47 protein-coding genes, 2 pseudogenes and 1 riboswitch (2 of these 50 only partly in view) are annotated in these 57,671 nt (G+C 45.5%); of the genes and pseudogenes, 21 read left to right on the top strand and 28 right to left on the bottom strand.

Annotated elements, in window-relative coordinates:
- Positions 1 to 1,851 carry the 5' portion of an anaerobic ribonucleoside triphosphate reductase gene (locus ACWI_RS07895; RefSeq protein ID WP_070370883.1) on the bottom strand. It extends 510 nt beyond the left edge of the window, so the window shows 1,851 of its 2,361 coding nt (coding positions 1-1,851); it begins with the start codon at positions 1,849 to 1,851; its stop codon lies beyond the left edge, outside the window.
- A 125-nt stretch (positions 1,852 to 1,976) separates the two neighbouring features.
- Positions 1,977 to 2,125, bottom strand: a riboswitch (cobalamin riboswitch).
- Between the two features lie 64 nt (positions 2,126 to 2,189).
- Positions 2,190 to 3,518, bottom strand: coding sequence for an HAD hydrolase family protein (locus tag ACWI_RS07890; protein ID WP_070370882.1), 1,329 nt, complete (start codon positions 3,516 to 3,518; stop codon positions 2,190 to 2,192).
- 211 nt (positions 3,519 to 3,729) lie between these two features.
- Here ACWI_RS07890 and ACWI_RS07885 point away from each other — a divergent pair, with 211 nt between their 5' ends.
- Positions 3,730 to 4,194 (top strand): MarR family winged helix-turn-helix transcriptional regulator, encoded by a 465-nt coding sequence (locus ACWI_RS07885; RefSeq protein WP_423230191.1) that lies wholly within the window; start codon positions 3,730 to 3,732, stop codon positions 4,192 to 4,194.
- A 15-nt stretch (positions 4,195 to 4,209) separates the two neighbouring features.
- A complete protein-coding gene (locus ACWI_RS07880) occupies positions 4,210 to 4,596 on the top strand; it encodes an FMN-binding protein (protein WP_070370881.1) in 387 nt (128 codons plus the stop codon).
- 111 nt (positions 4,597 to 4,707) lie between these two features.
- Here the strand turns inward: ACWI_RS07880 and ACWI_RS07875 are convergent, their stop codons facing one another.
- The 6 genes from ACWI_RS07875 to ACWI_RS07850 all read right to left on the bottom strand — a co-directional run bounded on the left by ACWI_RS07875 (position 4,708) and on the right by ACWI_RS07850 (position 13,626).
- Positions 4,708 to 6,048, bottom strand: coding sequence for an MFS transporter (locus tag ACWI_RS07875; RefSeq protein WP_070370880.1), 1,341 nt, complete (start codon positions 6,046 to 6,048; stop codon positions 4,708 to 4,710).
- Positions 6,049 to 6,192: 144 nt separating this feature from the next.
- Positions 6,193 to 9,105, bottom strand: coding sequence for a response regulator (locus ACWI_RS07870; RefSeq protein ID WP_070370879.1), 2,913 nt, complete (start codon positions 9,103 to 9,105; stop codon positions 6,193 to 6,195).
- On the bottom strand, positions 9,102 to 10,202 hold the full coding sequence (locus tag ACWI_RS07865) for an HD domain-containing phosphohydrolase (RefSeq protein ID WP_070370878.1): 1,101 nt from the start codon (positions 10,200 to 10,202) through the stop codon (positions 9,102 to 9,104). Before ACWI_RS07865 ends, ACWI_RS07870 begins: the two co-directional genes overlap by 4 nt.
- A gap of 268 nt (positions 10,203 to 10,470) precedes the next feature.
- Entirely contained in the window at positions 10,471 to 11,406 is a 936-nt protein-coding gene (gene epsC, locus ACWI_RS07860) for a serine O-acetyltransferase EpsC (RefSeq protein WP_070370877.1), read from the bottom strand.
- 179 nt (positions 11,407 to 11,585) lie between these two features.
- Positions 11,586 to 12,722 carry a baeRF3 domain-containing protein gene (locus tag ACWI_RS07855; RefSeq protein ID WP_070370876.1) on the bottom strand — a complete coding sequence of 379 codons (1,137 nt, stop codon included), beginning with the start codon at positions 12,720 to 12,722 and terminating at the stop codon, positions 11,586 to 11,588.
- 106 nt (positions 12,723 to 12,828) lie between these two features.
- Positions 12,829 to 13,626, bottom strand: a complete 798-nt coding sequence (locus ACWI_RS07850; RefSeq protein WP_070370875.1) for a chemotaxis protein CheW — start codon at positions 13,624 to 13,626, stop codon at positions 12,829 to 12,831.
- A 468-nt stretch (positions 13,627 to 14,094) separates the two neighbouring features.
- Between ACWI_RS07850 and ACWI_RS07845 the strand changes: the two genes are divergently transcribed.
- The 10 genes and pseudogenes from ACWI_RS07845 to ACWI_RS07800 all read left to right on the top strand — a co-directional run bounded on the left by ACWI_RS07845 (position 14,095) and on the right by ACWI_RS07800 (position 24,000).
- Positions 14,095 to 15,489: an aspartate ammonia-lyase gene (locus ACWI_RS07845; RefSeq protein WP_070370874.1), complete on the top strand. Its 1,395-nt coding sequence runs from the start codon at positions 14,095 to 14,097 to the stop codon at positions 15,487 to 15,489.
- 29 nt (positions 15,490 to 15,518) lie between these two features.
- Positions 15,519 to 16,769 carry a [FeFe] hydrogenase H-cluster maturation GTPase HydF gene (hydF, locus tag ACWI_RS07840; protein WP_207648647.1) on the top strand — a complete coding sequence of 417 codons (1,251 nt, stop codon included), beginning with the start codon at positions 15,519 to 15,521 and terminating at the stop codon, positions 16,767 to 16,769.
- Positions 16,770 to 17,175: 406 nt separating this feature from the next.
- Positions 17,176 to 18,188: pseudogene (locus ACWI_RS07835) on the top strand (FecCD family ABC transporter permease).
- Complete coding sequence (locus tag ACWI_RS07830) at positions 18,185 to 18,961, top strand: ABC transporter ATP-binding protein (RefSeq protein WP_070370873.1); 777 nt, start codon at positions 18,185 to 18,187, stop codon at positions 18,959 to 18,961. Before ACWI_RS07835 ends, ACWI_RS07830 begins: the two are co-directional and overlap by 4 nt.
- A gap of 113 nt (positions 18,962 to 19,074) precedes the next feature.
- Positions 19,075 to 20,157, top strand: a complete 1,083-nt coding sequence (locus ACWI_RS07825) for an ABC transporter substrate-binding protein (protein WP_070370872.1) — start codon at positions 19,075 to 19,077, stop codon at positions 20,155 to 20,157.
- 110 nt (positions 20,158 to 20,267) lie between these two features.
- Positions 20,268 to 20,957, top strand: a complete 690-nt coding sequence (locus ACWI_RS07820; RefSeq protein WP_070370871.1) for a GTP-binding protein — start codon at positions 20,268 to 20,270, stop codon at positions 20,955 to 20,957.
- Positions 20,957 to 21,979: an ATP-binding cassette domain-containing protein gene (locus ACWI_RS07815; protein WP_070371034.1), complete on the top strand. Its 1,023-nt coding sequence runs from the start codon at positions 20,957 to 20,959 to the stop codon at positions 21,977 to 21,979. Before ACWI_RS07820 ends, ACWI_RS07815 begins: the two co-directional genes overlap by 1 nt.
- Before the next feature lie 12 nt (positions 21,980 to 21,991).
- Positions 21,992 to 22,768, top strand: a complete 777-nt coding sequence (locus ACWI_RS07810) for a DUF364 domain-containing protein (protein WP_070370870.1) — start codon at positions 21,992 to 21,994, stop codon at positions 22,766 to 22,768.
- Positions 22,765 to 23,466: a methyltransferase gene (locus tag ACWI_RS07805; RefSeq protein WP_070370869.1), complete on the top strand. Its 702-nt coding sequence runs from the start codon at positions 22,765 to 22,767 to the stop codon at positions 23,464 to 23,466. The genes ACWI_RS07810 and ACWI_RS07805 overlap by 4 nt, the downstream gene beginning before the upstream one ends.
- Positions 23,467 to 24,000, top strand: a complete 534-nt coding sequence (locus ACWI_RS07800; RefSeq protein WP_070370868.1) for a nucleoside-triphosphatase — start codon at positions 23,467 to 23,469, stop codon at positions 23,998 to 24,000.
- Here ACWI_RS07800 and ACWI_RS07795 read toward each other — a convergent pair.
- The 7 genes and pseudogenes from ACWI_RS07795 to ACWI_RS07765 form a co-directional block, all read right to left on the bottom strand.
- Positions 23,987 to 27,076 (bottom strand): EAL domain-containing protein, encoded by a 3,090-nt coding sequence (locus ACWI_RS07795; RefSeq protein WP_084633571.1) that lies wholly within the window; start codon positions 27,074 to 27,076, stop codon positions 23,987 to 23,989. The two genes, ACWI_RS07800 and ACWI_RS07795, sit on opposite strands and share 14 nt — an antisense overlap.
- A gap of 274 nt (positions 27,077 to 27,350) precedes the next feature.
- Positions 27,351 to 27,662: a rhodanese-like domain-containing protein gene (locus ACWI_RS07790; RefSeq protein WP_242871594.1), complete on the bottom strand. Its 312-nt coding sequence runs from the start codon at positions 27,660 to 27,662 to the stop codon at positions 27,351 to 27,353.
- 121 nt (positions 27,663 to 27,783) lie between these two features.
- On the bottom strand, positions 27,784 to 29,415 hold the full coding sequence (locus ACWI_RS07785) for a D-alanyl-D-alanine carboxypeptidase family protein (protein WP_084633570.1): 1,632 nt from the start codon (positions 29,413 to 29,415) through the stop codon (positions 27,784 to 27,786).
- Positions 29,416 to 29,547: 132 nt separating this feature from the next.
- Positions 29,548 to 30,474 (bottom strand): annotated as a pseudogene (locus ACWI_RS07780) (DMT family transporter).
- Positions 30,471 to 31,340 (bottom strand): AraC family ligand binding domain-containing protein, encoded by an 870-nt coding sequence (locus ACWI_RS07775; protein ID WP_070370865.1) that lies wholly within the window; start codon positions 31,338 to 31,340, stop codon positions 30,471 to 30,473. The pseudogene ACWI_RS07780 and the gene ACWI_RS07775 overlap by 4 nt, the downstream one beginning before the upstream one ends.
- Before the next feature lie 87 nt (positions 31,341 to 31,427).
- Positions 31,428 to 32,234 carry a formate dehydrogenase accessory sulfurtransferase FdhD gene (gene fdhD / locus ACWI_RS07770; protein WP_084633569.1) on the bottom strand — a complete coding sequence of 269 codons (807 nt, stop codon included), beginning with the start codon at positions 32,232 to 32,234 and terminating at the stop codon, positions 31,428 to 31,430.
- 24 nt (positions 32,235 to 32,258) lie between these two features.
- On the bottom strand, positions 32,259 to 33,776 hold the full coding sequence (locus ACWI_RS07765; protein ID WP_175440918.1) for a PucR family transcriptional regulator: 1,518 nt from the start codon (positions 33,774 to 33,776) through the stop codon (positions 32,259 to 32,261).
- A gap of 323 nt (positions 33,777 to 34,099) precedes the next feature.
- On the opposite strand from ACWI_RS07765, the gene ACWI_RS07760 reads away from it, so the two are divergent.
- Both ACWI_RS07760 and ACWI_RS07755 read left to right on the top strand, forming a co-directional pair.
- Positions 34,100 to 35,260, top strand: coding sequence for an iron-containing alcohol dehydrogenase (locus ACWI_RS07760; RefSeq protein WP_070370863.1), 1,161 nt, complete (start codon positions 34,100 to 34,102; stop codon positions 35,258 to 35,260).
- A 30-nt stretch (positions 35,261 to 35,290) separates the two neighbouring features.
- Complete coding sequence (locus ACWI_RS07755; protein WP_070370862.1) at positions 35,291 to 37,267, top strand: NAD(P)/FAD-dependent oxidoreductase; 1,977 nt, start codon at positions 35,291 to 35,293, stop codon at positions 37,265 to 37,267.
- Between the two features lie 92 nt (positions 37,268 to 37,359).
- Here ACWI_RS07755 and ACWI_RS07750 read toward each other — a convergent pair whose 3' ends face one another.
- The 5 genes from ACWI_RS07750 to cax all read right to left on the bottom strand — a co-directional run bounded on the left by ACWI_RS07750 (position 37,360) and on the right by cax (position 45,727).
- Positions 37,360 to 38,823, bottom strand: a complete 1,464-nt coding sequence (locus tag ACWI_RS07750) for a histidine kinase N-terminal 7TM domain-containing diguanylate cyclase (protein WP_070370861.1) — start codon at positions 38,821 to 38,823, stop codon at positions 37,360 to 37,362.
- 75 nt (positions 38,824 to 38,898) lie between these two features.
- Entirely contained in the window at positions 38,899 to 40,302 is a 1,404-nt protein-coding gene (locus ACWI_RS07745; protein ID WP_070370860.1) for a DUF1254 domain-containing protein, read from the bottom strand.
- Positions 40,303 to 40,461: 159 nt separating this feature from the next.
- Positions 40,462 to 42,456, bottom strand: a complete 1,995-nt coding sequence (locus ACWI_RS07740; protein WP_070370859.1) for a serine hydrolase domain-containing protein — start codon at positions 42,454 to 42,456, stop codon at positions 40,462 to 40,464.
- A gap of 89 nt (positions 42,457 to 42,545) precedes the next feature.
- Positions 42,546 to 44,534: a serine hydrolase domain-containing protein gene (locus ACWI_RS07735; RefSeq protein WP_084633567.1), complete on the bottom strand. Its 1,989-nt coding sequence runs from the start codon at positions 44,532 to 44,534 to the stop codon at positions 42,546 to 42,548.
- Between the two features lie 149 nt (positions 44,535 to 44,683).
- The gene (gene cax / locus ACWI_RS07730; protein WP_070370857.1) at positions 44,684 to 45,727 is read right to left on the bottom strand and encodes a calcium/proton exchanger; all 1,044 of its coding nucleotides are present in this window, start codon (positions 45,725 to 45,727) and stop codon (positions 44,684 to 44,686) included.
- 178 nt (positions 45,728 to 45,905) lie between these two features.
- Here cax and ACWI_RS07725 point away from each other — a divergent pair, with 178 nt between their 5' ends.
- The 4 genes from ACWI_RS07725 (at position 45,906) to ACWI_RS07710 (ending at position 48,732) form a co-directional block, all read left to right on the top strand.
- A complete protein-coding gene (locus ACWI_RS07725; protein WP_139142337.1) occupies positions 45,906 to 46,361 on the top strand; it encodes a MarR family winged helix-turn-helix transcriptional regulator in 456 nt (151 codons plus the stop codon).
- Positions 46,361 to 47,104, top strand: a complete 744-nt coding sequence (locus tag ACWI_RS07720; protein ID WP_070370855.1) for an SDR family NAD(P)-dependent oxidoreductase — start codon at positions 46,361 to 46,363, stop codon at positions 47,102 to 47,104. Before ACWI_RS07725 ends, ACWI_RS07720 begins: the two co-directional genes overlap by 1 nt.
- The gene (locus ACWI_RS07715) at positions 47,097 to 47,753 is read left to right on the top strand and encodes an acetoacetate decarboxylase family protein (RefSeq protein WP_070370854.1); all 657 of its coding nucleotides are present in this window, start codon (positions 47,097 to 47,099) and stop codon (positions 47,751 to 47,753) included. The genes ACWI_RS07720 and ACWI_RS07715 overlap by 8 nt, the downstream gene beginning before the upstream one ends.
- 85 nt (positions 47,754 to 47,838) lie before the next feature.
- Positions 47,839 to 48,732, top strand: a complete 894-nt coding sequence (locus tag ACWI_RS07710; RefSeq protein WP_070370853.1) for a sensor domain-containing diguanylate cyclase — start codon at positions 47,839 to 47,841, stop codon at positions 48,730 to 48,732.
- 136 nt (positions 48,733 to 48,868) lie between these two features.
- Here ACWI_RS07710 and ACWI_RS07705 read toward each other — a convergent pair whose 3' ends face one another.
- The 4 genes from ACWI_RS07705 to ACWI_RS07690 form a co-directional block, all read right to left on the bottom strand.
- Positions 48,869 to 49,351, bottom strand: a complete 483-nt coding sequence (locus ACWI_RS07705; protein ID WP_139142336.1) for a hypothetical protein — start codon at positions 49,349 to 49,351, stop codon at positions 48,869 to 48,871.
- Positions 49,326 to 50,213 carry a phosphodiester glycosidase family protein gene (locus ACWI_RS07700; protein WP_070370851.1) on the bottom strand — a complete coding sequence of 296 codons (888 nt, stop codon included), beginning with the start codon at positions 50,211 to 50,213 and terminating at the stop codon, positions 49,326 to 49,328. The genes ACWI_RS07705 and ACWI_RS07700 overlap by 26 nt, the downstream gene beginning before the upstream one ends.
- The gene (locus ACWI_RS07695; RefSeq protein WP_070370850.1) at positions 50,210 to 51,268 is read right to left on the bottom strand and encodes a bifunctional glycosyltransferase family 2/GtrA family protein; all 1,059 of its coding nucleotides are present in this window, start codon (positions 51,266 to 51,268) and stop codon (positions 50,210 to 50,212) included. The genes ACWI_RS07700 and ACWI_RS07695 overlap by 4 nt, the downstream gene beginning before the upstream one ends.
- A 196-nt stretch (positions 51,269 to 51,464) precedes the next feature.
- On the bottom strand, positions 51,465 to 51,713 hold the full coding sequence (locus ACWI_RS07690) for a GlsB/YeaQ/YmgE family stress response membrane protein (RefSeq protein ID WP_070370849.1): 249 nt from the start codon (positions 51,711 to 51,713) through the stop codon (positions 51,465 to 51,467).
- Between the two features lie 345 nt (positions 51,714 to 52,058).
- On the opposite strand from ACWI_RS07690, the gene ACWI_RS07685 reads away from it, so the two are divergent.
- The 3 genes from ACWI_RS07685 (at position 52,059) to ACWI_RS07675 (ending at position 54,005) form a co-directional block, all read left to right on the top strand.
- Complete coding sequence (locus ACWI_RS07685) at positions 52,059 to 52,724, top strand: GTP pyrophosphokinase (RefSeq protein ID WP_070370848.1); 666 nt, start codon at positions 52,059 to 52,061, stop codon at positions 52,722 to 52,724.
- A 217-nt stretch (positions 52,725 to 52,941) separates the two neighbouring features.
- Positions 52,942 to 53,436 (top strand): rubrerythrin family protein, encoded by a 495-nt coding sequence (locus ACWI_RS07680; protein ID WP_070370847.1) that lies wholly within the window; start codon positions 52,942 to 52,944, stop codon positions 53,434 to 53,436.
- Between the two features lie 257 nt (positions 53,437 to 53,693).
- Positions 53,694 to 54,005, top strand: coding sequence for a putative quinol monooxygenase (locus ACWI_RS07675; protein WP_070370846.1), 312 nt, complete (start codon positions 53,694 to 53,696; stop codon positions 54,003 to 54,005).
- A gap of 93 nt (positions 54,006 to 54,098) precedes the next feature.
- On the opposite strand, the gene ACWI_RS07670 is transcribed toward ACWI_RS07675, so the two are convergent.
- The 4 genes from ACWI_RS07670 to ACWI_RS07655 form a co-directional block, all read right to left on the bottom strand.
- Complete coding sequence (locus ACWI_RS07670) at positions 54,099 to 54,848, bottom strand: sulfite exporter TauE/SafE family protein (protein WP_070370845.1); 750 nt, start codon at positions 54,846 to 54,848, stop codon at positions 54,099 to 54,101.
- Positions 54,849 to 54,903: 55 nt separating this feature from the next.
- Entirely contained in the window at positions 54,904 to 55,863 is a 960-nt protein-coding gene (gene moaA / locus ACWI_RS07665; RefSeq protein ID WP_070370844.1) for a GTP 3',8-cyclase MoaA, read from the bottom strand.
- Positions 55,864 to 55,931: 68 nt separating this feature from the next.
- A complete protein-coding gene (locus ACWI_RS07660; protein WP_070370843.1) occupies positions 55,932 to 56,966 on the bottom strand; it encodes an XdhC family protein in 1,035 nt (344 codons plus the stop codon).
- Positions 56,967 to 57,026: 60 nt separating this feature from the next.
- A protein-coding gene (locus ACWI_RS07655; protein ID WP_070370842.1) for a molybdopterin-binding protein crosses the window boundary here: on the bottom strand, positions 57,027 to 57,671 show its 3' portion. It continues 381 nt past the right edge of the window; only the last 645 of its 1,026 coding nucleotides appear in the window; its start codon lies beyond the right edge, outside the window; its stop codon occupies positions 57,027 to 57,029.

The raw sequence follows: 57,671 nt of genomic DNA, 5'->3' as shown, positions 1-57,671 counted from the left end.
GGCGGTGCCTTCGGCCGGGGTGCCCAGCAGGGTAAAGTTCATGCCATAGACCTGACTGGTTTCATCCATCCGCTTGCGCATGTGGCCAATAATGGCAAGCCCCAGCTCCTGTACTTCTGCCGCTTCGCCATGGTGTTTGCCGGTAAGAACGGTCAAGCATTCCGCCAGGCCGATAAAGCCCATACTCAGGGTGCCGTGTTTCAGTACTTCCCGGATTTCCATCTCGTCGGTCAGATCTGCAGAATCAATCCAAACGCCCTGGCCCATTAGGAAAGGAAAGTTTTTAACTTTTTTATGGGCCTGAATTTCAAACCGTTCCAGCAGCTGCTCAATCACCAGATCAATTTTCTGATCCAACTCAGTAAAAAACACGTCCTGGTTACCCTTGCAGTTTAGGGCAATCCGGGGCAGATTGATGGTGGTAAAACTTAAGTTGCCCCGGCCATAGGTAATTTCCCGACTGGGATCGTGGACATTGCCGATCACCCGGGTACGACAGCCCATATAGGCAATTTCAGTCTCCGGCTGGCCAGCCTGATAATATTTCAGATTATAAGGCGCATCCAAAAAGGAAAAATTGGGAAACAGGCGCTTGGCGCTGACCCGACAGGCTAATTTAAACAAATCATAATTGGGGTCCCAGGGATTATAATTGACCCCTTCCTTCACCTTAAAAATATGAATCGGAAAGATCGGAGTTTCGCCATTTCCCAACCCGGCCTCCGTTGCCAAAAGCAGATTTTTTATGACCAGACGCCCCTCAATTGAGGTATCCATCCCGTAGTTGATGGAACTAAACGGGATCTGAGCTCCGGCCCGGCTATGCATGGTGTTGAGATTGTGAACAAAGGCCTCCATGGATTGATAAACACTGCGGTCAATTTCCCGTTCGGCATTTTCCATGGCAAAATTCTGAGCCCGGCTGATGCTGTTGGCATCCGCTATCCATAACGCCAAACTCCGGGCTTCGGCTTCCAGATAATTCTTCGGTTGATTTAGCTCGGGCTTTAACCCCAGTTTCTTTTCGATATCTTCACTGATGGCCTTTACCTTGGCTAAAGCATTTTTGGTATCGGTCAATAAGGTCAGGGCCTTGGCCAAATTCTCCCGATAGAGCCGGATAAAAGTTTTTTTCACCCCCGGCACCATGGCATAGTCAAAGTTGGGAATACTCTGTCCGCCATGCTGATCATTCTGGTTGGACTGAATGGCAATGCAGGCCAGCGCCGAATAACTCTGAATATCGTTGGGTTCCCGGAGATGGCCGTGACCAGTCGAAAACCCATCTTTAAATAAGCGTTCTAAATCAATCTGACAGCAGGTAGTGGTCAGGGTTAAAAAATCCATATCGTGAATGTGGATTTCACCGGCTTTATGAGCGGTTGAATGCTCGGGATTGAGGACAAACATTTCATAAAACTGTTTAGCGCCCTCTGATCCATACTTCAGCATCGTGCCCATGGCGGTGTCGCCGTCAATGTTGGCATTTTCCCGTTTAACATCGTTGTCCTTGGCTTCTTTAAAGGTCAGATCCTCATATATTTTCATCAAGCGGGTATCCATTTCCCGGATTCGGGTTCGCTCGGCCCGGTAGAGAATATATTTCTTTGCGGTTTTTGCATGTCCGGTTTCGATCAGAATTTTTTCCACCGCATCCTGAATTTCTTCCACCGTCGGGGTATTGGTGTTCATTTCCTGTTCGATATAGATGGCCACTTTTTCAGATAGCTCCATGGCGGTCTGATAATTCTGGCCGCCGATTTCACTGGCGGCCTTAAAAATGGCATTGGCAATTTTTTCAATATTAAAAGGGGCTTCTCGTCCATCTCTTTTTTTGATCTTCGTAATCATCCTGGTTTGTTTTCCTACTTTCCTGCGAGTCTTTTTGTTGTTTCGGGCATTGAAAAACCTCTCGACGGCGTGGGTCAAGAGGTCTAAGATTGCTTGGCTCAAACACCCTCTATCACGCGTAGAGTCTGGTGTGACAAATAACGGTGGGTAATCTGACTTAGGCTTGATCTTTTTAAAAAAATCTCCCCCTTACAGCGGCGGGACCGTGCCGGATTTGCACCGGCTTCCCCCATGCTGCACCGGTTGGCACAGCACCGTTATCTTCATATTTGGTTGTTTTAATTTTATCATATACAAGATGTGGTGTCAAACCCCTTGTCACCTGCAAACGGTTATCATTATTTAAAGCTCCCCGGTTTGGCATAAAAATGGCGACTGATGGTCTTGACCACTGCATCATCGTCATTCGCTCCTATCTGCGGCCAGCCCATTTCTTTTAGTTCGATGGATGCATTTTCAACCACATAAGCAAAATCGGCGGCTTCCAGCATCGCTGCATTCCTGATGTCATTGCCAAACGCAATCACTTTATCGGTAGCATATCGGGCTTTCATATCCATGATGGCATTTTTCACCGAGGCTTCCCGGCTGGTTATTTCGAGAAAGTAATAGCCCGGATGTTGATCATCCGGATAGCACTCAACATTAACCGCTGACGCAATTTCCAGCTTCATGATGGCCGCTTTAACCTGGACGATCGTCGCCTTCTGATCCACTGCCATAATCGATAAAACGCTTTGATCATTTGGCACCTCGCCGCACACATAGCTCTGTTCCGGGAGTCGCTTTTTGGAATGATAGATTTTTTCCTCCACCGGATTAATAAGCCTGGTGTAATAAACATGGAGAACATCATTGATGATGGTGTGGGTAAAACAATTCAGCTCCCGTTTTTCAAAAACATCAATCAGTTGCTTGGCCACTTCCGGATTCATTTTCTTGCAGCTTAAATAACTTCGTTTTTGCAGATCATACCAAACCGCCCCATTCATCATGATAACGGGAACCTTTATTTCTACGCCTTCCAGCAGGGGCAGCAGGGTTTCGGCACTTCTGGTCGTGGCAATGGTAATCAAAGCGCCCTGGCGGATCATGGTGTTTAGTTTTATTCTGGAGTAACTGCTGATTTCAACCTGGGAATTCAACAAGGAACCATCCAGATTGGTGACAAAGAGCGTTTTTCTGTTTCTGCGCCGGGGCAAGTGAAAAGCATTGACTCCCAATGACACAAAGATTCCGATAAGGGTGTCCACGATCCGGTCAATGGTAAAGATCAGCGGATTCACATCGGCCCCATGGGTCACTGTAATGCTTAAAAAAACCACACAGGTAATATAAGATGCCGTTGGTTTTTTGATGGCGACTGTAAAATAAATGAGCGGGATAACGCACAAGGATACCACCAGATATTGCAGCATCGGCATATCCACCGGGATGAAGCTCCGCTCAAAAATAAGCAATCCCAACCCCATCGCCCCACCGATAAAGGTACCCAGGGTTCGATTCATGGCTACCTTAAAGCTATTGGAAACATAGGGCTGCATGCATAAAATCGCCGCAATCGCCGAATAGAAGGGGGAGCCTTGCTCGCCTCTTAATAAATAGATTAAGAAGCAGAGATAAACCGCTATAAATGTTTTAAAAATTCGCATTCCTACTTTTGGCATAACCTTCTCCTCTTTCTGATGCCTGTCTATAATAACACACATTTGAAATTTTCTGCCGCTTAAATTTCTGCAAACCCTTTCAAATACAGATACCCCTTAACTTTTTTCAGAAACAGATTAATTTTTCTAAAAAGTATTGACAGATAAAAAAAGGTAATGTATTATCAATTAAGGTAATGTATTACCTTAATTGATAAGTGGAGGTTATATTTTGGACAATATGGATTCAATGCCCGATCAAAAATTCATCTTTGGCGGTGTCCAAGTCGTCGCCAACCAGATGGACACCCTGTTGGAACGGGAACTGAAAGAATACAACTTGACAACCAAGCAATGGCTGCTGACCATTGTGGTGCAGAATATTTTTGATCACGACCCAACCCTTAAGGAAGTAGCAAAAAGCATGGGCAGTTCCCATCAGAATGTCAAACAGGTGGCGCTTAAACTGGAACAAAAAGGCTTTGTTGTGATGGAAAAAGATCCCCATGACGCCCGGATCACCCGGATTAAGCTAACCGATGCGGTTGATTCGTTTGGCACAGAAAGTCAGCAGAAATCAGAAATCTTTACCGAAAAATTATTTGATGGTATATCTGACGAAGAACTGGCAATGACCCGGACGGTTATTGAAAAATTGCTGGCCAACCTGGAAAAAATGGACCAGGAATCAAAATAACAGGAGGAAAAGCAGATGAAAAAAGCAATAATTATTCTTCTCAGTATTCTGGGGGTATTGGTACTGGTCGGCGCCGGTGGCGTTTTTTACATCACCAACGGCCTGGAAGCCGGCGAAAATCTGGCGATTAACCCCGTCGATCTGAAAGGAATTGAAGACGGCACCTATACCGGTGTTTATACGGCCGGGCGCTGGAGCAATGAGGTCGCCGTCAGCGTGGCTGATCACCAGATTTCAAACATTGCGGTGGTCAAAACCGTCACCATGGAAAAGCCCGAGGTGACTGATGCCCTTATTCATGCGGTGATCGAAAAACAGAACACCACCGTCGACACCATCAGCAGTGCCACGGTGTCCAGCAAAGCCTATCTCAAGTCGATTGAGAATGCCTTATCCCAGTGATGCCGTTAAAGTTGTCTGATTTTATAAACGTTCTAAAGAAACAAACAGCCTGTTGTCTTTTAATCGACAAGAGGCTGTTTGTTTTTTCACTTATTTTATGATGCCTTAAATTCAAACGGTTGCTTTGTTGATTTCTTCCAGGCTTTTCCCCATCGTTTCCTTACCAAACACCGCTACCACAATGGCCACCACTGCAAATACGAGGGTCAGAGTAATAAATACATTGGTATAGCCGATTTCGGTGCCATAGTAATTATAGATTACCGGCACAATAAAGGGAGCCGAAAAAGCGCCAATCCGTCCAAATGCGGCGGCCCAGCCAGAACCGGTCGCTCTGAAAAAGGTCGGATAAACTTCTGGCGTATAGGCATAAACACAGCCCCAGGCACCCAGACTGAAAAAATAAAGCATTGAACCATAGATCAGAATCTGTTCCACACTGCCAGCATGGCCAAATAGCCAGGCCGCCAGTGCCGTTCCGGCAAAATAAATGGCCAGCACTTTTTTTCGGCCAACTTTCTCAATCAGATACGCCGCACTGAAATATCCCGGCAACTGGGCCAGACACATGATCAGGGTAAATTCAAAACTTTTTGTCAGGGTGAAGCCTTTTGCCACCAATAGTGACGGCGTCCACAAAACAAAACCATAGTAACCAAAATTGATCCCAAACCAGATCACCCATAATACAATGGTAGATTTTATATAGGGCTTGGACCATAAATCTAAAAATGATGCCTTGATATGACTAAGTTTATCAACTTCAGTAGACTCAACCTGACTGGTAATATTGGCCTGTTTTTCCATGGTTACCAGCAATGCTTCGGCTTCAGCGGTTTTTCCCACTGATTCCAGATACCGGGGCGATTCCGGCACGGCCATCCGAAAGAAAGCTGCAAACAGGGCTGGAATACCACCCACTAAAAAGGCCATCCGCCAGCCATAGACGGGAATAAACAAGTAAGCCACAAAGGCGGCAATCAGCCATCCCCAGGCCCAGAAGCTCTCCAGAATAATTACATTTCTGCCCCGCATCCGGGTCGGCGAAAACTCACTGACCAGGGTTGATGCCGCTGGCAACTCCCCACCCAGTCCAAAACCGGTACAAAACCGCAGTACCAATAGCATCGTAAAATTGACGGCAAAACCGGACAGCGCACTGGAGACCCCATAAATAATCAGGGTCCACATAATCACCGTTCGGCGGCCCCACTTATCAGCGGCCATCCCGGACAAACCGGCACCCAAGGCCATCCCCAGCATTCCGATGCTGCCCAGCAACCCGAGCTGACTGGGATCTAACGCCCATTCTTTACCGATGGCTGCCATCACACCGGAAACCATCCCCTGATCCATCGCATCAAACATCCAGCCGATCCCGGTTAACAAAAGAACCTTTTTCAACATTGATGTCATCGGCAGCTGATCAATCCGCGAAGCAATATTTAACATTGTTACCCTCCTCATCATACTTACGTTGTGATTATTATAGCACAACTATTGGTTTTTGCTACAAAATCCCGGTGTGAATTGGAAGAATTTGTTTATCTATATCCCTTATGGTACCCGCTGTTAACTTATCCACCCGCATTGCTCTTAATCGCTTTTTATCATCGTCAGCAATTGTTTCATGGCCTGCGAAAATGCCGGATGAAGACTGGCTATTTCCCTTTCATCACAGCTTTCCAGAGCTTTTTGCAAGGCCTTGGCCACTTCAAAAAGTTTCCTGGCGCCGATACTGCCAGAACTGCTTTTAACCTTATGAACCATTTGGGCGGCTTCCTGATAGCGCCGGTTTTTGATAGCGAGCGCCAGTTTTTCAACCACTTCCTGATTTTCAGTGAAATAGGCTGCCAGTACCTCCTGATAGAGCGCCTGATTGTTCCCCATATAACGGAGCCCCTCTGCCCGATCAAGAACCGCAACCCCATCTGCCCTTTCCTTGTTCTGATCACTGTCCGGGTGCTTGGACTCTTTTGAAGTAGCTGTTTCGACGCTGATAATTTTGCTGATGGTTTCCACAAATTGTTCGGGATCAAAGGGCTTGCTGATGTAGTGATGAATCCCGCATGATTCGCACTTTTCCTTTACCCCCTCAATCACATCAGCGGTCATGGCGACAATTGGAATATCCGCCGAGAGCGTTCTGATTTGCTCCGACGCTTCATAACCATTAAGTACTGGCATGTGCAAATCCATCAGGATTAAATCAATATCACTGCGGTGCGCCTTAAAGAGCTCTACCCCTTCCTGTCCGTCATTACCCAGCCAAACCCGGAAACCGACTGGTTCCAACAGTGATTTGGCAATCAGCTGATTGGTTTTGTTGTCTTCCACCACCAGGATACCATAGTTATTATCCAGGATATCCTTATTAAAGGTTTCCTGTTTAAACTCCTGATTGGCGACAATTGCTTTGGTTCTAAAAATCTCCAAAATCCCATTATATAAAACTGAGGGGATGATCGGTTTGCCAATGCCAATGTCAACCCCCTGGGTATCGAGTTGGTCAAACAAGTCTTCCCGCATCATCGGCAATAGCATAATAACCTTGGGCTTTTTCAGGATTTTCTTGTTTTCCTGGATCATTTCAACAAATTTAAAGCCCCCACCACTTGGCGTATCGTAATCCAGAATCAGCAGATCAAAGGGCTCCGTAAATTTGCCATTTTCCAGTTCCAGCATGCTGATGGCACTGACCGACGAGGTGGTCAGCTCGCAATGCATTCCAAAAGCCCCGAGATAACTGTCAATTATATTCATATTTGACCCGGTTTTTTCCAGTACCAGGGTCTTTATATCATTGAAATAAAGTGACGAAACCTGCTGCTGATATTCCTGTTCGCTCTGCTGATCTTTTTCCAGAGACAATTCGACAATAAAGGTTGATCCTTCACCTGCAGTGCTGTAAACTTCAATCTCGCCCTTCATCATATCCACCAGACTTTTTACAATCGAAAGCCCCAGCCCGGTCCCCCCAAAACGGCGGTTAATGCTGGCATCGCCCTGAGCAAAGGGTTCGAACAGATTTTTTATCTGCTCGTCGGTCATCCCGATGCCGGTATCCCGGACGGTAAAGGCCAGATGATAGTAATTGGATTCCCTGGCCACCAGACGGATATCAAGGGAGACTTCTCCGGTGTTGGTAAATTTGGTGGCATTATTAATCAGGTTCAATAAAATCTGCTCAATCCGTTTGGCATCACCGAAATAACAGTTGGGAATTTTGGGATCCTTGGTCAGTTTAAAACCGATCCGCTGTTCTTCGATTTTATAGGATACGATGTTAATCACATCCTGAATCACCTGATCCAGATTAAAAGAAACCCGCTCCAGCTCGATTTTTCCGGCTTCAATCTTAGAAAAATCAAGAATATCGTTAATAATACTCAGCATCGTATTCGCCGACTGAGTGATCCGATCCAGATACATCTTCTGGGTCAGAGTTACCTGGGTTTTTTTAACCAGATAGGCCATCCCGGTAATCGCATTTAGGGGCGTCCGGATTTCATGGGACATTCGGGCCAGAAAACTGGATTTTATCGTGTTGGCGGCCTCGGCTTCCTGGCGGGCAATTTCCAGATCACACTGAATTTTCTTCCGCGTGTCAATTTCCCGACGGAGCCGTAAAATCCAATAAATCGACACCAGCCAGATCAGAATAATGACCCCACTGACCATCATGACTACCTGATAAACCGGACCATAATCCGGTTCCACATCGGCCCCAACCCACTTGCTGTTAATCGCAATCCGCTCTTCCGGGGTGATGGTCGCCAGGGTTTTATCAATGATGCCAATCAAAACCGGCCAATCGTTGCGTACCGCAAAATATAGGCCCTGCTGTTTTTCGGCTTCGAAGGCGACATACTTCAGATTAGTCAGACCCGTTGAATTGATCAGATAATTGGTGGTCGCCAGATTTCCCACAAAAGCTGTTTCACTGCCATCGGCAACGGCCGTTAAGGCGGCTTCGACCGAGTCGTACAAACTCAGGTTAAGCTGCGGATAGTCTGCCAGATAGCTGTGATGGGAACTGTTTTTTTGAACCGCCACGGTTTGACCGAACAGATCTTCAAGGCTGCTGATTCCCTGGGTGGAATCCCGCACCACAATGACCCGCTTAAAATAATAGTAGGGTTCTGAAAATAAAAAATATTGTTCCCGGGCCGGTGTTTTTGAAACCGCCGGGAGCATATCGACCTCGCCATGAAGGGCTTTTTCATAAGCTTCAGTCCAGGTCAACCCGGGGGTAACCACCATCTCCAAACCGGTTTTTTCACTGATTATTTCCAGATAGTCCGAGGTAATACCCTGATAGGTGCCATCTTTATCAAAAAACTCAAAGGGCACAAACTTGGGGTCGACCCCCAGCCGGATCACCGGATGCTCTTCCATAAACGCCAGTTCTTCAGGGGTCCAGCTAATGGTGTCATCTCGGGCATAACAAAAAGAGGGCCAGCCCAGAATAATGATCAGTATCACCATTACCCTGGCCAAGAGCTTCATGACCAGACCTCAGAATTATCGGTGTCCTGAATGAATTTACGGGAAATCTCAATGACTTTTTCCTGGATTTCCAAAAATCCCATCACAATCTCTGGATCAAAATGTTTGCCGCTTTCACTCCGGATCAGATTGATGCTATAGTCATAATCATAAGCTGGCTTATAAACCCGTTTGCTGGTCAGCGCATCATAGACGTCGATAATCGCCATCAGACGTCCCGGCAGCGGTATCTCTGCTCCCGCTAATCCCCGGGGATATCCACTGCCATCATATTTTTCATGATGGGCCCCGACAATTTCCATGGCCGTTTTGATAAAGCTGGGGACATCCTCATCGCAGTAAATTTCATTTTGCAGGGCATTGACCCCGTAATCCACATGTTTTTTCATGATTGTAAATTCATCCTCGGTAAGTCTTCCCGGTTTTAATAAAATATTATCAGGAATGCCGACCTTGCCGATATCGTGAAGCGGGGTGGTGGTCACCAGTTCCTTGACGTAGTTTTCACTGAGGATATCCTGGTATTTGGGTTTTTCACTTAAATGGTCACAAAGAATTTTCATAATTAATTGGGTACGGATGGTATGTTTGGACGATTCAACATTGCGGACTTCCAACAGCCCGACTAACGCCTGGATGGTGATGTCCCGGGTGGCGGCCACCTCTCTGGTTTTCTTTAACACCATGGCATCCAGCCGTTCATTATCCTGTTCGATCATTTTCTGGATCCGCTTTAATTTGATATGGATGTTAATCCGAATCAGCAACGACTGAAGATTAAGCGGTTTTCTGATATAATCCACCGCTCCTAATTCCAGGCCTTTGACCTCATTGTCGATTTCATCATAATTAGTCAGAATAATGGTACGAAGTTTGCGATATTCCGGATCCTTCTGTAGTGCCTCCAGCACTTCAAATCCGTTCATTCTGGGCATGTTTAAATCAAGAATGACCAAATCAATGTCCGGGTTTTTGGCAATTAATTCCATGGCCTCCAACCCATCACAGGCTGTCAACGTCTGATAATCCGCCAACATGGTACTGATAATCAGCCGATCTGTGGTCGAATCATCCACAATCAATATCTTTGTGCTCATTGTTCCCCCTAAGCTTTTATTATTTACCCAATTCCAGCTATCCTTTGTCCCTTTACGTCCTTTTTTCTTTGTCTTGCTATCTTATACGCTGTTAACATCCAGTATACCCCTTTTACATACCCCCTTTCACTATATTTTAAACGCAGAAAAAGTTTCAAGATAAAAATAATCCTGAAACTTTTTCTGTTTGAGTCAGCTTATAAATATTTTTTATTACTTTGCCATACTGCTTTTTATATGGTACCACTGTTGATATGCGTTATCTCACTTAATCAAAGGCTTCCACTGAAGCTTCTTTAGTGGCCTGCCCAGAAAAAAGCAATTCTGGGGTTTTGATACTAACTTTGGTTCCTTCCGGCACCGATTTTGTAATAAATACATTACTACCAATGACCGATCCTTTGCCGACAACCGTATCGCCACCTAAAATAGAAGCCCCGGAATAAACGGTAACTTCATCCTCCAGACAGGGATGACGCCGGATACCCCGCAGTTTCTGGCCACCCCGGGTAGATAGCGCCCCCAGGGTAACACCCTGATAAATTTTGACATGTTCCCCGATAATCGCCGTTTCACCAATAACCACACCGGTCCCATGATCAATAAAAAAGTATTTACCGATGGTCGCCCCAGGATGGATATCGATCCCGGTAATGTTATGGGCATATTCGCTCATAATCCGGGGGATCAACGGCACTGAAAGTTTATACAACTCATGTGCCAGACGATGAATACTGATGGCAAAAACACCGGGATAGCAGAAGATGATTTCGTCCTTACTCTTTGCCGCCGGATCACCGTCAAAGGCGGCAATAACATCGGTTGCTAAAAACTCCCGAATCTGCGGAATTCTGCTCATAAACTCATCGCAGATTCGTAACGCTTCCTGATGATAATATTCCTCACCCAAATTTTCCTTCCGGCTGGCCTGATGCTTCAAGGCCAGGGTAATCTGCTTGGTTAAGCTCTCAATAATACAGACCAGCAGCTCGCCAATATGATAATCCTGAATTTCTCTACGAAAATTGGTTTTCCCGAAATAACTGGGGAAAACAAGCTGGCGCAAAGCTTTAGTGGTATCAATGATTACCGTACGGTTTGGTAAAAACCCTAAATCATGCGGGGCAATATAGCACTCCTTTCGATAACTTTCTGAAATGTTGTCAACCAATTTACCTATTTTTTCTTTATATTCGTTACTCATTGTGTTCCCTTTCACTTTCGCTTATTTTTACACATCAACCATTTGATAAAATATCTGTTTCTATAAAATTTTCTTTTATTATACTACAAAATCCGACTTAATCCGGAAAAATAATAAGGATTAACCCCTTTAAATATTAGGAGTTAATCCTCAATTAATTTGTTGTTATACTCAAACAATCAGTACCGATACACTGCTGCCAGCTCCCTTTCGGTGGGCATTTCATCTTTGCCCAGGATCAACACCTCACCACCCCGGCTCAGCACCACCTCGGCCATATCATCATAGACATCGCCAACACGGGGATCGGCAATTTCACCCTGCATAACCGTGCCCAGCTGGGGATCAAAGCGGCCGGGATGAACCGTGTTTTCTTCCAGATAGAGGCTGGCGACCTTGCCTTCGACAATGGCCCGGCCAATCTGTATCACATCATCAGACCCCAAATCCTTGGCGTGGGCTTCAGAAAAAGCGGCCATCCGGTCTTTCAATTCTTTTTTAAACCGTTCCTGCATCACATCCTGAACCTTTACATACAGGCTTTTCTTGTCTAAAGCATCGCCATCAATTTTGATGCCCTCATCAATCAGGAAATTATTTTTTGACAGCTTTCTGAATTCACCCTGGTGTTCATCGGGACTAACCAAAATCAGGGGTATTTTTTGTTTTTTGGAATACTGTTCCAGCACAAAGGTATCAACATGCCGGAAGAACTTTTCCTGATCCACCTTGCGCTCATCCTTGGCCCCGCCATGACCGTGATACATGGACTGGTCGCCACCGATGCTGGCCACGGACAGATGGGGGGCGGTTTTTTCAGTTCCCAGCACCCCTTCCATGGTGGCATCCCTGGCATCGACTGGAATTTCGGTAATGCCGTAACGGTCAGCTTCAAACAAAACAAAATTATCCCGGTTCAGCCCCAGCACATGATAATGGCCGTTGGACTGAAAACTGCGTAGCAGAGGTTTTATATAAAAACTGTCTGACACAATCGCCAGGCTTTTAACGTTGACCGGCAGCTTATAAACAATGCACTCTTCTTCATCCCCCAGAATGGCCATACTTTCGGTGGCACCCTCCCAGAACAAAGCATCTTCCTCCATTTCTTTAAACAACGAAAAGAGATCTTTAAAACCTTTGAATTCCTTGTCTTTTAAAGAAGCCTGGGCTTCTTTAACGAGATTCTTAAAACGGATGGGATTTTCCAGACGATCCGGTTTCTTGATATGGGTATCCACATAGATGGAGATCACCGGCCTCTTTCCTTTTTCCATCATCGGATGGGGAAATTCTTTAACGATTTGATAGTTCATCCACAAATCCTCCTCTCTGGTTTATGGAGTATCTACCCGTTTTTTTTATAAAATCACATCGTTTCATTTATCCTCTCAAAGAACTGTTGCCGAAATAGTAATTTTGCTATAAATTAAAAAAATAGTTTTCATCAATAATAAAGACTGGCGTTTGATCTTTTGATCGTTTTCCCAGACCAAGGCTCTCATGGGACTTATGGGTTACTGAATCAAGGGAATTTTCCCGATCTTCCAGAATCGGTTCAATGGCAATGACCCGATCCACCGTCAGACCTATTTCCAGATTTTGTTTTGGATCCTCCAACACGATCGCCAATTCCCGTTTGGATTCTGTAAAATCATTCACCAATGTATCAAACAGTTTGATCATTTGGATTAACTCGTTATTTTTTGCTTTTCTGATCACATCAAAAGCCTTTTCTCGCTCGCCCTGATCCACCAGTTGCCTGACTTCAACGCCCACTTTATGAATCCGCTTATGGGGCGCATCAAATTTTCGCAAAAGATATTCCAGCGTTTGGTCATCGGTTTCAAAATGATCATACCATTTTCCAAAGGCACAGGCGTGAGGATCGGTTGTTAGCTTGAACTCCCGGTTTTCCACAACTGAGTCTTCCAATTCTCTAATCCAATTGATATGATCCTGTTTTCGCTGTCCCAACAGTTCTGTCAATCCGTTAATTTCCTCTGCAACCGACTGAAACCCATAAAATTTTCGCGTATCAATAATCGGCACAATTTTCCCGCGCATGTTCACTGCACCCCGCATGTAGTCGGGCATACCCGGCATCTTTATTAAATTTTCAATTTTAAAAATGGATTTAATATATTGACTGGAAACACCATAGACACCCTGTTCCAGATTAAACAATGCCCATGGGTATGCTGTTTCTAATTCACTCATTGCTGGCCTCCTGACTTCTAGTATGCTTTATTATTATTTATCAAATAATAATTATAAACTAATTAAACTCTATGTTAATTGAACCGGTTTAAATAGTCAAGGAAAAAGTTTGTTAATTCGCATATATAATTCCCTTTAATTCTTCTGCTTATATTTTCTTATTGCTCGATTATTATCTCATCTGGTTGAGCAACAATCAAATCAGGCCGGGTTCACAAAATAATACCCTAACCCGACTTTGACAAAGCTGTCAAACAATGCTAAGATTGCCTTATTAAACTGAAAACGTTATAGTGTTGCTATTATCCTGACCGAAAAGATTTTTTCTGACCGGAAAGGTGCGAAATTGGCAAGTTTATTGATAATGCACGTGTTTGCTTTATTTTTTAAACATCCTGATACAATTGCGCTCTCTTTCCGCCTATTTTTCGGAAAGAGAGCTTTTTTGTATTTGAAAAGAGGGAAAACATGCGAATTGAACATGATTTATTAGGACCGTGTGAAGTACCGGCGGATGCCTATTTTGGTATCCATACGGTGCGGGCTAGGGAGAATTTTCATCTGACCGGCCAGCCGATTCACAAAGAGTTGGTGGCCGCTCTGGTGGTCATCAAGAAAGCGGCAGCGCTGACCAATCTAAGCATTGGCGCCCTGGCGCCTGACAAAGGCGAAGCCATCATCGCCGCCTGTGACGAGATTCTGGCGGGAGCCCTAAGTAACCAGTTTGTGGTGGATTGTCTGCAGGGCGGTGCCGGTACCTCGGCCAATATGAATGTCAACGAGGTGATTGCCAACCGGGCCATTGAACGCCTGGGCGGACAAAAAGGGGATTACCGCCTGATACATCCGCTGGATCACGTCAATCTTCACCAATCGACCAATGATGTCTTTCCGACTGCGGTGCGAATTGCTGCCATCCGGCTGTTAAAACCAGTGACCGAGTCCTTTGCCAACCTGCAGTCGGCCCTTCAGGAACAGGAAGAAGCCTTTTCCCGGATCATCAAAGCCGGGCGAACCCAGCTTCAGGATGCCGTACCAGTAACCCTGGGTCAGGAGTTTGGCGCCTGGGCCCAGGCCATTTCCCGGGATCGCTGGCGGCTTTACAAGGCTGAAGAGCGGCTCCGGCAGGTGAATATCGGTGGTACTGCCGTGGGTACCGGCCTCAATGCCCCCCGGGCCTATATCTTTACGATGATTGAAAAACTTCGGGATCTGACCGGCATCAGCCTGGCCCGAACCGATTACATGATGGATCCGACCCAGAACTGCGATGTCTTTGTGGAAGTTTCAGGACTGTTAAAAACAGCCGCCGTCAATCTTTCAAAAATTGCCAATGATCTACGGCTGCTGTCCTCCGGACCCTACACCGGCCTTGGCGAAATCACCCTGCCGGGAGTTCAGGCCGGATCTTCAATTATGCCCGGCAAGGTCAATCCGGTCATCCCTGAAGCGGTCAATCAGGTTGCCTTTCAGATTATTGCCAATGACACCGCCATCACCCTGGCAGCCATGTCCGGACAGCTGGAGCTTAATGCTTTTTTACCGGTGATTGCCAAAAACCTGTTTGAGGAACTGGATCTGCTCCGTCATGCGCTGCCGCTGTTTAGCAAGCGCTGTATTGCCGGGATCACCGCCAACGAGCAGACCTGTCGGGAACATCTGGAAAACAGCACCGTCATGCTCACCGCTCTGACTGCCATCATCGGCTATGACAAGGGCACCGAAGCAGCCCTGATTTTAAAAGAAACCGGAAAGCCCATCCGGGATATCATTCTCGAAAAAAATTGGATGACCGTTTCGGAGCTCGATGCAGTATTAAAACCGGAACGGCTGACCTCACCCAGCATGGATAAAAAACACTGATCAAAATCTCTGATCGAAAGGAAAAAATTATGAATTTAAATAGTATGAATGAAACCCCGATGTCCAGCCGGATGGCGATTGGCCTTTTTGGCAAACGAAATGCCGGTAAATCCTCTTTGATTAATGCACTGACGGACCAGTCGGTGGCGGTTATTTCGGACGTGGCCGGAACCACCACCGATCCGGTTTATAAAACCATGGAGCTGTTGCCGATCGGCCCGGTGGTCTTTATTGACACCGCCGGTCTGGATGATACCGGCGAACTGGGACTGCTGCGGATTGAAAAAACCTATGAGGTCCTCCGGAAATGCCATTTTGCGATTGTCGTGGCAGATATTGAAACCGGCATCACTGACTTTGAAGAAGAATTCATTGATCAACTGATCAAGCGCAAAATCCCCAGCGTTTTTGTGCTCAACAAGGCCGACAAGGGCTGTCCTGCACCGGAAGAGATCGAAGCCTTGAAAAAATCCCTTAAAATCCCCTTATCCTTTACCAGTGTTTATAATGGCACCGGGATTAAAGCCGTTAAGCAAATGATCATCGACCATGCCAATTATGAAGATGTGGAACCGGCCCTGGTTGGCGATCTGATCGATTCCGGAGATATGGTGGTACTGGTGACCCCAATTGACAAATCGGCCCCCAAGGGTCGGTTGATTCTGCCCCAGCAGCAAACCATCCGGGACATCCTCGAAAAGGATGCGGTGGCGATGATCACCAAGGAGCATGAGCTCAAACACACCCTGGAAAGCCTGAACAAGCCGCCAGCCATTGTCATCACCGACTCCCAGGCCTTCCTGAAGGTCTCGGCCGATACCCCTGCCGATATTCCCCTGACCTCTTTTTCGATCCTGTTTGCCCGACAAAAAACCGATTTGGCCGAAATGGTTCGGGGGATTAAACGGATTGAACAACTGGCCCCCGGGGATAAGGTGCTGATTGTTGAGGGCTGTACCCATCACCGCCAGGCCGATGATATCGGCAAGGTTAAAATCCCCCGCTGGATCCGCCAGATTGCTGGCTGTGATATTGACTTCCATTGGGCCTCCGGGGCCCATTATCCCAAGGATATTGGCGAGTATGCGGTGATTGTCCATTGTGGCGGCTGTATGCTCAACCGTCGGGAAATGCAATACCGGGTTCACACCGCCCGACAAAAAGGGGTTTACATCACCAACTACGGGATGCTGATCGCCTACGTTCAGGGAATCTTAAGCCGGGCGCTGGAGCCTTTCCCAGCAGCCAAACTGGCCCTGGAAGAAAACAATCTAAATTAACACAATTTAAACCCTGATTAAGCATCAGGGTGTGAGGTTGTTGATAAACTGCCGTACCGACCAATTGTTAATCTGTTGTTCGCTGCGGAATCGGACAGGCGATGCCGTGTCCGCTCCGATGCGCACAACATGATGTAACAATTGTCGGTACTGGGTTATCTTTTTTAACAGTCTGAATAGATCCGTTTAGCGGGTCTATTTTTTTTGCATTTTTAACCGCTATCACCGATTTATTTGAATGCTCACATCAAATTGGATCAATGAAGGTTCATTCTTTTTGACACTTGAATATTAGGAAAGTCCGTTTGACACAGAGTAAGACTTTATTGTACAATGTACAAAAATAATCAAAACATAATAAAAACATACTAAACATTTTAAATCGAAACTTATCAAGGAGCCGGTATTGAAACAGTTTAACCGAAATACTTTAATCATTCTCAGTCTGGGCATTATTCTGATTCTTACAATCGTCGTTTCCTTCCGGATTGGTCGATACCCAATTTATACCAATGAGCTGCTGGGCATTCTCTTTTCAAAGCTTATCCCCATCGAACCCTTTTGGACTGAAAAAATTGAAACTGTCTTATTCAATGTCCGCTTACCCCGAATCGCATTGGCCTGCCTGGTCGGTTGTTGTCTATCGGCTGCTGGTGCCGCTTACCAGGGCGTTTTTCAAAATCCCATGGCCGCTCCCGATATCCAGGGGCCTCTGCTGGTGCCGCTTTTGGTGCTGCTCTGGCGATCCTCCATTACGGCAGCAGCTTTATGATCACGATCTCAGCCTTCGGATTCAGTCTGCTAACCGTTGCCCTGGTCTATCTAATCAGCAAAAAAGCCAAGGGCAAAAACATTTTAGCGCTCATTTTGTCCGGCATAATGATCAGTTCGCTGTTCTCGGCCGGTACCTCCTTTATCAAACTCATTGCCGATCCCAGCGATCAACTCCCTGCCATCACCTACTGGCTGATGGGTAGCTTAAACGGTGCCAAAATCAGTGAGGTGACCTTTGTCCTGATTCCCATGGCGCTGGGCCTGATCCCCTTATTATTATTAAGGTGGCGGATGAACGTCCTGACCATGGGTGACGATGAAGCCCGCACCATGGGGGTTAATTCAAACCAAATTCGTTTAATCGTCATTATCTGCGCCACCCTTGTTACTGCTGCCAGCGTGTCGGTCAGCGGCATGATTGGCTGGGTTGGCTTGGTCATTCCCCACTTGACCAGAAAACTGGTGGGGAATAACTTTAATCATCTGATGCCCGCCACGATGCTGTTCGGGGCTATCTTTCTCTTGCTTGTAGATGATGTATCCCGAAATCTGTTCACCACCGAGATCCCCCTGGGGATCTTAACCGCCTTTATTGGTGCCCCCTTTTTCATCTATCTAATTACCAGAACGGAGGAAATCTATTGAGTATTGAAGTCGCAAATCTCAGCTTCAGTTATGGCACGCATCCGATTCTCAAGCACGTCAGTTTTGCCGCTCAGGAAAATCAGTTGTTGTCCATTCTGGGCGCCAACGGTGTCGGCAAAAGCACCCTTTTTCGCTGCATGCTGGGTTTACAAAAAGGGTATTCCGGCCAAATACTCCTTCATGGTAAAAACCTGAATGCCATGAGCATTATGGATATCGCCAAAGCTGTTGCCTATATCCCCCAATCCCACTATCCGTCCTTTAACTACAGTGTCTTCGACATGGTCTTGATGGGCACCACCCATCAGGTCTCGGTGATTTCAAAACCGGGGAAAAAACAGCTGCAACTGGTGGAACAGGCCCTGGAACGGCTGGGGATCAGTCATCTGAAAAAGCGGGGCTATACCCAAATAAGCGGCGGTGAACGCCAGCTGGTGTTGATGGCCCGGGCCCTGGTGCAAAAGGCAAAAATTCTGATTCTGGATGAACCGACCGCCAATTTGGATTATGGCAACCAGATCCGTGTTCTGACCCAGATAAAATCCCTGGCTCAAGAAGGTTACACGATCATCCAATCAACCCATAATCCGGATCAGACCTTTTTATTCTCCGACACGGTGATGGCCATGAAAGATGGTGAAATCGCCGCCTGGGGGCAACCCGGCGACATTTTTACCGAAGAGCTGATTCGCAATCTCTACGCTGCTGAGGTAACCATCAATAGCCTTTATGATGACCGGGTCAGAGTCTGTGTTCCCAAATGTGCCATCTGATTATCTGGTAATCCGCTCTTGGGTCAGCCTCTAGAATTGATTGACACTGACTTTAAACCATTGTCAATGGTTTTGATATAAAGAACATAAACGTCTAAAGAGGAGAAAATGAAATGAAGAAAAAACTTGTAGCCCTATTACTGGTAGTTTGTCTGGTGATGACGATGGCCACCGCCTGCGGCAGCAGCGGATCCGGCACGGCATCAGCAAATGCCACCACCAGCTTTACCGACTCTGCTGGCCGGGTGGTCGAGGTTCCGACCAAAATCACCCGGATTGTCCCTTCCGGGGCGCTGGCGCAGATCGCCCTTTTTGCTTTAGCTCCGGAAATGTTTGTCGGTCTTTCCAGTAAATGGGATGCCACTGCTCAAGAATACATCGACACCCAATACCTGGATCTGCCCGTTTTAGGCCAATTTTATGGCCAGGGTGATTTAAATCTTGAAGAAATTGCCAACGTCGACCCCCAGATTATCATTGATATTGGCGAATCCAAATCCACCATCGTCGAGGATATGGATGGCATTCAGGAACAGGTCGGCATTCCAACCGTTCACATCGAAGCAACCATCGATACCATGGCCGAGGCTTATCGAACCTTAGGGAAACTGCTTGGTAAAGAAAAAGAAGCCGAAGTTCTGGCAAAATACTGTGAGACGGTCAATACCGATACCCAAAATATTATTGATAAAGTTGGTGAAAACGGCAAAGCCAAACTGGTTTACTGTACCGGCGAAGATGGCCTGAGTGTGCTGGCCAAGGGTTCTTTCCATGCTGAAGTAATTGATGCCCTCAGCAATAATGTGGCGGTTGTCAGTGATATTTCCAGCAAAGGCACCGGCAACCCGGTGGATATGGAGCAGCTGATGCTGTGGGATCCGGATGTCATTATTTTTGCCCCCGGCAGTGCTTACAGCGCCGTGGCAACCAGCGAAGCCTGGCAGAATCTTAAGGCCATTAAAAACGGCACTTATTATGAAGTCCCCAATGGCCCCTATAACTGGATGGGCAGCCCGCCATCCGTTAACCGTTTGATGGGGATGATCTGGATGACTCAGTTATTATATCCCGATCAGGCTCAATATGATGGCTATAAAAAAGCCGCTGAATATTACAAATTGTTCTACCACACCGATTTAACCCAGGATCAGTACACTAAACTGGTTGCTAATTCACTGGGTAAAACAGCCAAATAATTCCACCACTGATACGGCAAAGCAGCCACCCCGCTGCTTTGCCGTTTTAAAAAATAAGGGTCTGTGACCCCTTACACGTCATGATAAGCAAAGATAAAGAAGGTAACGAAATGAAATTAATCACCATCGCCGGACCACCCTCCTCCGGCAAGACTGCTGTTATTTTAAAATTGATTGAAGCCTTTAAGATGCCCCAGGGCAGCATTGGCGTGGTCAAATTTGATTGTCTCACCTCCTTCGACAATTTAAGCTATGAGGCCGCCCAGGTTCCCGTTCAAATGGGTTTTTCCGGGAAAACATGTCCCGATCACTATTTTGTCAGCAATATTGAAGACGCTGTTCAATGGGGGATTGAGTCCGGCTTTAAACTGTTGATTACTGAAAGTGCCGGTCTCTGTAACCGCTGCTCCCCTTATATCAACAGCATTGCTTCGATCTGCGTCATTGATAATTTATCCGGGGTCAATACGCCCCGCAAAATCGGTCCGATGTTAAAATTCGCCGACATTGTCGTTGTCACCAAGGGAGATATTGTTTCTCAGGCCGAGCGTGAAGTCTTTGCCTTTAACATCAAACAGGTCAATTTAACCGCCCGGATTATTTTTATCAATGGCATCACCGGCCAGGGGACTTTTATGCTGGCTAAACACCTGAAAAATGCCCTGGAGATTGACACCATCCGGGACATGCGGCTGCGCTTTACCACCCCGGCGGCGGTTTGTTCCTATTGCACCGGCGAAACCCGAATTGGGGAGCCCCACCAGCGGGGCATGCTAAAAAAAATGGAGTTTAAAAAATGATGACTGTTTCCGATTTTATGACTCTTCTGAATAACGACTATCTGGCCCTTGTGATTGAACGCTATCCGATCACCCTGGATTTTCTAGCCAACTATCGGTTAAGCGATCTTGCCACCGATGGGCTGCTGCTTGATGCCCTGGCGGGCGTTGAAGACGAAATTCTGGAGGAATTTGGTCTGGAACCTTATGATCTGCTGCTGAACCTGGCCGTCTTTCTAAGAACGTTTTCCGAAACCCGATCCGCCATTGGTGGGGTCACCTCAATTACTATTAATGGCGGCATCAATAAATTAAAACAGCCGGAAAATATCAGTCTGACCATTTCTGCCGGGGAAGTCATCAGTATTGTCGGTCCCACCGGATCAGGAAAAAGCCGATTACTCAATGACATCGAATGTCTGGCCCAACGGGACACCCCTACCCGGCGTCAGATAATGATTAATAATCAGCCGCTGGATGACACCCAACGTTTTGAAATGGATGGCAAACTGGTGGCCCAGCTTTCCCAGAATATGAATTTTGTGATGGATCTGACGGTCCGGGAATTTCTGGAAATGCACGCTAAATGCCGGTTGTCTCCCAATGTAAATGAGGTGGTGGAAACGTGTTTTTTATGTGCCAATGATCTGGCCGGGGAGACGTTTTCTGATGATACCAAGGTCACCCAGCTCAGCGGCGGACAGTCCCGGGCCCTGATGATTGCCGACACCGCCTACATGAGCGATTCCCCCATTGTTTTAATCGATGAGATTGAAAACGCCGGAATCGATCGCCGGAAGGCCATTATGCTGCTGGCCAAGCGTGAAAAAATCATCTTCGTATCAACCCATGATCCGCTACTGGCACTCAATGCTGACAAACGAATTATTATTAAAAACGGTGGTATTGACCGAATTATTGAAACCTCGACGGAAGAACGGCAAAGCCTGGCGCTGATCGAAAAACTGGATAATCAGCTACTCAAACTGCGAAATCATTTGCGTAGTGGTGATTTGATAACCAAAGAATTAATAAATCTGTAAGGAGAGTCGCTTATGTGGGAATTATACGATGCCCTGATTGATGGCATCCCAGAAAATTATGGAGTTGATGAGTTGATCTGCGGAAAAAAACGGGCCTATGTCCGCAGCGGTAACGGTGTCGGAATCGCATCACCCCGGCTTTGCGAAACCCGGCTACCGATGTTGACAAAAAACATGCTGGGCCTGCCCTTACGGGAGGTTGCCAGCTGTGCAAAATCCTGGAATTTTGTTGAGGCAGCCGTGGGCATTGCGGCTATCAATGCCTATTACAACAACCCCCAAATTGCCCGAGCCAATGGCATTGAATTTTCAGACAAGCCGCGGGTGGAGGATCGTAACTTTGATCCTTTTATTATGTGCCAAAACGATATTAAGGATAAAAAAGTCGCAGTGGTCGGCCATTTCCCCTACATTGAAAAGCTGATGGCACCGGTTTGTGATTTTTCGATTATCGAATGGAACCCGGAGTCTGGTGATTACCCCATCTCGGCCAGTGAATATATCCTACCGGACTGCGACTATGTCTATATTACTTGTGCAGCCCTGCTTGATAAGACCCTACCGCGCTTTCTGGAGCTGTCAAAAAATGCCCGACGCATTACCATTGTTGGGCCCGGAACGCCCCTGGCTCCAGCATTATTTAACTTTGGCGTCGGTGAGCTATCCGGATTTATGGTCAAAGACAATTTGCGGGCCGCCCGGATTGCCGCCGGGGCTGAAAATGTCAAGATTTCTGTCACTGGTCAAAAGGTGGCTTTTAAAAGAGAAGCGAAGGTGAAGACGCAATGAATTTCAGCTGGGATCCGACAACAATTAAATGGTATCAGGACGCCAATGCATACTCGCAATTTTTTAAAAACATTGCCGATTTTATTGCCCCCAGTTTAAACGGCTATACCACTTTATGCGACATTGGTTGTGGACTGGGCCTGATCGATCTGGAATTAAGCAAACATATCGACCATATCACCTGCATTGATATTAATGAATTTGCCCTCAATTCTCTAAAGACAACCATTGCCAAACAAAGAATTACCAATATTGAGCCCCGCCTGCTAAATTGTGATGACATACAAAATACGTGGGATGTCATCTATACCAGCTTTTTTGGCAGTCGTGAACCCGAAAAATTCCTACCCTACTGTCGCAAGCAAATTTCTGTCGTAAATCAAAAGAGCGCCAACCATTCATCAATAGAAAAATATAAATCCTTTCACAAAAACACCTGTGACCTGGTTGCTGCTGCCTTAGATAAGAAAAGCATCCCCTATTCCGTTACTGAAATCACGTTTGAATTTGGCCAGCCACTTGCTTCCTTTGAAGAAGGAAAACAGTTTGTCCGCAAAAACTATCCCAAAGTCACTGAGGCAGATCTGCACCGTTTTCTATCGCAAAATCTGGTTGAAACCAATCAGACTGACTACCCCTTCTACCTTCCCAAAAAGAAATCATTGGGGATTTTTGAAATCGAAGGGAGGTGTCAATAAATGCATATCTTTTTAACCGGCCCGATCCAAGTCGGAAAAAGCACCATTATCCGCCGAACCCTGGGGCAGTTAAATCAGACCTACGGTGGTTTTAAAACTTATTTTGGTCCGGATCGACGTTTTCAAGATCGGTTACTGTATCTAAATGGCGCTGCTGAACCCAAATTTTTCAGCACCGATCACGGTATTGCTATTTTTAAGAAGGATTGTTTACCACAAGTTGATGACGCTCGATTCAATACCGATGGTGTTGCCCTGATCCAGAGAGCCAAAGCCAATGCTACCATGATTATCATGGATGAGTGCGGAAATCTTGAACGCAATGCCCTTACCTTTCAGCGTGAAATTATAAATACCCTGGATGGCGACAAGCCTGTTTTAGGGGTGATAAAATGCGATAGCAACGGTTGGACGGATACGATTCGAAACCACAACAAGGTAACACTAATCACCGTTACCTACGAAAATCGTAATGATCTCCCCGCTTACCTTGTCAATTATTACCTCCAAAGGGGCAGTTTCAAAGACCTCTGATGTTTATTTGCTGTCGTAGCACCGCCTCGATTTCCACTGCCTGCATTGGCTTATGGTAGTAAAAGCCCTGAACCGTATCACAGTGGTTTTCTTTTAGAAAATTGACCTGTTCGATGGTTTCCGCACCTTCAGCAATGACAGCAATGCCTAAATTTTTAGCCAGCTGGATGATCGTATTAACAATGGCCTGATCTTTTTCATTCCCAACAATCCCATCAATAAACTGCTTATCTATTTTTAACTGATCAATCGGCAACAGTTTCAGACGGCTCAGCGAAGAATATTCAGTGCCAAAATCATCAATCGAAATGTAGACCCCTATTTTTTTTAGTCGGTTCAATACCCTAATCACATAGTTGGCTCTGTTGATGGCAATACTCTCAGTCAATTCCAGTTCCAGATATTTGGGTTTCAGCTCTGTTTCTTTGAGTAATTTTTGAATTTGATTGATTAACAGCGGATTGCGAAATTGGGTGGCCGAGACATTTACCGCAATTCGAACATGAGCTAGCCCCATGTCCTGCCAACTTTTATTTTGCAGACAGGCTGTTTTTAATACCCATTCCCCAATGGGATTGATCAGCCCGGTTTGTTCCGCCAGGGGAATAATTACCTTCGGCGGAATCAACCCCAGCTCCGGATGCTGCCATCTCAACAACGCCTCAACGGCAACAATTTTACCGGTTTCCAGAGAAATCTGGGGTTGATAATAAACCCGCAATTCATTATTGTCCAAGGCATGATACAAATGACTGATGAGTTTATTCTTAAATTCTACCTCCTCATATATGGTGTTTGAACACAGTACGTAATTATTTTTGCCCTTATCCTTAGCCTTATACATGGCAATGTCGGCATTCTTAATCAGTTCCTCGGCGGTTTCCCCATCCTTGGGAAAAATAGCAATACCGGCATTAGCCGCAATATAAAATTCCTGGCCGTTGACTATAAAGGGATACTTGAATAAACCAATGATTCGGTTAGCTACCTTTAGCACCTCTTTTTCCCGGGCGATGTTGTTAAGCATAATGACAAATTCATCCCCTTCAAAGCGGCAAACTGTGTCGGTTTTTTTGATCGTTTGGGCCAGCTTCTGGCTGACCTGGATCAGTAATTTGTCCCCTCCTTCATGCCCCATCATATCGTTAACGGTTCTGAAGCTGTCAATATCCAGATAGATGAACCCGATCATCTTTTCGGTTGTCCGGGATACCTCGATTTGTTTTGCGATGCGTTCACCTAACAACAATCGATTTGGTAATCCGGTCAGTTGGTCATAGTAGGCCCGATACCGGATTTCCCGTTCGGACTGAATCTTTGACATCGCATCTGCCAGCAGATTGGCGATGATTTCCAACATATCCGCATAACGATCATCAATGACTGCAACTTCTCGGGACAAACAAAATACTAAAAATCCCCGAACATCGCCCCCCCGGCAGGAAATGGGAATGGCCATGGTTACATTGCTGTTGCCGCATATTTTTTGTTCTTCCTGTTTTTCCCCTGATTGATTCGCTTGCTCAAAACAATGCACCACCTGATTGGCAAGTATCCGCTTAATCCAGGCCGGAGCATTTGCCACCGGCATCTCCTGATGACAATGCTTTTGCGGTTTTAGCCCTTCTCGGCACCATTCATCGGTACAACTGAAATTTGTCTTATCCAGACTGAAAAAGCACAGACAGGCCCGATCCATATCAAAAGCTTCGCCGCTTTTTTCCAGCCATTTATTGGTGATGGTTTCAAAATTCTCACTACTGACCGTCAGGAACTCTGCGGAAATTTGCGCAATCATTTTCTGAATCTTAATTTGCTCGGTATTTTCTTTTAGTCGCTGAACATACAAAGAGTTGACAAAAAAGGCCACCCAGATACCGATACCAAACAATCCAATTCTGACCACATGCTCGTTGCTGTCAATCACCACAATCGCCTGCGGCATGATGATAAAGACCAGAATCTGGGTCAAAAAAATCGACACCGTGATTCCCACGATAGCAATCCGGTTATTAAATACAAGGGCCATAATAATTAAAATAAAGGGAAAAGCCCATACTGTCAGACTGGCTGAGCTGATAAACCGAAGGGTAATCAACGGAATGGCAGCTACCAGTATCACCATAATGATCTTATTCTGATGCTTTCTTAAACGATTGCTCCGCTGGGTAATCTGAATCACCAGCCCAACCAGTAGTAGCAGGCTGCTAAAGCGGAGAATGGCGGTGAGCTCATCGGAGCTGGCCATAAAATACTGGGAAATAATATTCAGCAGACTTCCGGCAATAAAGACCACCGTCAGATAGTTATAGATCTGTTCACGGGTGCGGTTGTTTAAGATCATTTCGTAGGTACTGACGGGTTTCATCTTCACCAGGCCGTATTTTTTGATTGAAAAAAAGATACTCAACGTCACGATATACATAATGTTTGGCAGTATTTGGAGGATTGACATCAGTGAAAACAACTGACTGATGACTTTAAAAACAACTGCTACTGCCAGAGAAACTGAAAAGCACAGCAAAATATAGCGGCCCTGTTTTTTATATTGTGGATTTTTTGTATTTCTGATCCAATCAATCAATAACACCAGCCCTAACAAAATACCACCAAAATAGTATAAATCATACAGCCGATCCCAGCCGTTATTCCCTGGGGTATTGATCCAGCCAAAGGGAGTGTTCGTTAAATTATATTGAATAATTGCTAAGTCCCGTGACAGGGAGAACACATAAATTAAAACTGCTGCCGGTATGTAGATCAAAAAATAAAGCCACCATTGTTTTAACAGCTTGTTGCGCTGGGTTAGCGCCAGAAAATAATGAAACAGCAGCCCCGGAAAGGTCGCCCACCCCAATGCCGATACCCGGCGCCAGAATAAACAGCTTTCCAAATCCGGTGCCGGTACCGCCAGAGCAAATGCGAAAGCCCAAACGCTTAGGAATGTACACAACACAAAAAAAAGACGGTTGCTTTTCTCTTTTGAATTAGTCAAAACAATATTGCTGCCAAAAAAAACATAGCTGCCGCCAATCACAAAAAATATAAATGAAACCAGATACGGTATTATCTCCACAATTGCTCCTTTCCCATGATATGTATTTGATCACAAGAACAAACCATCATTGTTTTTATGCTTTATACCCACAAATATTCAATTTCTACATAATTTGTTGCAATTTCATGATTAAAACCGCCTGTGGATGCTTTTAGCAACTCACTCACCACGAGTATTCGAGACCCCCAAAGAATGTCAAACAAATTCAAGCACCCCAATTCTTTTTCAGAATGGGGTGCTTGAACTTTTTAGTCATTCTGTTGGCAGTCATTATTTTCAATCGCATTCTCTGCTACTTCACCACTTCATAGGGCCAATCCACAATACCACCAAAATCATAGATATTGCTATAGCCGAGATCCACCAGTTTTTTTGCCGCCTCGGCACTCCGGCGGCCGGTGCGACAATAAACAAGAATGGTCTGATTCGAATCGGCTAAAACAGTGGATGACTTAGCGCTGATCTCGGTGTCCGGAATCAGTACGGCATTCTCAATATGACCTTCGTTATATTCCTCTTGAGTCCGGACATCCAGGATGACCAGGTTTTTGCCCTCATCGATCATGACTTTGGCCTCTTCAGCCGTAATTTTGTTAACTGACACTATCTTCTCCTTTGTTTGTTGCTGACTTGAACATCCCGCCACCAAAATGACCACAATCAGCATCAGTATTCCTAACTTTTTCATCGCTTTGCCTTTCATAAAAACCAAATCATCCGCTCAGTTAGTAAATTCCATAAAATTCTTCCATCGTTTTACCGCTGTTGTAAATGGCCGTGGCTACCGGAACCCCCAGGTACCGCAGATGCCAGGGTTCATAGGCATAGCCGGTGATATTGGTTTTGCCCTGGGGATAGCGGACAATAAAACCATACTCATGAGCATGATCCCGGATAAACTGACCCTCCGCCGTGGCACCAAAACTTTCCACCAGATCAAAATCAACGGTGGCGGAGGTGACATCCATGGCCAAGCCCAGTTGATGCTCACTCATTCCCGGCCGGGCACTGACCAGCTCCGCCCCGGCGACTCCATACATCTCGACATTCCATTGATACAATGCCGCCTGAGTCGCATAAGAGCGATACCCGGAATTGCAGTAGAGGGTCAAGCCCTGAGCACTGGCACCATTAAATAACTGGATCAGATGCTCGGCGGCATCAGCCCGCAGTTGGGTGTCCCGGGTGGAAGGCAGATTAACCCAGACCAGATCATCCGGTACATAATCCGCTGGGATATGATGGTTTTTATTGACCAGCTGGGCCAGTGAGCCCAATTCGTTGGCGGTATTGTCAGGTATCGGCAAGCCTTTTAGTTGAACAATTATTTTAATGCCCTCCAGGCGCAGCCCCAACCCTTCAGTCCCGGCACTTTCACCATTCATCACCCAGGGCATCCAGCCAAAGCCTTCCACATAGGCTTCATAATACACGTCGAACAGATTGGCATTGGCTCCCGTCAAACGGATCTGTATTCCTTCCAGTCGCAACCCCTGATTCGAGGTCCCACTCAGTTCACCGTCCTCTTTCCAACCCTGCCAACCAAGATTCTGGACATGGGTCTGGTATTCAAAGCCAACATTGCTTTCCAGGTTTTCATTTATTATTTCGATGGCTTCCAGACGCAGATTCTGTCCTGTGGTACCACTCATTTCGCCATTTTTCTGCCAACCCTGCCAGCCAATATTCTGGATATGCGTTCGATAGGTCGATTGGGTGTTGGTGGTTACGAAAGGACGATCCGTTGCCCCCGGTGCCGGATCACCCTTGGGTACCACCATGATTCTGATCCCCTCCAGCCTTAAACCAAACCCTTCGGTTCCGGCGCTGGCATCATTCTTAGCCCAATCCAGCCAGCCAAAATTCTGGGCATGAACCTGATAGTAAACGTCGTAATTCCCAGCGTCAGCCCCGATCAGTCGGATTTTGATGGCTTCCAGCCGGAGTGACTGGCCCGAGGTTCCGCTCATCGCACCGTTTTTTACATAATTCTGCCAACCGATATTCTGGACATGGGTGGTATACTCAATGCCCACATCACCGCTGACATTCTCCAGGTTGACTTCAATACCCTCCAACCGCAGCCCCTGGCCTTCCGTGCCACTCATGGCTCCATTGCTGACAAAATCCTGCCAACCGACATTCTGAACATGGGTACGATAGGAACAGCCCATCATCGCATTCACGGTACGCTCTGAGGTCGCGACCCGCTCCACCGAATCGGCTGTGACAGCGTTTTCAGTTTGTGTCGAATTATCTTCGGCGCTAACCCTGCTGATATGCGGCATCATCGCCAACAATAAAACCAGACCGAATAAACCAATCAGTGTGATCCTCATTGCCCTTAATCTTAACATTTCATTTAACCCTTCCTTTTATAGCATTATCTTAAAAAATTAATTCCCATGATTTATTTTATCATAAATCATGGGAATGGTCAGATAATTTGTTGGCATTTACAATAAAATCATGTCTGATCGTATTTCCTGTTAGCTGATTTTTTCAGTTTTTTCGGTCATCCTATTTTTTCCCGGAGCGCTCTGCTTTTCAGAAATAATCAACCCCAGGAGGGTCAGCCCAATTCCCAGTACCGCCAGCCCGGTTAATCTTTCCTTAAGAATCAGCACCGATGTTGCCACGGTGATGACCGGCACCAGATAAATATAAACCGTGGTTTTGGTGGCTCCCAATCGCTTGACTGCTAGACTTCAGGTGACAAAGCAGAGCGCCGAGGCCAGCAGTCCCAAAAACAGCAGATTAAAGAGATAAACCGGCTGAGTCAATGATTTAATACTCCAATTAACATCAAAAAAGGGCAGGGCCGGCAGCATAAAGAGGAGCCCATAAAAAAAGATCCGCCTTGTGGTTTGAATGCTGTGATAACCCAGGCCACTAATTTTACGGGTCAGCACTGAATAAACCGCCCATACTCCGGCTGCCAGTAGCGCCAGTAAATCACCAATGGGATTGAGTTGCAGCACCATGATCCCGTTAAAGCTGATCAGAAAAATTCCGATAATGGCAGCCAGAAAACCGATGAAAAAATTCAGGCTCAGTTTTTCGCCAGCCAGAAAGAAATGGGCCAGGATGGCGGTGAAAAAGGGGGCGATCGAAATAATCACGCCAACGTTGGAGGCATAGGTATAGGTGAGGGCAATGTTTTCAAGCAAAAAATAGAGGGTAACCCCACACAAACCAGCAGCCATCATCAGCATTTCTGCGGCCCGGCTGCGTAGGCCCATGCGCCGGGGATAGACCAGGGTCAGGGCGAGATAGCCGATCACAAAGCGAAAAACCAGAATCTCAATCGGTGTAAAAACATCCAGCAGAATTTTTGTCGAAACAAAGGTGATGCCCCAGATAAAAATCGTAAACGCCGCCGCCAGATGGCCGGTCAGCCAATGCTCGCCGCTCAATTTTTGCTCCCCTCATCCCTGCTCCGGGAACCCTGGGGCTGCGGAGCATTCGGGATAAATATTTTCTGGTATTGTTTTGGCGTAATCCCAATGAATTGCTTAAAAAAATTAGTGAAGTGACTCTGATCCGAAAATCCGGTCTGATAAGCTGTTTCAAGCGGCTCCAGCCCTTTTTCCAGCAACTGCTTGGCCTGGTTGATGCGCACCGTCTCCAGATAGCGGTAGGGGGTGATCCCCTTTGTTCTGGTAAAGGCCCGGACCAGATAATACTTGCCGCATCCAGTTAAAACACATAAGTCCGCCAGTGTGATCCGCTCCTGATAATGTGCTTCCAGGTAAGCGCAGATCATTTCAATGTCACCATCACTTTCCGGCTGATCACCATCGGTTTCCCGGATTCCATATTCTTCGACCAGCTGCTCGATCAAAAATAGAAAGGCTTCTTCTTTGTTAAATTCGCCTGCTTCCTGCATGACCATCTGATGCAGTTCCTGAAGGCCCTTGACCTGTTCGCACTGAGATACTACTGGCTGTTTAAAAATCAGCTTGTCCGGCTTCCCGGTGATTTCGTAAACCACTTCCCTCATTATTTCCGGTTTGATGTTGAGGCACCGGTAATCCAGGGGTTTTTCATCAATTTGTTCGCAAAAATGATTATCGTAGGGATTAAAAAGCAGCAAATCCCCTGGTTCTACCCGGTATTCCCTATTTTTACAAGACAGTTTTCGCTGTCCACTTTCAATAAAGCCAATCACATAATGCTCATGAAAGTGATTGGGAAATTTTTGAATAATGCCTTTTAAACGCAAGGCTTCGATTTTCAGCTCGCTATCATAACGGACGATCCGTTCTTCATGGTGTTTCATTTTCCTACCTCCGCTTCCATCCCAGTGTAGCATTAATCTTCTTTTATCTCTAGGATGATATTGCAGTTCCGAAAAAAAAGCAGGAAATTACTTTCCTGCATAAAGATTCATTCGTTTGCCTCTGACAAAGCCAATCAGGGTGAGATTAAACTGACGGGCCAGTAAAACCGCTTCGTCGGTGGGCGCTGAATGGGAGGCAATCACCGGGATACGGCTTCTGATCGCTTTGATAACCATATCCGAGGGAATCCGGCCGGTGGTAAACAGGATCGCCTCAGCGATATTTTTTTCTTCTATCATGGCCTGGCCAATGGTTTTATCCACTGCATTGTGGCGGCCGATATCTTCGCAGATAAACGCCAGTTCGCCACTAATGCTCATCGCACAACAATGGGTTCCGCCGGTTTCGGCAAACAGCCCGGCATTGTGGTTGCAGGCATTGGCCAGCATCAACACTGTTTCCGGGGACCAGTCATGAACCGGTAAGGGCATCAGGCTTTTGGCGTAAGCAGCCTGGCGAATTTTCCGGTTATTGCCACAGGAAATCGAGTTGCTGCCGGTATCATGATCAATTTCCGGCAATGGCAGTGGTTTATACAGCTGGACCTTGACCCGCTCCCCACTTTCACAGACATAAATAAATTCAATTTCATCGGGATTTTTGATATAGCCCTCGCTGAGCAGAAATCCCAGCACCAGGGCATCCAATCTTTCGGGGCTGCAGACCAGTTTAAAGGCCAGTTGATCATTAATATAGGCATTCAGATGATGTTCGACAATCACCATATCGGTCATTTTCTCTTCAGTCAAGCGATGATCTGCCGACTGCCGGATACGCTCAATTGCAAAACTTTCTTTTAAACTTAAGTTGTGGCTTTCATTGATTATCTTCATTGCGCTTTTTTCTCCACTTTTTTACTATAAACAGGCTAAAATATCATTCACCTTCACTGAGAGCTGAATGTTGAACAAGGTTTCGCTATCGGATAAATCAAGCTCAGTTAATTCAATAATCCGATTAATCCGGTATTTGAGCGTATTGTAGTGAACATGCAGACTTTTCGCGGTCAGGGTGGTATCCTGATTATGATTAATATAGGCTACCAGGGTTTCCAGAAAATTGCTGCCCTTTTTCTCATCCAGGTCTTTTAGTGTTTTCACCACCGGATGGATTAAATTCTTAATATTCGTTTCGCCTCTAAAGCTGAGGATCATATGGGGAATGATCAGTTCGTCATAGTTGCGAATCCGCCCTGGTTTTTTCAGCTGATCGCCTAAAGTCAAAGCATTATGAGCCTGTTTATAGTGCTCACAAAAATCATACAGGTGATAAAATATTTTGCTGATGCCGGCGGTACAGTCATTTTCCTCCAATAGGTTTTCAAATGATGCCATTTCCCGCTCATTCTGAATTTCTGCGGTGATGGTGTCCAGCAAAATCACCAATTGTCCATTGTAAATAATCACCGTTTGCCGGTTAAAGAAATTCTGATAAATCCGCTTTAAGTAATACAACCGATCATTGGTATTCTGGCGATTATCGATGCGGATAACCAGGGCGAAGAGATTTTTATAGAGCTTTAGTCCATAAATTCTTTCCCGTTCTTCAATGGCCGCATGATCATACATTTTCTGGTTCAGCAGGGCAATTAAAAAGGTGTCACTCAGTGAACTGGCAGTCTGGCTGATGCCGTTGGCATCCTCCATGGTCATCGCTACAGCATGACACAGCATAATCAGTATTTCCTGATCACTTTCGCTAATTGGATGGTGGTATTCCAAAAGCTTCAGATAGGCCAACGGACGATTGTTTTTTAAAACCCGGCCAACCAGTTGCCGGTGGTTTAACAAGCCCGTCTCCCAAATGACCAGCACCTCTTTGCCCTGATCAATTTCATTTTGATTTTCATCCGTCATCACCGATTTAGCATACTCTTTATTGACATAGCCCTTGGACAAAGTCCATTCCCAAAGCGGTTCATTATTAATATTATTTCCCCCGGAATGAGCAATAAAACATAACGAAACATCAACCAGCAATAAGGGATTACCCAGCAGCTGATAGCCCAGATCCAGTAATTGCTGGATGGTATAGCCCTTCTGACAGGACTCAAGAATCTTTATTGAGCTGTCGCCAATCCGATACTGATCCTCAAATAATTGTCTGACCCGCTTGACCACCGTTTCCGGGCTCCAGGCTTTATCCACCAGAATGGCATTCGTGCTACTTTCTCCCGTATACTTTTCGTCCAGGGGCTGATCCTCGATGATAATAAAACAGATTTTGTGATCCAGTCGTCGCTGGATATCAGACCCCTTTATAACATAGGCATAGTCCGGCGACACGTCTTCTTGTTCAGTAAAAAAGTCAATGCCTTTAATTTCAATCGTGTCGTCATTTTCATTGATGCGCATTCTAACAGGACGCCCATTCAATACCGACCTCATTTTTTTAAGTGTTACCGCCATCAAAACCACCTTATCATCTTATCGAATTTGACTCATTATATCACGGGGTGAAACCCCTGTACATCAGGGTCTTAAATAAAAACCACTGACCGTTTGCCGATCTCATTTTTAGGAATAATTTACCAATTCAACCTCCTTATTTTGTCACTTTTTACAAGCCTGCTTTGTCAAACGACTTCTTTTTTGATCACTAAAATCTCAAACCCTCACAAAGACGGCGCCACCCCCAACTGCTATACTGATGCCAGCTCGAAATGACAACGCTTTAACAAAATCAAGGAGGATTTGAGATGGTACAACGATACTCACAATTATGTCCGGTAGCTTTCGGTGCTGGCGCGGTCAGCACCACCGGAGATGTAGCCAAAGAATTAGGATTTAACAGGGTTTTAATCGTCACGGATGAAAACGTAAAAAAAATGGGGCACTCTCAAAAAGTAGTCGACAGTTTAACCGCAGCCGGAATGGAAATCTTTTTATTTGCCGACTGTGAAATGGATGCCCCGGACTACACGGTTCAGGCTGGTGCCGATCTGGTAAAAACTCACGCCATTGATGGGATAGTCGGCATTGGCGGCGGCAGTGTTCTGGATACCGCCAAAGGAATCAGCACCCTGGCTGCCAATCATGTCAGTGTTTCGGAACTGCTGGATTCGGCCCGAAACATGATGCCGCTGGAAAACCCACCGATAAAGCTGATTTTGATCCCCACCACCTCTGGCACCGGCTCGGAAAGCACCATTATCGCCGTCATCAGCGATACCAAAAATCATGAAAAAATCGGTGCCATTGCACCACCCAGCTTTGCGATTGTTGACCCTGAATTGACCCTGGGGATGCCAAAAGAAATTACAGTTTACACCGGTATGGACGCTTTTTCCCATGTTTGCGAAGCATTAACCAGTGTACAACCCAATCCCCACTCCGATATTCTCTGTTATGATACCATTGAACGGATTACCAAATGGCTGCCAATCGCTGCTGCCGATCCCTTGAATCTTGAAGCCCGGGAAAATCTGGCCCTGGCCAGCAACAATGCCGGCATTGCCTTTAATGATGCCATGGTTCACTTGGGTCACGCCATTGCTCACGCCATGGGCGCCACCTTTCATATTCCCCATGGCATTGCCTGCGCCCTGGTCACACCGGTTATCCTTGAATTAACAGCTCCCGTTTATCCCGAAAAAGTCAAAAAAATCGGCACTTGCATGGGCCTAACCATCAGTGCCACTGATCCCCAGGAAATTGGAATCGAAGTCGCCAATGGATTACGTCAATTTCAGAAACAATTGGGGATTCCAACGCTTCCGGACTTAACTATATCCCGAGAACAAATCCTCGGCTGTACAAACTATGTCGCCAATGAAGGTCTGCGTTTTCTCTGTCCGGTTCCGGCCACTGAAGAACGCATTGCCGCATCGCTGGCCAAGATTTACGACTGCTATCAGTAAATCGATTTATAAAATTTAAGGAGAATCTCTATGACTTTTGAACATTTATTGTCCCCCATTAATATTGGTACCTTAAAAATCAGAAACCGGGTGGTGATGGGCGCCATGGGTTCGGGAACGGCTCATGACAATGCCACGGTTTCGGAATGTGAATGCGCCTACTACGCCGAGCGCGCTAAAGGCGGGGTCGGACTGATTATCAACGAGGTCACCCGGGTCAATAATGAAACCGGCGTGATGATGCCCCGCCAAACCTCGGCCGCCACCGATGACTGCATCCCAGGGCTTTCCAAGCTGGCCAAGGCCGTTCATTTTTATGACGGTGCCATCTTTATTCAGCTGCATCATCCCGGCCGACAAACTGATAACATGGCCATCGGTGGGCGGGCGACCATCTCTCCCAGTGGCATCAAGAGCATGCTGACCCAGGCCGAATGCCGGGAAATGACCAATGCCGAAATAAAAAGCTTTGTTCAGGATTATATCAATGCCGCCGAACGTTGCTACAAAGCAGGGATCGACGGGGTTGAACTGCATGGCGCCCATGGCTACATGCTAAACCAGTTTATTTCCCCGCTGACCAATAAACGGACTGACGAATACGGCGGCAGCACCGAAAACCGGGCCCGGGTGGTGAAAGAAATTATTGAAGGTATTCGCGCCCGCGTTGGCCGCGACTACCCGGTGATGTTCCGGATTTCAGCCGATGAGTTTCTTCGGGAATCGATGTTTCCCTTTTCCGAAGACGGCTTGCTGCTGGATGAAGCGGTGGAAATCTGTAAATACCTGGTGCCCTTTGGTCTCGATGCCATCAATGTCTCGGCTGGTATTTATGAAACCATGAATCAGGCCTGGGAACCGATTTCTTTTAACGAAGGCTGGAAAATCTATCTGGCTGAAGCCGTAAAAAAAGCGGTGGATGTACCGGTCTTTGGGGTCGGTGTGATCCGCAACCCGGAATTTGCTGAAAAAATCATTGCTGAGGGTCGCGTGGACGGGGTTACCATCGCCCGGGGTCTATTGGCTGATCCCGATTGGGTTAATAAAGCTGCTGCCGGAGCGGTGGATGATATCCGCCGCTGCATCTCCTGTCTGAACTGCATGGACTCCATGATTGCCAATGGGATGAAGGGCGAACCCTTTGCCTGTGCCATCAATGCCCGGGCCGCCCGGGAATGGTTCTATAATGATGCCCGGCAGGATGGCGATGGCCGTTTAGTGGTTGTTATCGGTGGGGGCCCTGCGGGCATGGAAGCGGCCCGCAAGCTTTCTGAACGGCAATTTAAGGTCGTCTTATTTGAGAAAGACGGCGAACTGGGTGGCCAACTCGGTCTGGCCAACAAGCCGCCTCATAAAGATAAAATCAACTGGCTGATTGACTATTATAAAACCCAACTCACCAAGCTGGGGGTCGAAGTTCGCCTCAATACACCTGCCACCCATAATGCCATTACGGCTCTGAACCCTTATGCTGTTTTTGTGGCCACCGGTTCTGAAGCAATCGTTCCTCAATCGATCAAAGGCGTCAAAAAAGCCCATGTCTGCACCAGCACCGATATTCTCACTGGCAAGGTCCAGCTCACTGGTAAAAAAGTCGCTGTGATCGGTTCTGGCATGACCGGGGTTGAAACGGCTGAACTGCTGGAAACCCAGGACAATGAGGTTTTTGTGGTGGAGATGGCTGATCGCATTGGCCCCGATGCCAGCTGGCAGAGTTTCAGCGACGTTCAGGCCCGCCTGATTAAATTTGGCACCGTCTTTATGCCAGCCCATAAACTGGTATCAATTGATGATCAATCGATTAAATTGAAGCAGACCAATGGACAATACACTGATCTTTCTGTTGACTATGTGGTTCTATCCTTAGGCGTCAAAGCTGATCAAACCTTGGCCGATGCGCTCGTTCTTCATTTTGATCGGGTTGTCAAGATTGGTGACACGGCTCAGATTGGCCGCATTGCCAATGCCGTCGAAACCGGTTTTGTCGCCGCTTATCAGTTGGTTTAGATTTTAATTCCATCATATTTTTAAATTTTTCGATAAAAATTGGCGAAGCCTGAAGCTTCGCCAATTTTTTCATGTTTTTATCCGTATTCTTCTCATGTCTCAAGCGCTTCTTCCCAAACCACAGCGTTTCTACCTGCATTTTTGGCCTGATACAAAAGCTTATCGACCAGATTCATGGTTTTGCTGTAATCTTCCTTATTATACCAGCATAAGCCAATCGACACCGTACAGGGAAAAGCCGTCTGTCGGGATTGAAAAGCCGTCCTGAACGTTTCACTCCGGTTTCTGGCATTTTCAAGGCTTTCCCCTTCAATCAGCACCGCAAACTCTTCCCCGCCGTAGCGACAAATCACGCCATCGTAAAAATGCTTACTCAAGCAATCGGCAAGTTCACAGAGTACGGTATCTCCGGCCTGATGTCCATATTGATCGTTAACCAGCTTAAAGTGGTCAATATCCAGCAACATGACCACACCCACCTTCTCCAGCTGATTGAATCGCTGGACAAAATGATGCCGATTAAAGAGTTGGGTTAAGTGATCGGTGATAGCCAAAATCTCAACCTGTTTTTTAGCCTCGGTAATTTCGGTCACATCGGTAAAAACAACGATGGTTCCATGGTGCTTTCCAATCGCATTCAAGCGAATCTGATAATGTTTATCACCCATGGCAATGGTCTGAGAATCATTGCTCTCCAAAATATGCGCCAAGACCATATAACGGTTTATGGGCTCTCCAATCTTTAATTGACCGAGGATTCCAAACAAGCTTTGCATCGCCCGATTCATTTTCAGAATATAGCCTTCGCTGTCAACCACAATAACCCCCTCACCAATGGTATTAAAGATCATTTCATGGGTGACTTCACTCAAAAAAAGAATATCATAGCGATAAATACCACTGGCCACCAACACACTTAAAAAGATAAATGAAAAAGGTATCAGATCAATTTCACCAATTCCCCAGCCCAATAAATAACAGGTGCTGGCAATCATCGGAACCAGCATTCCGGTAAAAACCAGAAAGGCCCGCCTTCGGGTCACCCCTCTGGTATTTAGGATCTGTCCAATCAAAACAACCAGGGCATAAATCATCGCAAAATACAAGGCCCCTACCTGAACCATATACCATTGACCTTTTTGTGTCATCACGATGGGAAAGCCAATGCTTCTATCCACCCCCATTTGAGCATAATATAAACCATGCATCGCATTTGTCTCAACCAAAAACAAGGTAGCCGTACAGATGGCCAGCACAATCCCCATCACATAATTGTTGGCAAAACGCCGCTCCCCGGCATACTCTCTGGCAAACCAGAGAATGAGAATGGGATAAAAAGACACGCCCAGATACTCCACTCGAATCCATTGATACATGGTTTCCCAATCCGAGCTCATCAATTCCATCCCATAGGCAAAACTGTGAATTGCCATGGCAAACATTAATAGCGTAATCGCTTTAACCCCAGAAATTCCCCGATGCCGAAAGCCAACGATCCCCAAAACAATCAAGACCATTGATGAAACCACCAATATTGTGCTTAAAATTATATTCATCTAACTAGCCTCATTCAAAATTATCGTTGTCAAAAAAACACCCTTGCAAACCGAACTAATCGACACGCTGATTTTTTATTCGGCCTTTTTTATCGTTGGCGGTTGCCAACTGCCATCAAACACTGATTCCTGAGGCAGATAAATTCGCAGGTACAGATGAAAATTATCAGCTGAAATCGGCAACCAGTTATTAGCCATTGTGGCATCGGCCGGGGCCTGAGTTTGCAGCAACAAATCCAGCGAACCGTCCTGATTATAGGTAACAGCACTGCGGTCATTGATACTGTAGCGATTAATCGGATTATCGATTAAAAAATTATCACTGTCATAGGCAGTGATCGACCAGAAACCGGTGTCTTTGGTTGGTGGGAGCTGATCTTTGTCAAAATGGATCACATAATTGTTGGTGCCATCAAAGGTGACGCCATCACTATCAGTGCTGGCATTGGGATAAATGGCGACGGAAACTGGGTTGGCTGCCAAACCGTTTAAGGCAATCAATGCCCGATAATCATATTCGGTGCCAAATTCGGCCACCGGTTCCCCAAAAAACCGCCAGTTATTCATCTGAACCAGAAAATCCTGAGAATCGTTGAACAAGGTGGTCGACAGATCATTGATCATCGTATTCCACTCGTCCTGTCCGGAATCCCCCAATATTGCTGGGTCAAACTCAAGGCCCGGGCCGACGCCCACCGCACTGATTTTTTCAATCATGGCCTGATCGGCACTGGCAGGAGGATTGGCAACCATTAACTGATTGGCGGTATTAAAAAACTCCGCTGGGGTCATCTGCAAAACATGCTCGATGGGAATAAAGTTATTGCTTTCACTATAACTGCCTTTAGCCGGAATATAGGCTTCCCCTGACAAATAATTCGTCAGCGGCAGCAATTGGATGTTATTTTGAATGGCATAGACATTATCAAGATCGGCTTCGCCATAGCTGAGTACCCGACACAAAATCCAGGCCATATTGGTAGGCATGGCAACATGAACTAGGTCTTTGGGAATGTCCCCACTGTAATCCGGCCCGGTAATCAGAAAAGCCGTCTGATCCGGATTATCGCTGCCGGAGCCGGTGATTTTGACGGCATTGGTATAAGCATCCATGATCTCCCCGGAACAAAATCGGTCAGCTTTGGGCATCACAAAAACCATTGCCGTATCCGACAGATCTAAAAATGCCTGCGAATAAAGGGTATCGGTATTGAGGGTGACCACATCCTTAGCACTGGCATTGGCCAGATTATGGCTGTGGAACAACTGATTAGGCGGTGCCTGGGTCGTCGTTGGTTCCACTGTATTGGTCATCTTTTCCATGGTGGCATTCACCAGCACCAACGGAAAGGCATAAACGTAGGCATCGTAGATGGTCTCTTTGATACTCTCTGTTTTTGGTTCATTCTGGCTGGCGGTACAGCCGGTCAAAAACAGCAACGAAAGAAATAGACAGATAATCCTGGTAATCTTCTTCATGACAAATTTCCCTTCTTATTCAAATAAGCTAATCTGCAATCATCCTGGATAATTTTTCGACTCATGATCAATTGCTCTATTTCATTCATTGTAACCCAATTCCGACAAAAAAATAAGACTCAAAATATTAATTTTGAGCCTTATTGCGGCATCAACTATTTAAAAGCTGTACTGATAGGTAAATTCATCGCCTTCGTTGCCGATAAACATCAGATAAGCACCCGCTGGCACCGGCACTTCTTCAATTGTAGCATACATGGTATCGGCTAGCACCGCCAGCGCTGGGTCATAAATCACCAACCGCCCCCCCTCTGGCAGGGTGACGCTAAAGCTACCATCAGCGTCCAGCTTTCTGACGACATTTTCACCATTTTTTTCTATCCTGATTTTTTCATCATTGGCCAGCATGGGAATGTCGGCCACATCCACAAAAACATAGCCCATCGCCGTCATTGTGGTGGTTCCGTTTTCTTCTGTAAGGGTTGGCTCAACCAGATCCCGGGCGTAGGGCAGGTTGTTATAGGCGGTATTTTCGTCCTTCAGGGGATAGGGTGTAAAGCTGCCGTCACTGCCAAAATAAATGGTTCCTGGAAGCTCCGGCAGACTGCCAGTCACAGCAGAAAATGCATATAAATCAATGGCACTGAGATTTTTGGGAATCCAGGCTTTACCGGCAAAACGGCTGGTATCGATCGGATTATTGGCCGTAATGCCCTGACCGATGACCAGCGAATAATCGGCCGTATTCATCGACTGCAGCACCAGTTTTTTGCCAAAACTTTCGGAAAAAGACATTCGATATCCGTTTTGCATATCAAAATAGCCCTCACCGCTGTAGGAATAACTGCCAGCGGTGGTAAAGCCATTGCCATCGAAGCGTTTGTATTCCAGCGTGTTATTCTGCTGATTAAACTCAATCTTGATGACACTGCCGCTGGCTCCATAATATCCGGCAAAGCTGAGTATTTCGCCTGGTATCGCTGCAGCAGTGGTTGTTTGCTCGGCTGGTGGCGGGGCGGGAATAACACCCTTCTCTTCCAGTAGTGTCTGGGTGATGGTTTCGGCAATTCCCGAAGCATCCCCGGTACCGGCAAAGATCAGAGCCACAGAAAGTTTCTCTTCAGGAATGACATACAGCTGAGAATTAAACTGCAGCGTTCCGCCATTTTTGCTCAGTACATGGACACCCTGTTCGGCAAAACTGGCAACGTCCACCATATCCCAACCCAAACCATAATTGGTAATCGGGGTGCCCGTCGGCACTGTTTCTTTTCCATACTGGGGACTGGTATACTCGGTAAAGGATTCGGCACTCATCAGCTTGTTTTCCAGCAGCGCATTGCCAAAATGGCATAGATCCACTGCCGTTGCGGAAATTCCCCCGGTGCCCATCAGATTAATGATTTCTGCTGGCAGAGCGGTGCCATCCTCGTTGTTATACTTCAGGGCAATATTGGGATTTCCAGCCTTAAAGGAACAGCTGCTGTCGTTCATCCCGGCTTTTTTAAAAATATTCTGCTGCAGATAGTCGGAATACGTCTGGCCGGACACCTTTTCAATTAACACCTCGGCCAGAGTGAATCCATCATTACAGTAAACACTGACCACCCCAGGATCAACCTTGAGACTGGAACCCGCCAGATAATTCATAAATTCCGTAAAAAACTGGGGATCTTTGGCCGATGCAAAGCCATTATACATCATCGTTCCCGGCAATCCCGAGGTATGGTTAAGCAGCATCCGAACCGTGATGTCCTTGTAGCGGCTGTCCGCCATGGTGAAATCCGGCAGGTAGCTAACCACCGGTTTATCGAGCTCCAGCTGACCCGCCTCCACCAGCTGCATCACGGCCGCAGCTGTAAACACCTTACTGACCGAACCAATATTAAACTGAGTGCTGGCATTTACCCCCAACGCCTCAGTCCGGTTGGCCATGGCAAAGCCTTCTTCATAAACAATTTTACCATTGTCCATAATAGCCACGGTGGCACTGGAGGCCCCACCGCCAGCGATGGCTTTCCAGATTTCGGTGCGTGCCGTGGTGATGGTTTTTTCATAGCTCTGACTCTGGGATGGGGCGGTCGTACATCCCGCCAAAGGAACAAGAATCAACAACAAACCAAGCATCACAACTGTTAATCGTTTTTTTAACATTTTCTTTATCCTTTCGTTTTTTTATAAATTGTTCCCTCTTTTAAAACCAGTCTTTAACCGCTTTTATAATTCCTGTCGATGTTGCCCCACTAAACGGTATACGCGTAAGTGAATGTCGCTCCCGGCGCACCGATAAAGACCAGATAAGAACCAGCTGTCACTGGGATTTCTTCGGCGACGCCACTGCTGCTGTCGTAATCTGGCTGCAGATCGGGACCATAAATCACAATCCGGCCACCTTCTGGCATAACCGCACTGAAGGTTCCATCATTATCCAGCTTGCGGCAGATACTTTGCCCATCACTGCCAATTACAATCGCTTCATCGTTCTGCAGCGACGCCACGGAAGCGGTATTGATAAACTGATAATCCATGATGGTTAAGATCCTTTGGCCGTTGTTTTCGGCAATCGTCGCCTGGGCCAGATCCCTGCCGTAGGGCAGCACCATTTGGGTTGTGGTCGCATCTTTTAAGCCATAGAGGGTGTAGCCGCCATTGGCCGTGTGATAAAGATAACCCGGCAGCTCTGTCACAACCCCGGTTTTTACGCCCATCGCATTGGCGTCAATGGCCGAAAGATTGGTGGGAATCCATGATTTTCCGCTAAACTGGCTGGTATCCAGCGCTGCCGCTGCTGCCGCCATTTTCTGCCCTGAGACAAAACCAGCATCACTGCTTTGATCATAGATCATAAAAAATTCCTGGCCGAAATTTTTGGCAAAACCAGCCCGATAGACCACCGGTAAATGAAAATAACCATCACTGAGATAGGGATAGGTGCCCTGGGTTTCAAAGGTCTTGCCGTCATATTTTTTATAAATCATGGCATTTTTCTCGTTATTGAATTCGATCTTTGCAATCGCTCCACCATCGCCATAAATCCCGGCGTAAGCCAGAAGCTCATCGGGGATGGTGGCTGCCGTTGGTTCTGCTGTCTCCGTTTCCAAACCCTCACTGAGTCCATTTTCATCAAGCAGCGCCTGGACAATATCATTGGCAACGCCAGTGACATCGGCATTTCCGGCAAAGACAATGGCCACCGAGATATTTTCCTGCGGCAGCAGATATAACTGCGAATTATATTGGGGCGAGCCGCCGTTTTTACCAATCACCGTCACCCCCTGGCGCTCAAAATCGGCCACCGCCACACTGTCCCAGCCCAACCCATACGGATACAGGGGTGTTCCAGCAGGCACGGTTTGGTCCCCATATTGGGGACTGGTATATTCGGTGACCATCGCTTCACTTAAAATTTTGCCCTGAAACAGGGCCTGGCCATAACGACATAAATCAGCGGCGGTGGCGGCTATCCCGCCGGAACCAAGGCTGTTGATGTATTCCACTGGAGCAGCGCTGCCATCTTCGTTGTATTTCCGGGCAATGTCGGTGTTATCGGCTTTAAAATAACAACTGCTGTTTTTCATCCCGGCTTTTGTAAAAATATTGGTCGCCAGATAATCAGAAAAAGATTGGCCGGAACTCTTCTCGACCAGAATTTGGGCCAGCGTAAAACCATCGTTGCAGTAGACACTTACCTTCCCGGGATCGCCCTTTAACTCAGTACCAGCCAGATAGGCCAGAAATTTTTGGGTATAGTCGGGATCCGGCTCCGTTGTTTCGGCATTGGTGGTATAGGTTCCGGGCAAAGCGGCGGTATGATTGAGCAGCATCCGAACCGAGATATCTTTATAGCGGCTATCAGCCATGGTAAACTCCGGCAGATAATCAACCACCGGTTTATCCAACTCCAGTTTTCCGTCTTCACAAAGCTGCAAGACTGCTGCTGCGGTAAACACCTTGCTGACCGAACAGATATTAAACTGGGTGTCTTTGGTTACCGAAAGCCCGGCTTCCCGGTTAGCCATGGCAAAACCTTCTTCATAGACCAGATTACCATTGTCCATAATCGCCACGGTGGCACTGGATGCCCCGCCCGCTGAGATGGCATTCCAGATCTCGGTTCGAGCTGCTTCAATGGTCTTTTCATAGCTTTTCGGTTCAGCCTTGGGGCTACACCCCGAGAACATCAATCCCATCATTATCAAACAACATCCCCAGATCAAAACTCTTCTTTTCATTACCGTTCCTTTCAAAAATCTTCCGCAATTTTTTTCCGCTATTTCTTTCTTACCCCAACAAGTTGAGTTTATCAACCTTTTTCGGTATAAAAAAACAGATAGTCGTTAACATATCTGTTTTGAGGTCTCAATATTCTCAATTCTCTTGATTATAAAATAAAAAATGACACTGCCATGATCAGGTAGACTGCCAGTAGCTGAACCCCTTCCAGCCAGTTGGATTCGCCGTCACTGGCCACCCGATTGGCAATCAGTACCGACAATACCAGGGCCACCAGTTCAAACTCGTTAAAAATGATGCTCATCGGCGTAAACAGCAGACTCAAAAAAATCAGCACTGGCGTAACAAAAAGAATCATCTGGAGACTGGATCCAATGGCGATCTCCATCGCTACATCCATTTTATTTTTATAAGCCATCACAATCGCGGTGCTGTGTTCAGCCGCATTGCCGATAATCGGCACCAGAATAATCCCTACGAAAAACTCACTGAGGCCAATGGCTTCGGTCATCGGTTCAACTGCTCCCACAAACATCTCACTCTCAACCCCAATCAGGACCGTTGCGCCAATTAAAACAGCAATCGCCTTATTAAGCGACCACTTGGGCGTAGCTTCCTCCTCTGGTATCGCCGCATAAATATCTTTATGGGTGTAAAAAGAAAAATACAAACTCATCAGATAGATGGCAAACATGATTATCGCTACCGTAATGCTGAGACCCTCATAACGGGTATTGAGGAGATCAGCGGCCACGGTATGGGTAAAAATCGCCGGAACGGTTAAACCAATGACCGCAAACAAGAGCATACTGGATGACACCTCAATGGATTGCTTGTTAAAGGTTTGGGATTTAAACTTAATCCCTCCCATCAGCATACTGGCCCCCAGCACCAGTAGAATATTACCAATCACCGAACCGGCAATGGATGCTTTGACCACGTCAAACAAGCCGGCCTGCATGGCAAAAAAGGCGATGATCAGTTCGGTGGCATTGCCAAAGGTGGCATTGAGAAAGCCGCCGACACGTGGTCCTGAATAAAAAGAAATTTCTTCGGTTGCCTCACCCATGATGCCCGCCAGGGGGATAATTGCCAAAGCTGACAAAATAAACATCACAGTGGGTGAAAAATGCATGAATTCTCCCACAATACTTATTGGCACAAAAATCAGTAAAAATCTCAGTATCTTCATTTACGCTCACATCTTTCTCTGTTATTAATTTCTGATCCGGTGACGCTGGTAAAAGAATACCACAAATCTTAAAGAAAATAAATCTAAAAAGTACTGAATATGCTTTGTTTGATTATTTTATTTGCAATGCGCAAATAATTATGTTAAACTGTTTGCATATCGCAAATAAACGAGGTGAATGATGGACAAACAACAGGTCAATGATGCGCTTTTTGCATTTTTACAAGCTATCTATAAATTTGAACAAATGGAGCTGGCAAAATTTTCAATTTCCTGGCAGGAAATGCTGCTGCTAAAACAGCTCTTGAACAACAATAAAGACTTCAGTATGGGCCATGCCACCGAGCTACTGGGTATCAAACCCTTCCAGTCCACCCGACTGGTCGATGGACTGGTCAAAAAAGAGTTGCTGTTACGGTTTGAAAAAGAGTCCGATCGACGAATCAAGTCACTTCAGATTACCGCCAAAGGAAAAGCAGTGCTTGCAGAAATTGATGATTTTCACTATCAGGTCATTGAAAAAGCCAGCAAAAATCTTGGTTCCGAGCGGACCCATTCAATTTTGTCAATGATGTTCCAGCTTGAAGAATTGCTAAGCCTTGAAGAACCATCGCAGAAAGGAAATGATAACTGATGAATTTAAACGATAAACGGATTGTTTTAACCGGGGCATCGTCGGGCATTGGACTAGCCTTGCAACCACTGCTCCATCAGAAAGGCGCCCGGGTTTTGGCTGTAGGTCGCCAAGCTTTTACACCGGACTTTTCTACCATTACATATATCCAAGCCGATATTTCGACTCCATCCGGGGTCGATTCGGTATTTGCCAAAGCCGAAACCACTCTCGGTGGGATTGATGTATTTATTGCCAATGCCGGTTTTTCTTATTATGAAAGCGCTGAACAGGCTGACTGGGATCATATAAAAACCATTTTTGACACCAATGTCACTTCGCCCATCTATGCTTTTCAGAAACTCAAAAAAACAAAGGGCGACCAGCCTTTTCAGTTTGCCGTGACCGCCAGTGCCATGAGTTTTTTACCACTTCCCGGTTATGCCCTGTACTCGGCCACCAAACACAGTCTTCAGGGGTTTTTCGAAGCCGCCCGGTATGAACTTCCCAACCATCAGGTGATTTCGCTGATCCACCCGATCGCTACCAGAACGGCATTTTTTAAGAATGACAATCCCGAGCTTTTTCCCACACAGACTCCCGAGGCCGTGGCAAAACAGTATATCTCTGGACTCGAAAAAAACAAGGCTCACATTTATCCATCAAAAACATTCCAGCTGATTAAACCACTCAGCCTGGTTCACCCACTGATCAAAAAGCAGGAAGCACAAAAACTTTCTAACTGGAGGTCTACTCATGATTAATTATCCCGCCCCCTGGAAATTGCAGGGCTATGGCTATATTCTTCTCTATCGTTTTGGAACCAACTTTGCCAATATACAAGCGCCGGAGTTTCTCGCCAATAAGGCCATCCCCGGTTTTGGCAGTGTGATGCTGGTAAATTATCAAACCTCCAACTGCGGTCCCTACGGAGAACTGTTGGTCATCCCCGGCAAATATCAGTATGGCCATGAAAAGAAGCATACCATCAGCAAAATTTATGTGTCATCCCAGGCTTCGGTGGATAATGGCCGAATCAACTGGGGGATTCCCAAAGAACTGGCTCAATTCCGTTTTGAACCGCAATCAGACAAAATCGAAAAAGTGACCGTAACAAACGGGAATAAAGACGAATCCTCGCCGATTTTTACGGCCAGCTTCAAAACCGGCTCAGTTCCATTTCCGGTCAGTACCCGACTGCTCCCTTTTCCATTGATTCAGCATTTGGACGGGAAGGCCTTCCAGACGACCTTTTCCGGGAAAGGGACTGGTCGATTTGCAACAATGACCGATTTAAGCATTAACGAAAATGTATTTCCTGATCTGTCTCACTTTAAGCCCCTGGTAATTATTAAGGTTGATCCCTTTGAAATTACTTTCCCGGTGGCAAAAATAAATAAATTAACTTATTAAAATTTTACTGCAAAGATACCCGTCTCAGGCTATAATAAGTATTAACTCTAAACTGTTAATATTTAATTTTTCTGGAGGTATTTCCATGAAACTGGATAATGACCAGTACCGGATCATTGTTGAGTCCTCACCCAATATGATCTGGCGGGCTGGAACCGATACATTGTGTAATTATTTTAACACCACCTGGTTGAAATTTACCGGCCGGACAGTGACTCAGGAAATGGGAAATGGCTGGGCCGAAGGTATTCACCCCGAAGATTTTGACATGTGCCTGAAAGTATATTTGGAAGCCTTTGCCAAACAAGAATCCTTTGAAATGGAATACCGGCTTAAACGCCAGGATGGTGTTTATCGCTGGATCAATGACCGGGGCGTTCCCTACTATATCGGTGACCATGAATTTGCCGGCTATATTGGTAGCTGCATGGACGTGACCGATAAGGTGGAAGGCCAGAAGCTGCGGGATCTGGCACAGCGTGACGGTCTGACCCGAATCTACAATCGCCAGTATTTTGAACAATTGGCCAATGTTGAATTTTCCAAAGCCAAACGATTTGATGCTGATCTTTGTGTTGCCATGATCGATATTGATCACTTTAAGACGATCAATGATACTTTTGGCCACCATGCTGGGGATCTGGTTTTAAAAACGGTAGCTAAAACCATCAATGAAAGCATTCGGGCCTTCGATCTGTTTGGTCGCTATGGTGGTGATGAATTTGTTTTGCTGATGTCCAATACCAATTATGTTGAAGCTTCGATCCTGATCGCCCGATTAAAGCATGTCCTTGAAACCATCGAAATAAAATATAATGATACCCTGATCCGTATCAGTGCCAGTTTTGGATTATACCAGATGCATCATGAGGTGATCCTGGAAAAGGTCATCATTGAGGCCGACAAAAAATTGTATGAGATTAAAAACAGTCGCTCCAAACAACCCCCACATTCAGTTGAGCAGCGACCTGCTTTATGATCGATAACCGCTTTTCCCCTGTTTATCGAGTATCAAGCAAACTCTTGTCCGCATACCAAAAAAGCAAGTGAGCTTTCAAAAAGCGCTCTCACTTGCTTTTTCTGATGCTGCAATTATTATTCTAAACGGATTCACCTTATTCACGAATGACCGTCTCTTCAGTTTTTTTCATTCTTTTTTCAGTCTTTAACAACCGCTGGTTGGTCACTGCCAGAAAGCCAAATACCATCAATCCGATGCCAACCGCTACCCAACCCAGGAAGAAAAAAATTATCAGATATGGGGAATTCGTACCCGCAATTTCCAGAATCCCTTTAAGAAAACTTCCCACCGTCAGAGCGGCAAGCCCCGAATTGTAGCTGTTATAACCAATGCGATAAACGACAAACCGGGTAATGAAGGCCATGGTGCGATCAATCAGCAAATACCCCAACGCCCCACCCAATAACGGGTATAAGAAAATTCCGGTCATGGCCGCTGAATGAACCCCGTGTCCAAACAAACCGTAGATCAGATTAACGGCAATGGTCAAAACCGTCATCAGCAAATAAACAGCAATGGTTTTTCCAAGCTTTTTAGAATTGTTTTGTAATTTAATACCCGAAATAAACAATATCACTGACCTCCCGTTCTGCAATACTGCGGCCATCAGTGGGATTATTGACCACTTCGCCATTAAAAACCATGGTAGATGATCCGCCGCCATCCAGATTATAGGCAATGGTGCAGCCTCGTTCTTTAAATTCCTGGGCCAACTGAAGTAGTGAAAGCCCTTCGCTCTCATCCGTCCGGCCATCCGAAACGATCACCAGATAATGTCCCGCTGAAATCTGTCCGATGGCCGTACGGGGATTGCTTTCCTTGGCTTGCCCCACTTCGCTGCTACTATCAACCATGATGTCACCATTTTCAACCAGGGCTGGCCCAAATGATAGCACCTGCCAATTCTCACTTAATGATGCCATGCTGACGTCACTTTCATCGGCAATCGAAAAATTGCCATTCTGATCAATCACCAAGGCCTCATTCTCACTGGCACTATCCCGATAGATAATGCCATTACGCAAAACATAGCCGTCGTCCCGGAAGCCATAATAGTCACCATTGATGGCAAAGATCGCATTTTGAGCAGCGGCGATATCAGACGTTTTGGCCTTGACATTTCGCCCATAGGTATTATTGGCAAAGGCTGTTTTCAGATAGGCCGCATCCGAAACCTGAATATCCGCCACATAAATGGTCGAATCATATTTCAAAATGGTTTCAATGCTAATCTGGATATTTTCATCACTATAAGATGTTGCGGTAATCACCGGTTCGGTTTCTGCCGCTGTGGACGTTTCGGCACTTGTTTCTGATGCCACAATCACCATTGATTTCTGAAGCACAAAAGTATCCATTAGCACAAAGGTAAACAACCCCACCAGCAGGAGCGAAAATATCCCTGCCCAACGATACGGTTTTGAAAAGAACTTGATCATTTAAGACGATACTCCTTCCTCGATTCCCCGAAAATAAAATTTTTCTGAATCAGGTAACTGCCGATAAATAATCCCGTGTCAACGCATATTTTTAACACCGTCAGGTGAATCGGTAAACTGCTTAAACTGGAGACAAAGAACCAGCTTAACAGCATCTGACTGATAAATAAAATGGCGTACTGCAATGCCGCCTTCCCTTCCCGATCGGTATTTTGAAAAACCCAGTGCTTATTAAGCAGATAGTTGACCCCGCCGGACATCACCCGGGCGATAATGGTTGCCTCCAGGATTCCCAGTGAGGTCGCTCCAAAGGCAATTTGCATCAGTAGCGTAAAGACCGAGTTATCCACAATCGCCGAGACAAAAGATGATAAACTGAATTTTAGAATATTCAGGTAGATCCGGGCTGAATCTTTAATCGCATGAAAATGAGATGCTTTGTTTTCATTCAAATAAATGGTCTCAATCGGGACTTCCACAAAGGGAATTCGGCTTTTACCAGCTTCCAGTAGCACATTCATTTCATACTCATAGCGGTCACCGGGAATCTTTAGTAACTCTTTTGTCCAACTCATCGGAATTCCCCGCAGTCCGGTTTGAGTATCCGGACACCGCTCTCCGGTACTCAATAAATAAGCCAGCGATGTGATGCGGTTACCCCACTTGCTTTTAAAGGGAGTTTTTACATTATTGAAATCCCGGGTTCCCAGAATCAGGCTGGCCGGGTTTTCTTCCAGCATCCTGGCTACGTTTAAGATGTCCTCCGGTGCATGCTGTCCATCGGCATCCACCGTTACATAGCCCGGCGCATCGGGATAAATATTGGCGGCATAGGCCATCCCCGTTTTTAATGCGACGCCTTTACCCATATTTTTGCTGTGAACTCGAACCACACAGTCAAGCTTTTCTCTTAGAATATCAAAGATGATTTCATACCCGGGGGCACTGCCATCATTTATAATAATTGTTGTTAAGTCATAGTGTTTTAGTTTTTCAACTAAGGTGATCAATTTTTCGTCCGGATTCAGAGCCGGAATAATCACAACAGCTTTCATAATGCTGACCTCCTTTATGTTCTTATCAGCATTCTATCGTCCTAAAGTGATTGTTCTGTGATTGGGTTCTGAATTTTAACACTTTGTTTCAAAAGCCTTCCCGATTTTGATGCGATTTTAGCCAAACACAAAAAGGTCGGAAAAGAGATAAACCGCATCTCTTTTCCGACCACGTAAAACATCAAGTTAAACCATTTTATTTTGTGAACAAATTAATAATCACAAGGAGAATTACTGCTCCCACTGAGGCAACAAAAATACTCCAAAGATTAAATCCGGTTACTCCCGTGGTTCCGAAAAAGCCAAATACAAAACCACCAATCATGGCGCCCAGTATTCCAACGACAATATTTTTAATGAGTCCCATTTTTTCATTGTTTTTTGTCAGCATGCTGGCCAGCCAACCGGCTAAACCACCAAGGATAATCCAGCTAAAAAACCCCATATTATCACATCCTTTCTTAATTTTCAGGTACTTGCAACTCTTTCTTCCATCTTGGATTTTATTTCGCAATTACCTAATTTTCTTCTATTTGTTATTATACCCGCTTATCTTTAAACAAACCTTCCAACTTCATCGTTTTCATCTGCCCCACTTTCTCTCCACTCTATTATTTAAAAACTTTTTTAATCGGTTAAAGCTTAAATTGCATCTAAGCTTTTAGCGTTAAAATAATTAGTTGTAGCCTCTATTGAGATTACCACGTTTTGCGATTCACTCTTTACCATATCCACGATTAACTATAGAAAGGCACTTTCTACTCTTAACTGATAAAAGTGAAATACAATCATGCAGATTAATTCGACTGAACTCCCCTTTTCTGAAGACCTGGACATGAATGGTAGTTTAAAGGAGTTTCTCCTACAGCAGCAGATTTACCGGGCTGCCATCAAAGAAATAAAAACCAAGCTGGAAATTTTGGATGAAGAGTTCCAGGCCAGATATGACCATAACCCGATCCATCATATGGAGTACCGACTTAAATCTCCCCAGAGCATCGCCGGAAAGATGCAGAAAAAAGGGCTGGAAATCACCGCTGAAAACATCCGTAAAAACCTGACGGATATTGCTGGCGTTCGTGTTATCTGCAACTATTTACACGACATCGATCGGATTGCCAACCTGTTGCTGCGCCATGATGACATTACCCTGATCCGTAAAAATGATTATATCAATGAGCCAAAAAAAAATGGTTACCGCAGCCTTCATCTGATTGTACTGGTGCCCATCTTTCTGGCCGAGCGAACCGAATCCGTTCCGGTGGAAATCCAAATCCGCACCATTGCCATGGATTTCTGGGCCAGTCTTGAGCATCAGCTCAAATATAAAGGACATAGCGATATCTCCGAAGGCCTCCGGGAACGGCTGAAATACTGTGCCGAATCAATTACCCGACTGGATGAGGAAATGCAGATGATCTATGAGGAAATTACGACAAACGACTGCGACCAATAATAATCGATACCGAGGCCATCACCTCGGTTTTTTTATGCTTTTTTTGCATATCTTATTGACACTCTGATTATTCTATGCTATCTTATTTATATTCATTACTGTTTAGTAATTATTATTTTATAAGTTGATCTAATTTTCTTCTGGATTGCACCCCTAACTTTCCAGAATCTTGATCAATTATACTACCTAACTAAAATATTAATATGGAGGAAAACAAATGTCAGAATCAAAAACACTTAATAATCTCATGGAGGCGTTTGCCGGAGAGTCCCAGGCAAACAGAAAGTACACCGCATACTCAAAGAAAGCTGAAGCTGATGGAAAAATCAATGCGGCTAAATTATTTAAAGCTGCCGCCGATGCTGAAACCCTGCATGCCTTAAAACATTTTGAAGTCGCCGGAAAGATCCATACCACTGCTGAAAACTTAAAAGACGCCGTGGCTGGCGAAACCCACGAGTTTACAGAGATGTATCCGGATTTTCTAAAAACAGCGGAAGCTGAAGGTAATCAGGATGCCATTAAAACCTTTACCTTTGCCATGAAAGCTGAAGCGGTTCATGCCCGACTCTATCAGGAAGCCCTGGAAAACCTCGATCAGAGCGAAGAAGTTTTCTACTACCTCTGCCCCCTCTGCGGTAATATTGAAAAAGCCGTACCTGATAAATGCGCCATTTGTGGCGTTCCCGGAAGCAGCTTTATTAAATACTAAGCCTTGCATCTTTCTCATCTCCTAACTTGATAAAACCAGAAGTATCGTGCTCATGAGTAGCATAGAACTTCTGGTTTTTTTAATCGATTATCGTTTAATTGCTTGCGTTCTTTATTATAAAAAGGTATACTTAACCCGAAAAGTTCTCGTTCTAACTATCCCTATTGAATCAAACACTGTATAATCTTTTTCAATTAGACCTGCAACCGTATTTCAAGGTTGCCTTTTTATTAAATTTTTCAACAATGGAGGTAAAAATGAAAACGAAAGAAAACCTACTACTAAATGTAACCTATACTACAAAACCGGGAAAAAGAACCGAGTTTATTAAGACATTAACTCAACTTGGCGTTGTTGAACAGTCAAAGCAGGAATCTGGAAATATCAGATACGACTATTTTTATCCACTTAATTCTGATGATCAATTATATCTTGTAGAAATTTGGGAAGATAGTAAAGCTTTGGCTTTACATACCCAAACCGAGCACTATAAACAATTACAGTCGTGTAAAAATGAGTATTTGATGCATACCCAGATTGAGAAATTTTATATCTGTACCACTCAGTAAAATAAGCTCAGCCATCCGAAAGTGATTGTCGAAGTACTGAGCTTTATTACCATTTTATACGATCAGATGTCTAACTTTTGAGGATTACTTCTATTAAAAAAAGAGCTTCAATGCGACAATTGCTGTCATCCCAATAATTAAATACCGGAATGCTTTTTCATTGATTCGTTTAATTATAAAAGCCCCAAAAACCGCACCGATGCCAATAAAGGGGATCATTAACCCCGTCAGCAAAAAGGTCTGAACCGTAATATTATGCCAGATGAATACTTGCATGGGAAGTTTCGTGACGTTAACGATAAAAAAGAACCATGCTGTCATTCCCAGAAAATTTACTTTATCCACGCCTTTTGCCAGTAGGTAGACACTAAAAATGGGACCGGCCGCATTTCCGATCATCGATGTAAACCCAGCAAGAATTCCCACTGAAGCATGCAGCCAGGTTTTGTCGGGGATTTTCAACTGATCGCCTTTTTTTTCGAAATAAATCAATAAAAACAAACAAAGTAACACTGAAAGTGCAATCAGGCTTTTGAACTGTTCATCATTGATATACCCACCAATGATTAAACCGAATATCAGTCCCATAAAAGTCCACGGTAGTAATTTAAGAATATCTTCTCGTTTTGCATTATGTTTATAATAAAAAAGTGCAAAAACATCTCCCACAATCAGCATCGGTAGGATGATTCCTGTTGATGCTTTTCCGCCGAATACAGCTGCTAATATCGGGATTACCAATGTAAGCAAACCACTGATGCCTGTCTTTGATACACCAATTAAAAGTGCCGCCAAAATAACCCAAAGCCACTGAACCAGTTCTAAATCCGGAAATATTTCCATCGTATTTCTCCCTACGTTCGTTATGTATGACATTTAATTTTTTGATTCCATTAAATCATCCGCCAATCATATTCATTCTTCGTGAGGATGTAAAATCTGCTCCGAAATGATGTCCTTTTGGCTTATCCATAATAATCTGTCTGACAATTTGATTGAAATTATCAGCTTTAAGGTCAAGGGCTTCCCGAATATCTACTTCTCCGTTATTTCCCAGACAAGGCCGGATTTTTCCATCGGAAGTCAGACGAATGCGGTTGCAGTCGGAACAAAATTGGTGGGTCATGGGTGAAATAAACCCGATTTTACCGGTGTAACCGGCCATCTGATAATAAACCGCCGGTGAACCCTTATCGGTTCGTTCCAGATATTGAAGACCGGGTCTTGTTGCAATTAAGTCATCATTGTGAATAATTTTATCCCGGTTATCTTCGCCAAAACTCCCCATCGGCATCAGTTCAATAAAACGGACTTCAATCGGCCGATCCCTTGTCAGTTCGATGAGGTCATCAACTTCATCATCATTGATCCCCTTAATCAAAACGGTGTTAATCTTTACTGGCGTCATCCCTAACGACAAAGCCCGATCAATTCCAGCCATGGTTTTTTTCAGATCCCCGCCACCGGTAATGAATTTAAATTTCTCTGGCTTCAGGGAATCCAGGCTGATATTGAGACGGTGAAGTCCAGCTGCTTTTAAATCAGCCGCCATTTTCAAGAGCTGAATACCGTTAGTTGTCATGCCAATGTCTTCAATACCATCGATCTCCGATATTCTGTAAATAATTTCGCAGATATCCCGTCTCAACAGCGGTTCGCCGCCAGTAACTCTGATTTTTTTAATCCCCGCCTCAACCATGGACCGGACAACCTTTTCAAATTCTCGTGGTGTTAAACTATCATCTTTGCTGTCCTTGCAGTTTTCACCATCCGGATCACAGTAAATACACTTCAGATTACATTTCTGAGTCACTGAGATCCGCATATATTCAATTTTTCTTCCATATTGATCCAGCATAATTTTATCCAACTTTCTTTTTATCGATGGTCACCGCATTATTGATCCGCATTTTTCTGGAATAGCTATTATAACCCGATGCTTTCCAGAAATACTTCAATAATCCCCCCGCAAACCATACCTTCTTCTTCTGCCTGCCATCCCGTCATATCAACTTGTTGCAGCTCTGATTTTTCTTTTTCACTGCTTAGCATACTCAAGGCTCTTATTTTTATGTCTGCTTCAGCACAACCACCACCAAGGGTTTCCACGGTTCGGCCATCCGGATAGATTAGCATCTTAGTTCCCACTTCCCGGGGGGCCGAACCTTTCCGGCTGATAATCGTCGCCATGACTTTTCTTTCGCTTGACTCTTCAATTGCATTTAATCTCTCAAGTATTTTTTTGGAATAACCGCTGCTTTGCTTTTTTAGATTCTTTTCCTGGACAATTTCGGCCATAATGGATATCGCAATCTCAACCGGAGTTTCTGCGCGAATATTTAAACCGATGGGTGTATGTACTCTTTCCAGTTTTTTTATATCCACACCTTTTTCGGCCAACTGATCCTTAACTTTCTTTACCCGGACTTTGCTGCCGATCATGCCGATGTAAGCATGCTCTTTTTTGATGATTTCTTCCAGACAAATCTGATCATAACGATGTCCCCGGGTGACAATGACAAAATAGGTATTTTTATCCCCATCGATTTTTTTAAGTCCCTGTTCAAAGGGTTCACAGATCACCTGTTTTGCCCCAGCCCGAAGGGCATCATTTGCAAAGGTAAAACGATCTTCAATGACGCTAACCGAAAAATCAGCCAGTAGTCCTATTTTTATAATCGGAATGGAAACATGACCAGCCCCACAGATCACCAACTTTTTATCCGGCTGTAATATTTCGCAGAAAATCCGGTTCCCTTCAACAGTAATAACTCCTGTTTCCAATTGTTTTAATATTATTTTAATATGATGTTTCAAAAAACTGCTTTTTCCCGTTTCATAAACAATTTTATCCAGGGATACAAATACCTTTTCACCCAAATGCTCACCTTCCACCACAGTTGCGACCAGATATTTCTGGTTAGCATCGCTTTTTTTAATTAGTTCATACAGATTACTCAAAACTTATCCCCTACTCTTTATCTGTCTTTATTTTTCGCATTTTTTAAAACCACAACCTTTTTAAACGCCTTTTCCAAACCCACAGTTCGGGAATGTACAACTGTCACAGGAAAGACAAAGGCCACCTTGCCCCAAAGCAGTAAAATCTCCTTTTCGCAACCGTTCGTCAGTCATGATCCGCGGCAATACCAGATCAAAGATGGTCCGTTTGGCATACATCACACACCCGGGAAGGCCCACAATGGGGATGTTGCCTTTGTAATATGCCAATAAAAACATCGCTCCGGGAAGCACCGGGGCCCCATATGTGATCATTTTTGCGCCAGTATTTTTAATCGCCAGAGGAGTACGGTCATCGGGATCGACACTCATTCCTCCGGTACAGATGATCATATCAGCTCCCTGGTTTAGCAGCGTCATAATGGACTGGGTAATCATCTCATGATTATCGTCTGTAATCTGATGCCCGATGATTTCGACATCAAATTCAGCCAACTTTTCTTCAATAACCGGGGTAAAGGTATCTTTAATCCGACCGTTATAGACTTCACTGCCGGTGGTAACAATCCCCACTTTTTTATGGACATACTGCCGGATCTGAAAAATCGATCCTTCTCCACAGACTTCTTTAGCCCGATTCATTTTGCTTTCAGCAATCACCAGCGGAATAACCCGGGTTCCCGCCAGTAAATCTCCCGCTTTAAC

It is taken from the genome of Acetobacterium wieringae, from assembly GCF_001766835.1.
GTDB lineage: Bacteria > Bacillota > Clostridia > Eubacteriales > Eubacteriaceae > Acetobacterium > Acetobacterium wieringae.
The sequence above is the reverse complement of the archived record's forward strand: the minus strand, read 5'-3'. Positions and strand labels throughout refer to the sequence as shown.

What these genes read in the sequence shown, in the direction of transcription:
- hydF (WP_207648647.1), top strand. Translation starts at nt 15,519, where the DNA reads ATGAATTTAAATAGTATGAATGAAACCCCGATGTCCAGCCGGATGGCG.
- cax (WP_070370857.1), bottom strand. Translation starts at nt 45,727, where the DNA reads ATGAAGATACTGAGATTTTTACTGATTTTTGTGCCAATAAGTATTGTG.
- ACWI_RS07890 (WP_070370882.1), bottom strand. Translation starts at nt 3,518, where the DNA reads ATGCCAAAAGTAGGAATGCGAATTTTTAAAACATTTATAGCGGTTTAT.
- ACWI_RS07755 (WP_070370862.1), top strand. Translation starts at nt 35,291, where the DNA reads ATGACTTTTGAACATTTATTGTCCCCCATTAATATTGGTACCTTAAAA.
- ACWI_RS07740 (WP_070370859.1), bottom strand. Translation starts at nt 42,456, where the DNA reads ATGTTAAAAAAACGATTAACAGTTGTGATGCTTGGTTTGTTGTTGATT.
- ACWI_RS07670 (WP_070370845.1), bottom strand. Translation starts at nt 54,848, where the DNA reads ATGGAAATATTTCCGGATTTAGAACTGGTTCAGTGGCTTTGGGTTATT.
- ACWI_RS07710 (WP_070370853.1), top strand. Translation starts at nt 47,839, where the DNA reads ATGAAACTGGATAATGACCAGTACCGGATCATTGTTGAGTCCTCACCC.
- ACWI_RS07750 (WP_070370861.1), bottom strand. Translation starts at nt 38,823, where the DNA reads ATGAATATAATTTTAAGCACAATATTGGTGGTTTCATCAATGGTCTTG.
- ACWI_RS07865 (WP_070370878.1), bottom strand. Translation starts at nt 10,202, where the DNA reads ATGAGCACAAAGATATTGATTGTGGATGATTCGACCACAGATCGGCTG.
- ACWI_RS07820 (WP_070370871.1), top strand. Translation starts at nt 20,268, where the DNA reads ATGAAATTAATCACCATCGCCGGACCACCCTCCTCCGGCAAGACTGCT.
- ACWI_RS07745 (WP_070370860.1), bottom strand. Translation starts at nt 40,302, where the DNA reads ATGAAGAAGATTACCAGGATTATCTGTCTATTTCTTTCGTTGCTGTTT.
- ACWI_RS07845 (WP_070370874.1), top strand. Translation starts at nt 14,095, where the DNA reads ATGCGAATTGAACATGATTTATTAGGACCGTGTGAAGTACCGGCGGAT.
- ACWI_RS07785 (WP_084633570.1), bottom strand. Translation starts at nt 29,415, where the DNA reads ATGTTAAGATTAAGGGCAATGAGGATCACACTGATTGGTTTATTCGGT.
- ACWI_RS07715 (WP_070370854.1), top strand. Translation starts at nt 47,097, where the DNA reads ATGATTAATTATCCCGCCCCCTGGAAATTGCAGGGCTATGGCTATATT.
- ACWI_RS07810 (WP_070370870.1), top strand. Translation starts at nt 21,992, where the DNA reads ATGTGGGAATTATACGATGCCCTGATTGATGGCATCCCAGAAAATTAT.
- ACWI_RS07720 (WP_070370855.1), top strand. Translation starts at nt 46,361, where the DNA reads ATGAATTTAAACGATAAACGGATTGTTTTAACCGGGGCATCGTCGGGC.
- ACWI_RS07760 (WP_070370863.1), top strand. Translation starts at nt 34,100, where the DNA reads ATGGTACAACGATACTCACAATTATGTCCGGTAGCTTTCGGTGCTGGC.
- ACWI_RS07805 (WP_070370869.1), top strand. Translation starts at nt 22,765, where the DNA reads ATGAATTTCAGCTGGGATCCGACAACAATTAAATGGTATCAGGACGCC.
- ACWI_RS07735 (WP_084633567.1), bottom strand. Translation starts at nt 44,534, where the DNA reads ATGAAAAGAAGAGTTTTGATCTGGGGATGTTGTTTGATAATGATGGGA.
- ACWI_RS07855 (WP_070370876.1), bottom strand. Translation starts at nt 12,722, where the DNA reads ATGAACTATCAAATCGTTAAAGAATTTCCCCATCCGATGATGGAAAAA.
- epsC (WP_070370877.1), bottom strand. Translation starts at nt 11,406, where the DNA reads ATGAGTAACGAATATAAAGAAAAAATAGGTAAATTGGTTGACAACATT.
- ACWI_RS07870 (WP_070370879.1), bottom strand. Translation starts at nt 9,105, where the DNA reads ATGAAGCTCTTGGCCAGGGTAATGGTGATACTGATCATTATTCTGGGC.
- ACWI_RS07690 (WP_070370849.1), bottom strand. Translation starts at nt 51,713, where the DNA reads ATGGGGTTTTTTAGCTGGATTATCCTTGGTGGTTTAGCCGGTTGGCTG.
- ACWI_RS07825 (WP_070370872.1), top strand. Translation starts at nt 19,075, where the DNA reads ATGAAGAAAAAACTTGTAGCCCTATTACTGGTAGTTTGTCTGGTGATG.
- ACWI_RS07680 (WP_070370847.1), top strand. Translation starts at nt 52,942, where the DNA reads ATGTCAGAATCAAAAACACTTAATAATCTCATGGAGGCGTTTGCCGGA.
- ACWI_RS07875 (WP_070370880.1), bottom strand. Translation starts at nt 6,048, where the DNA reads ATGTTAAATATTGCTTCGCGGATTGATCAGCTGCCGATGACATCAATG.
- ACWI_RS07685 (WP_070370848.1), top strand. Translation starts at nt 52,059, where the DNA reads ATGCAGATTAATTCGACTGAACTCCCCTTTTCTGAAGACCTGGACATG.
- ACWI_RS07675 (WP_070370846.1), top strand. Translation starts at nt 53,694, where the DNA reads ATGAAAACGAAAGAAAACCTACTACTAAATGTAACCTATACTACAAAA.
- fdhD (WP_084633569.1), bottom strand. Translation starts at nt 32,234, where the DNA reads ATGAAGATAATCAATGAAAGCCACAACTTAAGTTTAAAAGAAAGTTTT.
- ACWI_RS07815 (WP_070371034.1), top strand. Translation starts at nt 20,957, where the DNA reads ATGACTGTTTCCGATTTTATGACTCTTCTGAATAACGACTATCTGGCC.
- ACWI_RS07725 (WP_139142337.1), top strand. Translation starts at nt 45,906, where the DNA reads ATGATGGACAAACAACAGGTCAATGATGCGCTTTTTGCATTTTTACAA.
- ACWI_RS07775 (WP_070370865.1), bottom strand. Translation starts at nt 31,340, where the DNA reads ATGAAACACCATGAAGAACGGATCGTCCGTTATGATAGCGAGCTGAAA.
- ACWI_RS07695 (WP_070370850.1), bottom strand. Translation starts at nt 51,268, where the DNA reads ATGAAAGCTGTTGTGATTATTCCGGCTCTGAATCCGGACGAAAAATTG.
- ACWI_RS07880 (WP_070370881.1), top strand. Translation starts at nt 4,210, where the DNA reads ATGAAAAAAGCAATAATTATTCTTCTCAGTATTCTGGGGGTATTGGTA.
- moaA (WP_070370844.1), bottom strand. Translation starts at nt 55,863, where the DNA reads ATGCTGGATCAATATGGAAGAAAAATTGAATATATGCGGATCTCAGTG.
- ACWI_RS07800 (WP_070370868.1), top strand. Translation starts at nt 23,467, where the DNA reads ATGCATATCTTTTTAACCGGCCCGATCCAAGTCGGAAAAAGCACCATT.
- ACWI_RS07850 (WP_070370875.1), bottom strand. Translation starts at nt 13,626, where the DNA reads ATGAGTGAATTAGAAACAGCATACCCATGGGCATTGTTTAATCTGGAA.
- ACWI_RS07700 (WP_070370851.1), bottom strand. Translation starts at nt 50,213, where the DNA reads ATGATCAAGTTCTTTTCAAAACCGTATCGTTGGGCAGGGATATTTTCG.